General features: G+C 41.4%; 41 protein-coding genes and 3 pseudogenes. 19 read left to right on the forward strand and 25 right to left on the reverse strand.

Annotation, left to right across the window (positions count from 1 at the left end; all coding sequences use genetic code 11):
- Nucleotides 1-198: 198 nt before the first annotated feature.
- Nucleotides 199-651 carry a YaiI/YqxD family protein gene (locus AACX68_RS07800; RefSeq protein ID WP_228858731.1) on the reverse strand — a complete coding sequence of 151 codons (453 nt, stop codon included), beginning with the start codon at nucleotides 649-651 and terminating at the stop codon, nucleotides 199-201.
- Between the two features lie 558 nt (nucleotides 652-1,209).
- Complete coding sequence (locus AACX68_RS07805) at nucleotides 1,210-1,974, reverse strand: DUF4184 family protein (protein WP_228858732.1); 765 nt, start codon at nucleotides 1,972-1,974, stop codon at nucleotides 1,210-1,212.
- A gap of 292 nt (nucleotides 1,975-2,266) precedes the next feature.
- Between AACX68_RS07805 and AACX68_RS07810 the strand changes: the two genes are divergently transcribed.
- A complete protein-coding gene (locus AACX68_RS07810) occupies nucleotides 2,267-2,995 on the forward strand; it encodes an SDR family oxidoreductase (RefSeq protein ID WP_228858733.1) in 729 nt (242 codons plus the stop codon).
- Nucleotides 2,996-3,014: 19 nt separating this feature from the next.
- On the forward strand, nucleotides 3,015-4,649 hold the full coding sequence (locus AACX68_RS07815) for an FGGY-family carbohydrate kinase (protein ID WP_228858734.1): 1,635 nt from the start codon (nucleotides 3,015-3,017) through the stop codon (nucleotides 4,647-4,649).
- An 81-nt stretch (nucleotides 4,650-4,730) separates the two neighbouring features.
- On the opposite strand, the gene AACX68_RS07820 is transcribed toward AACX68_RS07815, so the two are convergent.
- Entirely contained in the window at nucleotides 4,731-5,087 is a 357-nt protein-coding gene (locus AACX68_RS07820; protein ID WP_228858735.1) for a hypothetical protein, read from the reverse strand.
- 515 nt (nucleotides 5,088-5,602) lie between these two features.
- Between AACX68_RS07820 and ydeE the strand changes: the two genes are divergently transcribed.
- From ydeE to AACX68_RS07840, 4 genes and pseudogenes are all read left to right on the forward strand, one after another.
- A complete protein-coding gene (gene ydeE, locus AACX68_RS07825) occupies nucleotides 5,603-6,799 on the forward strand; it encodes an efflux MFS transporter YdeE (protein WP_228858736.1) in 1,197 nt (398 codons plus the stop codon).
- Between the two features lie 21 nt (nucleotides 6,800-6,820).
- Entirely contained in the window at nucleotides 6,821-7,930 is a 1,110-nt protein-coding gene (locus AACX68_RS07830) for an NAD(P)/FAD-dependent oxidoreductase (protein ID WP_228858737.1), read from the forward strand.
- A 158-nt stretch (nucleotides 7,931-8,088) separates the two neighbouring features.
- The gene (locus AACX68_RS07835) at nucleotides 8,089-8,877 is read left to right on the forward strand and encodes an ABC transporter ATP-binding protein (RefSeq protein WP_228858738.1); all 789 of its coding nucleotides are present in this window, start codon (nucleotides 8,089-8,091) and stop codon (nucleotides 8,875-8,877) included.
- A 30-nt stretch (nucleotides 8,878-8,907) separates the two neighbouring features.
- Nucleotides 8,908-9,414: pseudogene (locus AACX68_RS07840) on the forward strand (ATP-binding cassette domain-containing protein); the annotation flags it as partial.
- A 104-nt stretch (nucleotides 9,415-9,518) separates the two neighbouring features.
- Here the strand turns inward: AACX68_RS07840 and AACX68_RS07845 are convergent.
- Complete coding sequence (locus tag AACX68_RS07845; protein ID WP_228858740.1) at nucleotides 9,519-12,530, reverse strand: non-ribosomal peptide synthetase; 3,012 nt, start codon at nucleotides 12,528-12,530, stop codon at nucleotides 9,519-9,521.
- Between the two features lie 278 nt (nucleotides 12,531-12,808).
- On the opposite strand from AACX68_RS07845, the gene dkgB reads away from it, so the two are divergent.
- Nucleotides 12,809-13,615 (forward strand): 2,5-didehydrogluconate reductase DkgB, encoded by an 807-nt coding sequence (dkgB, locus tag AACX68_RS07850; RefSeq protein WP_228858741.1) that lies wholly within the window; start codon nucleotides 12,809-12,811, stop codon nucleotides 13,613-13,615.
- Nucleotides 13,616-13,687: 72 nt separating this feature from the next.
- Here the strand turns inward: dkgB and AACX68_RS07855 are convergent, their stop codons facing one another.
- Genes AACX68_RS07855 through AACX68_RS07870 form a run of 4 tightly spaced genes read right to left on the reverse strand, consistent with a single transcriptional unit; the run spans nucleotide 13,688 to nucleotide 18,271 of the window.
- Nucleotides 13,688-14,968 (reverse strand): HlyD family secretion protein, encoded by a 1,281-nt coding sequence (locus AACX68_RS07855; protein ID WP_228858742.1) that lies wholly within the window; start codon nucleotides 14,966-14,968, stop codon nucleotides 13,688-13,690.
- Nucleotides 14,961-16,394: a TolC family protein gene (locus tag AACX68_RS07860; protein ID WP_228858743.1), complete on the reverse strand. Its 1,434-nt coding sequence runs from the start codon at nucleotides 16,392-16,394 to the stop codon at nucleotides 14,961-14,963. Before AACX68_RS07860 ends, AACX68_RS07855 begins: the two co-directional genes overlap by 8 nt.
- Nucleotides 16,387-17,595, reverse strand: a complete 1,209-nt coding sequence (locus AACX68_RS07865) for an ABC transporter permease (RefSeq protein WP_228858744.1) — start codon at nucleotides 17,593-17,595, stop codon at nucleotides 16,387-16,389. Before AACX68_RS07865 ends, AACX68_RS07860 begins: the two co-directional genes overlap by 8 nt.
- Nucleotides 17,588-18,271, reverse strand: coding sequence for an ABC transporter ATP-binding protein (locus tag AACX68_RS07870; protein ID WP_228858745.1), 684 nt, complete (start codon nucleotides 18,269-18,271; stop codon nucleotides 17,588-17,590). The genes AACX68_RS07865 and AACX68_RS07870 overlap by 8 nt, the downstream gene beginning before the upstream one ends.
- Before the next feature lie 410 nt (nucleotides 18,272-18,681).
- Here AACX68_RS07870 and AACX68_RS07875 point away from each other — a divergent pair, with 410 nt between their 5' ends.
- The 4 genes from AACX68_RS07875 to AACX68_RS07890 all read left to right on the forward strand — a co-directional run bounded on the left by AACX68_RS07875 (nucleotide 18,682) and on the right by AACX68_RS07890 (nucleotide 20,509).
- A complete protein-coding gene (locus AACX68_RS07875; RefSeq protein ID WP_228858746.1) occupies nucleotides 18,682-18,945 on the forward strand; it encodes an LCI fold-containing protein in 264 nt (87 codons plus the stop codon).
- 151 nt (nucleotides 18,946-19,096) lie between these two features.
- Nucleotides 19,097-19,396, forward strand: a complete 300-nt coding sequence (locus AACX68_RS07880) for a hypothetical protein (RefSeq protein ID WP_228858747.1) — start codon at nucleotides 19,097-19,099, stop codon at nucleotides 19,394-19,396.
- A gap of 236 nt (nucleotides 19,397-19,632) precedes the next feature.
- On the forward strand, nucleotides 19,633-19,920 hold the full coding sequence (locus tag AACX68_RS07885) for a hypothetical protein (RefSeq protein WP_099122068.1): 288 nt from the start codon (nucleotides 19,633-19,635) through the stop codon (nucleotides 19,918-19,920).
- Nucleotides 19,921-20,212: 292 nt separating this feature from the next.
- On the forward strand, nucleotides 20,213-20,509 hold the full coding sequence (locus AACX68_RS07890; RefSeq protein ID WP_099122067.1) for a hypothetical protein: 297 nt from the start codon (nucleotides 20,213-20,215) through the stop codon (nucleotides 20,507-20,509).
- Between the two features lie 103 nt (nucleotides 20,510-20,612).
- On the opposite strand, the gene AACX68_RS07895 is transcribed toward AACX68_RS07890, so the two are convergent.
- From AACX68_RS07895 to AACX68_RS07915, 5 genes are all read right to left on the reverse strand, one after another.
- Complete coding sequence (locus tag AACX68_RS07895; protein ID WP_228858748.1) at nucleotides 20,613-21,551, reverse strand: helix-turn-helix transcriptional regulator; 939 nt, start codon at nucleotides 21,549-21,551, stop codon at nucleotides 20,613-20,615.
- A gap of 660 nt (nucleotides 21,552-22,211) precedes the next feature.
- The gene (locus AACX68_RS07900) at nucleotides 22,212-22,472 is read right to left on the reverse strand and encodes a hypothetical protein (RefSeq protein ID WP_228858750.1); all 261 of its coding nucleotides are present in this window, start codon (nucleotides 22,470-22,472) and stop codon (nucleotides 22,212-22,214) included.
- Between the two features lie 55 nt (nucleotides 22,473-22,527).
- Nucleotides 22,528-22,965, reverse strand: coding sequence for a GNAT family N-acetyltransferase (locus tag AACX68_RS07905; protein ID WP_228858751.1), 438 nt, complete (start codon nucleotides 22,963-22,965; stop codon nucleotides 22,528-22,530).
- Nucleotides 22,966-23,195: 230 nt separating this feature from the next.
- The gene (catA, locus tag AACX68_RS07910; protein WP_228858752.1) at nucleotides 23,196-23,837 is read right to left on the reverse strand and encodes a type A chloramphenicol O-acetyltransferase; all 642 of its coding nucleotides are present in this window, start codon (nucleotides 23,835-23,837) and stop codon (nucleotides 23,196-23,198) included.
- Between the two features lie 255 nt (nucleotides 23,838-24,092).
- On the reverse strand, nucleotides 24,093-25,061 hold the full coding sequence (locus AACX68_RS07915; RefSeq protein ID WP_228858753.1) for a methyltransferase: 969 nt from the start codon (nucleotides 25,059-25,061) through the stop codon (nucleotides 24,093-24,095).
- Nucleotides 25,062-25,262: 201 nt separating this feature from the next.
- Here AACX68_RS07915 and AACX68_RS07920 point away from each other — a divergent pair, with 201 nt between their 5' ends.
- On the forward strand, nucleotides 25,263-26,093 hold the full coding sequence (locus AACX68_RS07920; protein WP_228858754.1) for a PhzF family phenazine biosynthesis protein: 831 nt from the start codon (nucleotides 25,263-25,265) through the stop codon (nucleotides 26,091-26,093).
- 258 nt (nucleotides 26,094-26,351) lie between these two features.
- Nucleotides 26,352-26,675, forward strand: a pseudogene (locus AACX68_RS07925) (carboxymuconolactone decarboxylase family protein); the annotation flags it as partial.
- 64 nt (nucleotides 26,676-26,739) lie between these two features.
- Here the strand turns inward: AACX68_RS07925 and AACX68_RS07930 are convergent.
- The gene (locus AACX68_RS07930) at nucleotides 26,740-27,918 is read right to left on the reverse strand and encodes an MFS transporter (protein ID WP_228858755.1); all 1,179 of its coding nucleotides are present in this window, start codon (nucleotides 27,916-27,918) and stop codon (nucleotides 26,740-26,742) included.
- Nucleotides 27,919-28,048: 130 nt separating this feature from the next.
- Between AACX68_RS07930 and AACX68_RS07935 the strand changes: the two genes are divergently transcribed.
- Nucleotides 28,049-28,948 (forward strand): LysR substrate-binding domain-containing protein, encoded by a 900-nt coding sequence (locus AACX68_RS07935; protein WP_228858772.1) that lies wholly within the window; start codon nucleotides 28,049-28,051, stop codon nucleotides 28,946-28,948.
- Nucleotides 28,949-29,042: 94 nt separating this feature from the next.
- Here the strand turns inward: AACX68_RS07935 and AACX68_RS07940 are convergent, their stop codons facing one another.
- From AACX68_RS07940 to AACX68_RS07950, 3 genes are all read right to left on the reverse strand, one after another.
- Entirely contained in the window at nucleotides 29,043-29,579 is a 537-nt protein-coding gene (locus AACX68_RS07940; protein ID WP_228858756.1) for a metallophosphoesterase, read from the reverse strand.
- 73 nt (nucleotides 29,580-29,652) lie between these two features.
- Nucleotides 29,653-30,018 carry a DUF7079 family protein gene (locus tag AACX68_RS07945; protein WP_228858757.1) on the reverse strand — a complete coding sequence of 122 codons (366 nt, stop codon included), beginning with the start codon at nucleotides 30,016-30,018 and terminating at the stop codon, nucleotides 29,653-29,655.
- Between the two features lie 17 nt (nucleotides 30,019-30,035).
- Entirely contained in the window at nucleotides 30,036-30,440 is a 405-nt protein-coding gene (locus AACX68_RS07950; RefSeq protein ID WP_228858758.1) for a DUF1801 domain-containing protein, read from the reverse strand.
- A gap of 80 nt (nucleotides 30,441-30,520) precedes the next feature.
- On the opposite strand from AACX68_RS07950, the gene AACX68_RS07955 reads away from it, so the two are divergent.
- Nucleotides 30,521-31,459 (forward strand): alpha/beta hydrolase family protein, encoded by a 939-nt coding sequence (locus AACX68_RS07955; protein WP_228858759.1) that lies wholly within the window; start codon nucleotides 30,521-30,523, stop codon nucleotides 31,457-31,459.
- 45 nt (nucleotides 31,460-31,504) lie between these two features.
- Here the strand turns inward: AACX68_RS07955 and AACX68_RS07960 are convergent, their stop codons facing one another.
- The 3 genes from AACX68_RS07960 to AACX68_RS07970 all read right to left on the reverse strand — a co-directional run bounded on the left by AACX68_RS07960 (nucleotide 31,505) and on the right by AACX68_RS07970 (nucleotide 34,544).
- The gene (locus AACX68_RS07960) at nucleotides 31,505-32,383 is read right to left on the reverse strand and encodes an alpha/beta fold hydrolase (protein ID WP_228858760.1); all 879 of its coding nucleotides are present in this window, start codon (nucleotides 32,381-32,383) and stop codon (nucleotides 31,505-31,507) included.
- Between the two features lie 59 nt (nucleotides 32,384-32,442).
- Entirely contained in the window at nucleotides 32,443-33,294 is an 852-nt protein-coding gene (locus AACX68_RS07965; RefSeq protein WP_228858761.1) for an SMP-30/gluconolactonase/LRE family protein, read from the reverse strand.
- Between the two features lie 68 nt (nucleotides 33,295-33,362).
- Nucleotides 33,363-34,544, reverse strand: a complete 1,182-nt coding sequence (locus AACX68_RS07970) for a DmpA family aminopeptidase (RefSeq protein WP_228858762.1) — start codon at nucleotides 34,542-34,544, stop codon at nucleotides 33,363-33,365.
- Nucleotides 34,545-34,933: 389 nt separating this feature from the next.
- Here AACX68_RS07970 and AACX68_RS07975 point away from each other — a divergent pair, with 389 nt between their 5' ends.
- Entirely contained in the window at nucleotides 34,934-36,355 is a 1,422-nt protein-coding gene (locus AACX68_RS07975; RefSeq protein WP_228858763.1) for a Na+/H+ antiporter NhaC family protein, read from the forward strand.
- A 59-nt stretch (nucleotides 36,356-36,414) separates the two neighbouring features.
- Here the strand turns inward: AACX68_RS07975 and AACX68_RS07980 are convergent, their stop codons facing one another.
- On the reverse strand, nucleotides 36,415-37,518 hold the full coding sequence (locus AACX68_RS07980; RefSeq protein WP_228858764.1) for an alkene reductase: 1,104 nt from the start codon (nucleotides 37,516-37,518) through the stop codon (nucleotides 36,415-36,417).
- Between the two features lie 55 nt (nucleotides 37,519-37,573).
- Complete coding sequence (locus tag AACX68_RS07985) at nucleotides 37,574-38,158, reverse strand: TetR/AcrR family transcriptional regulator (protein ID WP_228858765.1); 585 nt, start codon at nucleotides 38,156-38,158, stop codon at nucleotides 37,574-37,576.
- A gap of 159 nt (nucleotides 38,159-38,317) precedes the next feature.
- On the opposite strand from AACX68_RS07985, the gene AACX68_RS07990 reads away from it, so the two are divergent.
- Nucleotides 38,318-38,821: a GNAT family N-acetyltransferase gene (locus AACX68_RS07990; RefSeq protein ID WP_228858766.1), complete on the forward strand. Its 504-nt coding sequence runs from the start codon at nucleotides 38,318-38,320 to the stop codon at nucleotides 38,819-38,821.
- 73 nt (nucleotides 38,822-38,894) lie between these two features.
- Here the strand turns inward: AACX68_RS07990 and AACX68_RS07995 are convergent, their stop codons facing one another.
- The 3 genes and pseudogenes from AACX68_RS07995 to AACX68_RS08005 form a co-directional block, all read right to left on the reverse strand.
- Nucleotides 38,895-39,365, reverse strand: a complete 471-nt coding sequence (locus tag AACX68_RS07995; RefSeq protein ID WP_228858767.1) for a MarR family winged helix-turn-helix transcriptional regulator — start codon at nucleotides 39,363-39,365, stop codon at nucleotides 38,895-38,897.
- A gap of 91 nt (nucleotides 39,366-39,456) precedes the next feature.
- Nucleotides 39,457-39,819 (reverse strand): annotated as a pseudogene (locus AACX68_RS08000) (SDR family NAD(P)-dependent oxidoreductase); the annotation flags it as partial.
- A 135-nt stretch (nucleotides 39,820-39,954) separates the two neighbouring features.
- Nucleotides 39,955-41,292: an aminotransferase-like domain-containing protein gene (locus AACX68_RS08005; RefSeq protein WP_228858768.1), complete on the reverse strand. Its 1,338-nt coding sequence runs from the start codon at nucleotides 41,290-41,292 to the stop codon at nucleotides 39,955-39,957.
- A gap of 293 nt (nucleotides 41,293-41,585) precedes the next feature.
- On the opposite strand from AACX68_RS08005, the gene AACX68_RS08010 reads away from it, so the two are divergent.
- Together AACX68_RS08010 and AACX68_RS08015 are read left to right on the forward strand one after the other, a co-directional pair.
- Nucleotides 41,586-42,467: a DMT family transporter gene (locus tag AACX68_RS08010; protein ID WP_228858769.1), complete on the forward strand. Its 882-nt coding sequence runs from the start codon at nucleotides 41,586-41,588 to the stop codon at nucleotides 42,465-42,467.
- A gap of 529 nt (nucleotides 42,468-42,996) precedes the next feature.
- The coding region (locus tag AACX68_RS08015) for a non-ribosomal peptide synthetase (protein ID WP_228858770.1) at nucleotides 42,997-48,121 on the forward strand (5,125 nt) is incomplete at its 3' end.

A 48,121-nucleotide genomic window follows, 5' to 3' on the forward strand; every position in this document is an offset into this window, starting at 1 on the left:
CACTTATGTACTTTAATTCACATAATTATATGTAAATATAATTTAACAGATATTTTTCTTTTATATGAAAGGTTCCACCTACTCTTAGTAGGTGGTTATTAAGTGGAAATTATCAAAAATATAAAAGGTCTACGTGATAATTCCTTTAATAATAGTCCGTGCCTTTTCCTTTTTATCTGGAGGCAATTACGTTTATTTTCAGGATTTTTTTTGCTGCAATAGCCATTTATCCAGTTCATTGGCGAATCGCTGACGATCACGTTGGTTTAGCGTAGCTGGTCCCCCTGTCTGAATTCCACTTGCTCGCATTGTATCCATAAAATCCCGCATAGCCAGGCGCTCACGTATTGTCGCATCACTATAACGCTCACCGCGCGGATTGAGTGCGATAGCCCCCTTTTCCATCACTTCAGCAGCAAGAGGAATATCCGCCGTAATCACCAGATCACCACTTTCTGAGCGACGAACAATTTCATTGTCAGCGACGTCAAACCCTGCAGGAACTTGTAAAGTACGTAGAAAAGCAGATGCAGGAACGCTTAATCGTTGATTAGCGACGAGTGTCACCTGTATTTTTTCACGTTCTGCCGCACGATATAATACTTCCTTTATCACCTTAGGACATGCGTCGGCATCTACCCATATAGGCATAACAGATTCCTCTCAATTTCATCTTTTTTCAATTCAAAATATTCCGACTATTTTCAAATAATCAAACCTTTTAGTGGGTTTATATTAACCTTAAACAGCGCTTTCGTCTCTCATTGCTTTTTTGGTGTAATTTTGTACAGAAGATAAACTTGCCCTTTTCCTCCATCCCACACTGAATAGCCTGTATATCCACATTTTTATCTACTACCTTATCCACAGATAATGTGGACAAAAAGCACTTAGTGATAGCTCTTACACAATCTGATGAGTAAGGGAGGGCTTAAAATCTGTAATAGAAGCGTTACTATATAACGATAAAATTCAGCATAAAATGTGCTATACAGTTTATCTTTTAAATTGCCTATTTGTTGGCTACGATTGTTCACTCCAGTCACTATTTTTATAAACATACGGTTATCTATGCTCACGGGGATGAACTCTTTTCTTAGCGACACACCTTGAAATTTATTGTGTATATGAACGATAGATAAAATGTTTTACGAAATAGGAGTAATGCATTATTTAACCACATCTCTTCTTAAACAGAGATGTGGTTAATTACTTTTTGGTTCGATATGTACACCATTCCTGATATTTCACCCATAATGCCATTACCACCAAAATAATAAAGAAAACAGGAACAGATAAAGTGAGCTGCTTAAAAATAAATTTACCTATATTGATTCCTGATATATCCCAGGATAAAAACAATGCTATCGGGCATACAAAGATACCTGAGATAAATCCAATAATGATCAGATGAGAAAGTTTTTTTATGTTTTCTTTCTGCTCAGTGAGAGCCAGCCTTTTCTGATAGCGCCAGTATATTATGGCAATGTACAGCAAACCTAAGCATGAACTCAGGTGTTGCAGTATCTTATAGACACCAACCCCCGGCCCGTTAGTTACAGATTGAAAAAGGTGAAATTGTAATAGAGAGATTTTTTTGACAAGAAATCCAGTCTCATGGGTGAATGAATCCCAGATAATATGGGTTACGGCGCCTAAAAATAACGAAAACACAAAAATAAGCCAATCCTTATAACCCGAAATTTTATTCGGAGAAAAAGATATTGGGAAAAGGCTAGATAAAGGAGATGATAATAGGTGTACAATTAAGAATATCAATAAACATAAGGGAAATGCAGTATAAAACCATCCAGTTAAACTATGCGCAGTTGTTGCAATACCATATAAGCCAGCAGAGTAAAAAAGATCAGGAGACAAACTACCAGTAATTAACGCTGGTAAATTTAATAATTTTCCTCCCGGAAGATGCTTCAAAGGAAAAACAGCTGCGGGATGTGAAAAAGTCCATGGCATATTATAGGAACCCCTAAAAAAACATATTGATATCCTATCATTTCCTTTGGAAATAAAATACAAAATATAAAATAGAGAAAATAAATGATCTCTCCTTTATATTTTGCTATCGGGAGTGCTTCTTTACACAATGAATTTTAAGATATGTAGCCAATCAGAACCACCATTCCGTATGTGCGTCTTTGAATCTCCAATCCTCAGATTGACACTAAAGCAGGAAAGTCGCAATACTGCTACATCGATTTAGTAACACTCTCTTATCCTTACAAAAAAATTGCTGGAGTTTTCTTTTATGGCTATCTCGCTGGAAAATAAAGTCGCTGCTATCACTGGCGCAGCATCTGGTATCGGTCTTGAGTGTGCACGGATACTGATTGAGGCTGGTGTTAAAGTAGTTCTTATTGATCGTGCCAAAGAACGTCTGATGCAACTCGTTTCTGAACTCGGTGAAAATGCCATCCCGCTGGTTATTGATCTGATGAAGCCAGAACAGGTTGACGGCATACTTGATGAAATACTGAAAAAAGCCGGGCGTCTTGATATTTTCCATGCTAACGCAGGTGCCTATATCGGTGGGCCTGTTGCTGAAGGTGACCCCGATGTTTGGGATAAGGTACTCAACCTGAACATTAATGCTGCATTTCGTAGTGTTCGTGCTGTGTTACCCCATTTTATTGAGCAGAAATCTGGCGATGTATTATTTACGAGTTCTATTTCTGGTGTGGTTCCGGTGGTCTGGGAACCTATTTACACCGCTTCTAAATATGCAGTTCAGGCATTTGTTCACTCTACCCGTCGTCAGATGGCTGAACATGGCGTGCGTGTTGGTGCCGTACTTCCGGGACCTGTAGTCACTGCCCTATTGGATGACTGGCCTAAAGCGAAAATGGAAGAAGCACTGGCAAATGGTAGCCTGATGCAGCCTATTGAAGTGGCGGAAGCGGTGCTATTTATGCTAACTCGCCCGAGAAATGTCACTATCCGTGATTTGGTTATTCTGCCAAACAGTGTAGATCTCTAGCCTCGTAGCAAGGATAACCATGAACATTAATCTAGAAAATAGTCCGAGTCCGGATAATGGCAAAGTCGTCATTGGTGTTGATGTCGGCACTGGCAGTGCCCGTGCCGGTATTTTTGATATGAACGGTAACATGCTGTCATCTGCCAAACGCGATATCACGCTTTATCGTGATAACACCCATTTTGTCGAGCAGTCCAGCCGTGAAATATGGGACGCTGTCTGCTATTGCATCAGAGAAGCCATGTCGCACTCTGGCTGTGTCCCACAACAAGTTGCTGGCATTGGTTTTGATGCTACCTGCTCACTGGTTGTTCTGGGAAAAGATCAGGAGCCAATTTCCGTCAGCCAGAGTAATGATCCGAATCGTAATATTATTGTCTGGATGGATCACCGGGCAACAGCACAGGCAGAGTATATCAATGCGTTAGGTCACTCTGTTCTCGATTATGTCGGCGGTAAAATCTCTCCAGAAATGGAAACACCAAAAATTCTCTGGCTGAAAGAAAATCTCCGCGAATCATTTGATAGCGCATGGCAATTTTTTGATCTGGCGGATTTTCTGACCTGGAAATCCACCAGCTCCCTTTCCCGCTCTACTTGTACTGTCACCTGCAAGTGGACTTACCTTGCACATGAAAAGCGTTGGGATGAGGATTATTTCAGGAAAATTGGTCTGTCTGAACTGGCAGATGAAAATTTTCATCGTATTGGACAGAACATTGTTGAACCGGGTACGCCTTGTGGTCAGGGACTGACAGAAAGTGCCGCAAAACAGATGGGATTACTGGCAGGAATACCTGTTGCCGCAGGAATGATTGATGCACATGCCGGAGGCATCGGAACAGTTGGTATCAATGGTGATGCAACACGTAACATGGCTTATGTATTCGGTACCTCTTCCTGTACGATGACGACAACTCTGGAGCCGGTATTTATACCCGGTGTCTGGGGGCCATACTTTTCTGCAATGGTACCCGGCATGTGGCTCAGCGAAGGTGGACAAAGTGCAGCCGGGGCCGCCATTGATCAACTATTGTCTTTGCACCCTGCCGCAATAGCAGCCAAAGCGATGGCAAAAGAAAAACACAAATCTTTGCCGGTTTTTTTAGCAGATAGGGTTCTGGAAAAAACACAATCAGCCTCTCAAGCTGTAGAACTGGCAGAAGGCATACATGTTGTTCCTGAGTTTCTGGGAAACAGAGCACCTTTTGCTGATCCTCATGCACGCGCTGTCATAGCAGGATTGGGGATGGAGGATAGCTTTGATAATCTGCTTTCGCTTTATATTGCCGGTATATGTGGTATTGGTTACGGGCTAAGACAAATAATCGAAGCACAAGCGAAATCAGGCGCTACAATTGACAATATTGTTATCAGCGGAGGGGCTGGTCAGCATCCTTTAGTCCGCCAGCTCATTGCAGATACCTGTGGTGTGACAGTCATTGCAACGCAGGCAAGTGAACCGGTTTTACTTGGCTCCGCTATTTTGGGCGCAGTTGCCGGAGGGGTATGTGAAAGTGTTGGTGAAGCGATGTCGAGTTTCTCTAAAATTGATCGTACATACGAACCGAACGAATCTCATCGGGAACATCATAATATTCGCTTTACATCATTTCAGTGCCTCCAGCAATGTGCCAGAGAGCTTAAAGGTTAGTTACGTAACTACGAATAATCCGTACTGACTGACTTACAACCGCCCCGCGTTTCCTTCTGGGGCGGTCGAAACATATTGAATTTATTGTGCACTCATCAGTTCGACAACCGTAATATTCAGGAGATGAGTCCCCGGATTAATGTCTTTATGAGGCTCTAGACCTTGTTTTTTATCCAGATAAACAGGAATGCCTTTTTTCAAAATAATTTTGTCAGTTCTACCGCTTTTATAAACCACATCAAGTTCGCCATCCCGGTCAGAAACGATGACTCGTGGATGTTGATGGGAATGGAACGGGAGTTCTCCCTTCGGGCAAATGTGTGATGCTTTCACTTTGGCATTTTCGTTTTCAAAATAAAAAGTTGAATGTGTTGAACATGCTAGTGCCAAAGTTGAGGACATGAAAAGAATGGAAATGGCGTAAATCAACGTTCTCATTGTGTTCTCCCGGATTATATGGCGAAAAAGTATCATTCACGAGTTTGGAGTCTAATGATGTAAAAAATGCAAGATTGATATTACCGATTGATTTTAAAGCAAAGAAGACTAATTAGAGACATACCTGTAACGAAGAAAAATCATTTGCTCGAAAAGTCTTTTACACAATGGATTAATTGAAAGAGTGAATTTGCCAGATTTGGACATGTTAGTTTTGAAAGAAAACGCTATGGTTATAACATTTTCAACCCGAAAACCAAACAACGTCTACATGGCGGTTTTATGTGCAATTAAAAACAACTGTAAAAACCACCAGCATAATTATCTATTCTGAATTGTCGGCACACGTTATTTCGTATCTTCCACTTACTAATGAACACATATATGATGCAAAATGCCGTTTTTACCCTTTTCACTCTTTTGCCCCGTCTGAAGTATTTCCTAGAGTTAAAAAACACTGTAGCTTAGCTATTTATTAACAGTAGCGTAACAAAAAATATTTTCAGGGTGTGCCAATGTTCTCCAAATCAAATATATCAACCAGTGTGTTACTGATTTCTTCTTTGCTTTTGACTATAGGGCGTGGAGCAACAATTCCCTTTATGGCCATCTATCTGTCCCGTCAGTATCAGATGCCTGTTAATCAGGTCGGGTTTTCGATAAGCATTGCTTTGACTATAGGTATACTCTTTAGTCTTGGGTTTGGAATTCTGGCCGATAAATTTGATAAAAAAAACTACATGCTGTTAGCTATTATCGCATTTATCTGTGGTTTTATTGCGATCCCTTTGGTTAATCATGCAGGTTTAGTTGTCGCTTTTCTCTCTCTAATAAATTGTGCCTATACGGTATTTGCGACAGTACTGAAAGGTTATTTTGCCGATACCTTGTCGGCGTCAACGAAAGCGAAAATTTTTTCGCTGAACTATACCTTTGTTAATATAGGCTGGACTATCGGTCCACCAATCGGTACATGGCTTTTGATGTACAGTGCCAATTTTCCGTTTTGGTTAGCCGCATTTTCCGCTGCTTTCCCTATCGTCTTTATCCAGCGCTATGTTCAACGAGTCAGAACTGCCGGAAATAACCAAAATCCAGCCACAAAGTGGGATCCGGCAGTGATGCTAAGAGATCGTGCACTGGTATGGTTTATTCTTTCAACTTTTCTTGGCTCACTGGTATTCGGCTCTTTTACCGTCTGGATCTCACAATATGTCCTGACCGTTGCTGATAGCACCTTAGCTGAAGCCGTTATCGGTGTTGTATTACCAATTAATGCTGCGGTGGTGGTGACTTTACAGTATGCGGTGGGTAGGCGTATTCGTCCGGAAAATCTGAAAAACCTGATGACATTAGGTAGTGTCTTTTTCTTTATAGGCATAGCGGTATTTATGTTCGCGGACAAAAACCTTTACCTTTGGGGGATTGCAGCCGTTATCTTCACACTAGGCGAGCTAATTTATGCGCCGGGTGAGTATATGTTGATCGATAATATTGCGCCGGAAGGCATGAAATCGAGTTATTTTTCAGCTCAGACGCTGGGGTTTCTTGGCGGCGCATTTAGTCCGATGTTAAGCGGTATTGTACTCACCGAACTCCCACCTCATTTGTTATTTATCATCCAGATGGGACTTGTCGTTCTTGCATGGTTAAGTATGCTTAAGGGAATGAGTATCAAGCCATTGAGTGCTGTTCAGCCACGTCAATCATAATTATATCGGTGAGCCATAACAATGAAAGAAAATAAAATTGTTATTGTTGGTGCAGGTTTTGTCGGTGCAACACTGGCATGGTATTTGTCTAATCACTATTTGTCTAATGGCGACAAAGGAAAAATTATCCTTATTGATAAAGGCCAGTTGGGTAACGGTGTAACTAAACAGTCCTTCGCATGGCTAAATGTTTCTTATGGCAGGTTCGGTGCTGACCGTAAACTCAGGCAACAAGCACTGAATGAGTGGCATAAGCTGGATAAGCAGACAAACGGAAAGTTAAATGTGAATTGGTGTGGTGCTATCAGCTGGCAAGAAACTGAATATGCAACCCGTCAATTTATTGATAATCATAATAAATCGGGTTTTAAGATTATATCTCTGACAAAAGATGAACTTCAGATGCTAGAACCGCAGCTTTCTGTCTATCCAGATATTGCAGCGTTTGCAACGGAAGAAGGTGCGGTTGACCCGATTCACGCAACGCAATTTCTTTTGCAGGAAGCCATAAACAACGGGGTGACTTATCTGCCAGAAACAGAAGTCACCTCCATTAACCATAATGGAAAACAGATCACTGGCGTGACAACGTCACAGGAAACCATCCATGCTGAACAGGTAGTGCTTACAGCGGGTACCGGTACTATTTCTCTGATGGAAACACTGGGAGAAACCGCTTACCTGTCTTCCTCTCCTTCTATCATCGTGCAATATCAGCATCAGGCTAACGTCCCTTTTGTGCACCGTATTATCTCAACTCCCGATTTAGAAGTGCGCCCGGTATCAGGAACAAGGCTGCTTGCAGCAGAAGATTATATCAGTGATCAACCTGAGCATAGTGTTATGTGTATTGCTCAGAAAGCCCTAACTCTCATAAAGGAGTCTTTTATAGGAAGTGATAGCTTATGTTTAGAACAGGCTTCCGTTGGTATACGTCCAATGCCAGATGATGGAATGCCGATCGTTGGAAAAGTGGCTGATTATCAAGGGTTATATATGATTAGTATGCATACGGCAATTACACTTGCACCATTGATATGTCGGCTTGCACAAGAAGAGATCATAAATGGCACTGAACGAGTGGAATTAAAACCCTTCCGGATTGCCCGTTTTGTTTCTGGAAACAAGTAATCCTTTATCTGAATATCACTTTCAGAAGATGACTGCGCGGAATGCCAAAATTCGGATACATACAGTTACCTGAAACTGAACTACCCTGCTTCTTAGAAAGCATCAGGCCTTTTGGAAAAAGCACTATTAATTGAGTGAAAACTTGGATAATAAAGTTTATGGATAATTTTAACGACTACGAAAAACTTTCTGCACGCCATGTTTCTTTGCAACGCATTCTGACCCTATTTAAGCCTTGGCGAGGGCGTATTATTTTTATTGGTTTACTCATCGTTATTGGGGCTGGTATCGGTGTTCTCGCACCTTTTTTATTACGCGAAATTATTGATACTGCGCTACCGCAACAAAATATACAGCTTCTTGTCTGGTTAGCATTAGGTTTGATTGTGATTACCGCACTAAACGCAGTGATTAATGCGGCACAAATGATCTTATCTACCCAGATAGGTCAAGCCATTATGCACGGGCTGCGGGTACGGCTCTATGGGCATCTGCAAACACTTTCTCTTGCCTTTTTTACTCGAACTCGGACCGGTGAGATTCAATCAAGTATTGCCAGTGATATTGGCGGACTTCAATCTGTCGTTAGCAATACGGTGACCGAAATCATTCGCAGTGCCACCATTACCGTAACCACCGCCATTGCGATGTTGTTACTGGACTGGCGACTCGCCCTGTTCTCCTTTGCTGTTTTGCCGCCATCACTCTGGCTCAGCCACAAAGTCGGTCTCATGCGTGAACGCCTGACGCATCAACAACAAGATGGTCATGCAGATATGTCAGCTATCGTACAAGAGACCCTATCAGCGCCGGGTATTATCCTGTCGCGTACTTTGGCACGCAGTTTTTTTCTTATCCAGCGTTTTGAAAAAGCATCGTCCAAAACCTTGCATTTAGAAGTGCGTGCACATACTGCCGGTGAGTGGTCATGGTCGGATTACCATTGATGGCATTGACCTTCGAGAAATGAGCTTGAACAACTTGCCAGCGTACTCGGCGTAGTCACACAAGAGCCATTTCTCATGAATACGAGTATCGCAGAAAACTTACGCTTTGCCTGCCCAGAGGCCAGTGATGAGGATCTTGTTGCGTCCGCGCGTACTGCACAAATCCATGATTTAATCGTCTCGCAGCCTGAAGGTTATCAGACTAAGGTTGGTGAACGTGGCTATCGTTTTTCAGGCGGAGAAAAGCAGCGCCTCGCGCTGGCTAGAACGATCCTGCGTAACCCGCCAATTCTGCTGCTTGATGAAGCAACCAGTGCGCTTGACAACACAACAGAGAAGGCAATTTCTCTGGCTTTGGCACAAATGGCATCCGAACGTACAGTTATCTCTATTGCGCACCGCCTCTCCACTATTCGTCATGCGGATCAAATATTGGTGCTCAAGGATGGCCAGTTAAAAGAATGGGGAACCCATCAACAGTTGGTCGAAAAAGATGGTATCTATGCAGAACTGTTACGTACCGCTGAGCCAACCTAATTTCCGGATTCGGTTTCTATCTCTGATGTTGAAAAGATAGTTAAAACGCTAAACGGGGCTGCATTATAAGCCCCGTTTATAATTAACTGTTTCGTCAGAAAATGTTAGTTGGGAAGGTAATAGGTAAGATATTTTGAGAGTAGCTCTTTTCCCATCGGGGTGAAATGCACCGAATGTCCTGCATTAGCCAATGCCAGGCTGGTATTTCTGGAGTCGTAAATTGGCATATTTTCGCTGACTTCCCAGCGTGTTAACTGCTGATAGACACGCTCAGAAAGCATCGGCAATAAGGGTAACAGCGCGTTGTCGTGCAAGTGAGGATCAGAAGTTAGTTTGGAGACCCACTCATTATAAGGAAGTGATTGCAGCGGAGAGCCGTGACACTCTTCCAGAAGATGAAAGAATTTATCAACACTAACGGATTGTTCTCTTTCCGGAGGAACAAGGTGATAAACCTGTCCCAGATTCTTTGTATCCGCAGCGATAGTTAAGAGCGCAGCACTGACATAGTCGACAGGAACAAATTCTTTCCACTGTAGTGGTAATTTTGGGCAGGCTCCGATAGCAATACATCCCATTATCAGGCGTGCAACAAAATCATTAGGGTTACCGACACCGCGAACACTATCCCCCATGATAAAACCAGGCCGATAAACAGATAATGGGATACCTAATTCCCGTGCCTGCAACATCAGTTGTTCAACAACCCACTTGCTCTGTGCGTAGCCGATATCGTATTTAAGACCTTCAATATAAGGTATAAGGCTGTCATTCTCGTAGACCCTGGGTCTCGCGTTCAATAATCCCACCGGACCAAATACGGCTATCGTTGAAGCGTAATGTACCGCTTTGGCTTTACCTTGTGTGGCGAAACGAAGAATGTTCAGTGTGCTCTCAATGTTAGAGGCTCGCTGGATGCGATAAGGATGAATATAGTTAACATTCGCTGCCAGATGAAAAACAACATCACATGTATTAGCCAATTCATGGTGGAGTTTGTCACTTAACCCTAATTTTGATTGAGATAAGTCACCCGCGATAGCTTTAATGCGCCCTGCGAACGAAGGTTCCCACAACCCGTACTTGGAGAGCGTACTTTCAATACGTTGGAATGCCGTATCATCGTCTTTTGCCCGAACGAGACAAATTATATTTTTTATATTCCCTTTTATCTTCTTGAAGGTGAGCAGTTCACGTAAGAAAAATGCCCCAAGAAAACCGGTCACACCCGTTAGAAAAATGGTGGGACTGGCAAGCTCTGCCCAGTTTTGAGGTGCTTCAGGCAATGGTTTGATATCTGCTGGAAGTTGCCCATCGTATAGCCATTCCTTAACTTCATCATCCAGTATAGGAATCGTATTTCCTTGTGAAATAATTTTGGCAAGCTGTCGAAGGTTTGGTACTTCGTAAAGGGTCTGTACCATAAAATGCTGGTTGAATTGGCGGGCCAGTTCAATCACAAGGCGCGCGGCTTGCAAGGAACTTCCCCCTATCTGAAAGAAATTATCATCAAGGGAGATTTCGCTATGATTCAGGATCTTGCTCCAGATACGAAATACTGCATACTCGGTATCATTAAAACCTGCCGGGCGCTCCTCTGATGGTGCCGGTTTTTCCAGCAAAGCCATTAACTTACGATGGTCTGCTTTTCCGTGCGGTGTCGTCGGAATATCTTCGATGACGAAAATACGAGGTAGCATATATGCAGGAAGATATTCCTCCAGTTCGTGTATAAGCCGTTCTTGATCGAATGTTTCCGGTGAGCGCGGTACAACAAAAGCGGCAAGAAAATCGTCTTCACCTTCGTGATCTTTATCTTCGTGTTTCACAGCACAAACTTTGGTCAGACGGACTTCTTTACTTTCCAGAAGACGAACTTCTATTTCTTCCAGCTCGATACGATGACCACGTAATTTTACCTGACTGTCCATACGACCAGAGTACATAAAGACACCATCGTCACGCTGCCAGCTGAGATCGCCCGTCTTATAAAGCCGTATTGGCTGGGGATATCCGGGAATAGAAACATGCACGAAGCGATCAGCATTCAGCTCATCCCGGTTCCAGTAACCTCGTGAAAGCCCCTCACCGCCGAGATAGAGCTGCCCCAAATTGCCGGGTGCCAGAGGTTTCATATTATCGTCTAAAACAAATGCACAGGTATGATTTATGGGGCTTCCGATAGGAACACTACCATCCACCAAATCTTCCAGTCTGATATCGTGTGAAAGCGCAAATATGGTACTTTCCGTTGGGCCATATCCATTAATAATATGCTGGGGTGGCGCGCCGGCTTCCAGAACCAGTTTCACCGTATGAGCATTGAGCGCTTCAGCCCCTATCACAAGATAGCGAATTTCACGGAATGCCTGAGGGTATGTTTTTGCTATCAGATTGAAAAGTGTTGCCGCAACGAAAACAATAGAAATTTCTTGATTCGTCAGTTCAGACTGAAAATATTCTATGTCCAGCACATCTTTTTTGGGAGGAATGAAAGCTGTTGCACCGTTGAGCAGTGTTCCCCAGACTTCAAACAATGATATGTCAAATGTTGAGTTGCAGGTACAGGCTATGCGGTCTTCCGGAGTGATATTTATATATCCCGCATCGACAATCACCCGCATGATGCCTTTACTCTCAACCTGTACCCCTTTGGGTTTACCGGTTGTACCAGAGGTAAAAAGTACATGAGTTCGATGAGTTGGGGCCAGACAAGCAATATCGGTATCAGCTAGCTCCTCTCCCGCTGCAAGTAAATCAGAAAATGAAACGAATGTCGTTTTTAACTGAGAAAATTTCTCTGGAGAATCGGTAATCGTCCACTTCACAGCCAGATCTTCCAGCATATCGTTTAAGCGTGCCGGAGGGACATTGGGATCAAGAGGTACACAGCTTCCACCAGCCATCAGAATAGCAATCTGGCTCGTAATTTGTTCTATGCCAGGAGGCAACAAGATGGCAACAGGCACTTCATGGGTTATTCCGAGAGATCGCAGCGAGCCTGCGATGGTCGCTGAATGCAACTTAAGGGTTCGATAACTGAGTTCTTTTTCAGGCGTGAAAATAGCGATTTTTTCCGGATAATTCTGGACCTGTTTTAGGAAATGAGACAACATGCAACCCCCTACAAGGCAATGGGATAATTTTATTAATTAATTCTATAACATGTTAAAACTATCACTTTATGTGATTATTTTAATCATGAACGTTGTCTCTTTCGAATACAAGCACCTCTACGATGCTTTATGCTTTTCATCCTTTTTTTGCGACGCATTTCAAAAAATTATATTTTTTCTAATTAAAAAATTAATTGAGAAAAATTTATGAATAATTCTCTTTTTAAGGGATAATTTACCCCGTAATCACAAATATCAAATACTATACGAGGTTGATTATGTCTGTTCCCGCATTTGGATTAGGTACTTTTCGTCTGAAAGATGATGTTGTTATTGCATCAGTAAAAAATGCTATTGAATTAGGGTATCGGGCGATTGATACCGCACAGATTTATGAGAATGAAGCAGCAGTGGGTCAGGCTATTAAAGAAAGTGGCGTAGCCCGTGAGGATATCTATATCACGACTAAAATCTGGACTGATAATATGGGCGCAGAGAAAGTAATACCGAGCCTCAAAGAAAGTCTTGCTAAATTAGGCACGGATTATGTTGACCTGACATTAATTCATTGGCCGTCGCCAAATAATGCCGTTAGTCTTGAAGAAACAATGAGTGCGTTACTGGAAGCGAAAAAAATGGGCCTGACACGTGAAATTGGCGTTTCAAACTTTACCGTTGCTCTGATGCAACAGGCTATTGATGCGGTAGGTGCCGAAAATATCGCAACTAACCAGATTGAAGTTTCCCCCTATTTGCAAAACCGTTATGTAACAGACTGGGCGAAAGAGCACGGAATTCATATCACTTCATATATGACCCTTGCGTATGGCAAAGTGCTTCAGGATGAGGTTATCGGACGTATCGCAGAAAAACATCAGGCGAGCCCCGTTCAGGTTAGTCTGGCATGGGCAATGGAATTAGGTTATAGCGTGATCCCATCTTCAACTAAACGTGAGAATTTACAAAATAACCTGAAAGCGATGGCGCTAAAACTTAATGCAGAAGATATGGCTGCTATAGCCACCCTTGAGCGTAATGAGCGCATTGCTGATCCGGAAGGTTTAGCCCCTCAGTGGGATAACTGATTATCCCCGTATCTGTGCTATATACTACAGCCCAATAACGGGCTGTTTGTTTATACTAATGAGCTTCATTTTTCAGGGAGATAATGCAATAAATCCTTTTTCCAGCCCATGAATTTCTAATCCTTCCGGCATAGCCTCACCGACCGTTATCTGGCGGGAAATTGCCTGACTTTTTAAATCCGGGCGCCAGCTTACGCTCAAATTCCCATCATTGTCACGTGACAGCGCTTTTTCGGGTATCACAACTCCCTGTTCATTGTGATAAACAACGATACTGACTTTAGCGCTCATACCGGGCCTGATGAGATAATTCGTGTTTATGGGTGATGTCACTTTGATCACAACATCATAATAAACGGCTGTTCCGGGCTGATCGTTGCTTGCGCTTTGCATAGCGATGGTTTCAATTTTTCCATCCATAAAATAGCCAGAAAACCCTTCGCCGCTGATTTTGACTGGTAACCCTTCCTTTAGTTTGACGAGATCCGCTTCTTCAACCTGCGCCAATACCTGAAACTGGGTTGTATCCATAATTTCCAGCAAAGGCATTCCTTCTGTAACCCGCACACCTGTCTGAATTGCGAATGATTTGCCCTTTTCTCCCTGCTGTGCCTTAAGGATGACACCAGAAAATGGCGCTTTTATTTCCTTATGTGCGTATTGTTCCTGTAACGCCTGATAACGGCTTGTGGCATTTTTAAGCCCCATTTCTGCCACTTGTACGTGGCTGGCACTGCCTTTTTGTCGGGTAGATGTAAGATCATCCTTCGCTGAAGCAAGTTCCGTCAGTTGCCGACGGAGTTGTTGCTCAAGGTTTTCAACTTCCATTCTCGGGACAATTCCCCGTGAAAAAAGCGCCTGTGTTTTTGCCAGATTATTTTTAAGCTCCATTACCATGTGGTTCGCGTTTTCGACGTTCCTTCTGGCCCGAATGACTTCCTGACTGTTTTCCCAGTCCCGTAATTCTTCAACCGCAGATGAGGCTTTAATCATTTCCACCTGAGCCTGTCGAATTTCTATTTCAATTTTCCGGGTATCAAGCGTGACTAAAGTCTGATCTGGGGAAACCTGCTGTCCTTCTTTAACCAGAACCTGTTGGATAATCCCCTCAAATGGCGCAGGGATAGTTTCAAGGCGTCCGGACTGGAGTTTACCTACCAAGTCCAGTCGTTTTTCTATCGGAGAGGGATTTATAGTAATCCACTGTACAGCGTCTTGAGCGGGAGATTTTTCTGAGGACAATCCCCCTGAAGAGGATAAAGCCCAAAAACAGACGATAGCCGCCAGCACTCCCATGATGACCCACCGATAACGCCTAATCATGGAGTAGTTAAAAACTGAGTGTTTATTCATTAATCGTTATCTCCCAGCTTTCCAGTGTTGTACCCAGAATTTGATCCAGTTCAGCCTGAGCATTGAGGTACTGGATAAGCGTATTCAGGCGGGCATTTTCCGCATTTCTCAGGTCAGTTTCAAAACTCAGTACCTGAAAGTTGCTGGATCGCCCCGCCTGTAATTTTTCCTTTTCGATTTCAAGTTTTTGTTGCGAAAGTGAACTGGCCTTTATGGCTAGCTGATATTCCTGCCAGCGTGATTCAGTATCACGGATGGCATTCGTTACTCTCTGCTCCAGATTGATTCTGGCCTCTTCCAGATGTAATGCCTGCTTCTGAACATCAACTCTGGCCTGAATTTCCGCTTGTTGTTTTGTCATATCCCCGATTGGGATATCCAGTTGGATACCGATATAATTTTCCCAGTTTCGGGTGTCAGCAGAAGAGGAACGATACTGGGAGGTTCCGCCAACCAGTGATAAATCCCAGAGTTGGTTATCTCTGGCCTGCAATAACTGAATATCGGCGGTTTTTGCAGAAAGTAGCTGAGTAAGATAACCCGGTTGTTGAGCTTGTGCCTTTTTAATTGATTGTTCAACATCCAGCCTGACATAAGTCCCTTTCAGAGTATCTGTTGCATGGATAGGCGTTTTGAGGCTCAGAGCCAGTAGCTTCAGGAGTGTCAGTTTTGCCGCATTAACATTATTTTCAGCCTCTTTTGCTGAGAGTTCCTGCATCGCCAAATCGGCCTGTGTCTGTATGATATCTGTCTGAGCCATTCGGCCTGCATCAATCAACTCCTTATTTGTCTCAACCAGTTTCTGCATACGTTTAAGGGAAGCGGCAGACAAAGCCTGTTGCTCCTGCGCCCGGAGTAACGCGTGATAGGCCAGAATAATTTGTGTAATGGACTCGGAAATTGTCGATTTTAAATTCAGACGGTTAGTTTGTTCCCGAAGTTTTGCCAGTAAAACCGGTGCATTATTCACATCTGTTCCGGCTCCTCGTAAAAGAGGCTGTATCATAGTAATACTTGCGCCATCATTGTGAAGGCTGCTTATTCCTGACTTATTGTGCTCACGCGCCCATGACAGCGTGAAACGTGTCCCCAAAGGTGTAAGTAATGTGGCGTTAGGAGACAGGCTGGTTTTGTTGAAATTCTCTGCCTGATTTTTGCCCGTAATATAACGCCCGCTCAGTTGCAATTTCGGCGTAAACCGGTCTTCTGCTACACGTAAATCAAACTTCTGAGCGATACGGTCCAGATAAACACTGCGAATGGCATAGTTATTCCGTAAACCCAGCGATATTGCATCACTCAGCGACAGGCCGATGACTTCTCCTGTATTTTTACGATCCAGACTGTGATCAGATTCAGAAACTCCGGCTTGAGAAAAACAGAGACACAGAGTCAGAACACCATAAATGAAATAATTTTTAATCATCACGTAATGCCTGTACAGGTTCCATTTGTGAGGCTTTATGAGCGGGATAAAAGCCGGAGATAAGCCCCGCTATAACGGCACTTCCTATTCCTAAAGGGATGGATAGCGGAGCCAGAGAAAATGACCAACCGGAGTAAAGGACAAAAAGGAAGGCAACGATAATCCCCACTAAAGTACCAAGTATTGCGCCGGTAAAAGTCAATACAGCCGCTTCATACAAAAACAGGCGTCGGATATCCTGTGCTCTTGCCCCCAAAGCCATACGCAACCCTATTTCTTTTCTCCGGGCAGAAACATTCATCAACATCACATTAGAGATCGCAATTCCGCCCGTTAGTAGTGAGATACCAGCCAACCCGATCAACATAAAAGTAAAGGTTTTACCCTGCTCCGTCTGCCCTTGTAACAATTGCTGAGCAACGCGAACGTTAATTTCAACCTCGGGAAACTTATTCTTAAAAAACGCAGACAAATTTTCTGCATCCGCTTCTGTTGTCGAAGTTGTGGCTGAACGGGTAATCAGGCCATTCAGCTGAGCATGTTGTGATATTTTACGCATGGTTTCGAGAGGAACCACGACAACGGAATCCAGAGAAAAAGGAAAAATAGGGTTTTGCCCTTTTGTTTCAAAAATACCAATCACGGTATATAGATAATTACCAAGCTGAATCTGCTTGCCAAGTATTTGGGACGTGTCATCTCCCACGAGAGAAACGGCGACATCATTACCCATAACCAGATAAGGAGAGTGACGATCATAATCGGAGATAAATCGCCCATGCCGCAATTGTAATAACATAACTTCCGCAAGTGCGGCCGTGGAGCCTATCAGGGTAAAGTGTTCTGTTTTACCGTTATAACGCACAGGAGAAGAATAATAGATCCAGGGTGCTGCGGAAGATAAACTCGGAATAGCCGTTTTCAGCGCGTCTATGTTAATGTCTTCACTATCAATGCCATGATTGTAAGAATAGAAATTAGTTGTGATCACATTAATATCCAACCCGCTGAACATCTTCAGCGCTGCAAGGGTCGCGTTATGCCCTGTATTCAGAAAGGCCACGACAGATGCACAACCAATCGCAATTCCAGACAAAGCAAGCAGAGAGCTTTTCCCCGTAGCCATTAAATTACGCCAGGCTTCCCGCCACATCATAAATACTGACATGCCATAATGACTAGGCTGACTTTTATCATGCATGCATTGTCGTTCCTCTGATCTCATGCAACTGACCACCACTCATACGTAATTCGCGCTGCATATGGTTCGCTACCATCGCATCATGGGTTATTACAACCAGAGTCATCGCATTGTCGGTGTGAAGAGTGGAAAGTAACGATAAAATTTCTTCTGCTGTTTGCGGGTCCAAATTACCGGTAGGTTCATCAGCCAGCAGCAATGAAGGCTCTCCGACTAATGCTCTGGCAAGTGCAACACGCTGTCGTTGACCGCCAGATAAGTCTGCCGGGTAATGATTTTCTCTGTGTGAAAGTCCAACCAAACCCAATTTTTCTCTGGCAATTTTATGAGCCTGCGAAGCTGAAATGCCCCGATAAAGTAGTGGTAACGCGACATTTTCTGTTGCTGTCATTCCGGCTAATAAATGAAAACTCTGAAATACAAAGCCGATTTCTTTATTGCGCATTCTGGCACGCAGATCAGCATCTGCTACTGACATATCAACGCCACAAAGAAAATACTCTCCGGAAGTGGGTTTATCCAGCAAGCCGAGAATATTCAGTAAAGTGCTTTTACCCGAACCTGACGTACCGACAATAGCGCAACTCTGCCCTGCATAAATTTGTGCGGTAATATTTTTCAGAATAGAGATCTGCCCTTCTTCCCCGTGTTGATAAACACGAGTTAATTTTTGCATATTAATAACAGGTGATATCGGTTCTGGGGAATGAATAAAATTTATTACAGTACCCATTGTTTTTCTAATAACCCTCACATTTCAATATCGAAATTAATATTTCTTATGCTAGCTATGAATATGTTAAGGAAGTAATGGATAAATAACAACACAAAATAAACTGAGTGAATGTTGTTCAATTTATCTGACTGAGGATATAATTTATTTAATTCCAATTTGTTAATAATAACATTATTATCATAAATTATGATAGTTGAAATTACACTTCCAACCTAGAAAGAAATATATGACCAGTTTATAAATTTTAAAATTGCTATAGCATCTGATGGTGGTTTAGGATTTATCGTGCATTGTTAAATGCAACTTGATAAACAATATATTAAAATTGGAATTATTATGGGGAAATGTTTATGTTAAAGAAATTATTAAAAGTTGGATCATTAACAGCGATACTAATCGGAGGAATAGGTACTGCTTCGGCATGGGAGTTTCCAGCCTACAGGGATTGTGTAGAAGCGATGGGCAACGATCGTAGTGGTAAGCCTATCAGAACTGTGGTTCACTCAACGGGTGTTTTTGCGAATAAATTTTCACGGGATGGGAGGACATGGTATTTTCAATATTATAAATCTTGCAATAATGGAAGATATGTGGCTTTTTATGAAGGTGTTTAAAATATTATAAATAACTATCATAATTTTCTATGAAAAATAAGAAGTCTCGCCAAAAATGACAAGGCTTCTTATTATTTTTTTAATTATTTTAATATTATTTAATGAATAATTAACTTGGTTCACAATCTGAAAAATATTAAAGGAAATTTTTATGTTGAAGAAGTTTTTCATAGGTGGATCACTAGTTACAGTTATGTCATTAACTGTTGGAATTGCAACTGCAGCAGCTGAAAGCCTGTGTCCAAATGAGTCTGTATATATTTCAACAAAGCCGAACTATACCCGAGTAGTTGTTAAACCGAACCGTAATTTTTCTCAAGAATTTATACAGCAAAATACGATGTATGGAGATATACAATGGTTTTATCAGGGACCTCAATTTAGCTGTATAGATAAAGCAGGAAAGCCTGCTTGGGCTGCTGTGTATATTGGTAATAGTGTAAGAAATTAAAATCCCACCCCAAAACCCCCTTTCTCGAAGGGGGTTGTGAAAAATATTTTTTATTTCCATTACTGATCTATTTGAATTAACCTTCAGAAAAAATCCAAAATTCGAATATAAAATAAAAACATACACCGTTTATAAATTTTGAAATGGTAAAATCCTCTGTTAGTCATTTACATTTACCGCGTATTATAAAATGTGATTTTATAAGTAATAAACTGAAAAAATTAAAGGAAGGTTTTATGTTGAAGAAATTCTTCGTGGGTGGAGCATTGGCTGCGGTTATCTTATTAACTGGCGGAATAGCAACTGCATCAGCAAACAGCACAGATATCCCTTGGAATAATTGCCATTCATCTCCTATAGAGTATAAAAATGGAGTATATACTAAATACCTAGTAAAAGATGGAATTGTTTTCCTTGATGTGCGCAATGAAGATGGATTCAAATGGCATTTGAAAGGATTTAAAAAATTATACGTTTGTGGAATGAACGTTTATGTTGGTAAATATGAAGGTGTAAAATCATAGGTAAGCCCTATCGCTACAGTACCTCAGAATGCTAATAAACCTCGTTAATATAACGGGGTTTTTTGATTTTGTTATGGATAATTATATTTGGTTATTTTATTTCTCAATCTTATTTGCTATTTTTTAATCATTCCTATCTCAAATTTAATATAAAAACATATACTGTTTCCAATTTTTGAAATAGTAAATTCCTCTTATGATGATTTATATTTAGCGCATCTTATCAAAGAATATTTGGTAAGTGATAAATTTAAATAGAAAGTTATAATGATGTTAAATTAGAGGTTTTATTATGTTTAAAAAATTATTAGTAGGCGGAGCATTGGTAGCTGGTCTTGCATTAACTGGCGGAATTGCAACTGCATCAGCAGCAAATAAAGATTTTACCTATAACGATTGTTATAGCTCAGGCAGAACTTATACTGGTACAAATGGAACAGTATATGTTGTGTATGAAGTGCGTAAAAATCATATTTTTGAAAGCGTATTCACAGATGGAAAAATTCAGTATCATTTGCAAGGCATAAAGCCGGTAGCATCACATTGTGGTAAAGGCTATGTAGGTTACTATGAAGGCAAAGAAATATAATATTTCCCTAAAAGCCTCTAATAAGAGGCTTTTAGATTTTCTTAATGACATTAAGTATTCAGATAATTAATTACCTATTTTTTGTAACACGTATAATCGCTTCTTATTCCAACTGTTTCAAACGCATCTGAATTTCATCAATATACATTCTTTTTAATGTTTTAGGTTTTATATAAATCAGATGTCTGGAAAATCCATTTATATAGTCAAGCAGATAACCCAATTCTTCCTGATGATAATAACCAGAAATTAGTGCACCATCATCGGTTAATTTGAGGGAGATATGTGAAAATGATTTGCTATGATAATGGTCAATACCTGATCTTTTTATCGTTATTTCAAAATAATGTTGCTGTTGCTTCTGCCTTAATTGTTCAAAATTAGACAGATTGAAATCTGTTAAACGAATATTTTCAGGAGCAACGAAAGTTACTGCCGTTGGACGAAATGACTGGATTGCATGGCAGCGTAACACACGTAAATCTTGTGCTTCATAATCAAATACAGCTAAAAACCACTTTCCTGACTCAAACCACATCGCAATCGGGTAAATAAAAACTTTTCTATCGCAGTATATTACTTCCAGATTTTCCTGTTGAAAAATATGATTGAGTAACATATCAAGATGTTTAATTGGATTGATCTGTCTGGCTGTTCTCACCCCCAAACACTTGCGTAATCTTTCATCTTTTATTTTTTCATCTTGAGGCAATACTTGCTTTAATTTTTCAGAAATACTACGAAATTGCAGATTAAACGGGGTGGATTGCAGAACATGCATACCTGAAATCGCAAATAACATGGCATGAATTTCATCCGCGCTAAATCTGACTGGTGCTAACCGGTATGTTGGAGCAACAACGTATCCGCCATTTCTCCCCCGCTCAGAATATAAAGGAACGCCCAATTCTTCTAAAGCTGAAATGTAACGTAAAGCACTACTACGGGATAACTGAAACTCTTGCATCAGTTCTTTTAAGGTCACTTTCTGCCTTCCCTGTAAGAAGAGCTGCATTTGTTGCAATAACAATGTTTTCTTCATTAAAAATCCTTAAAAGGTATCAGAAAGTGAAGCTTATATAACGCAGAGGCTGAATTAGTCCAGATAAAAATAAATTTCAAGAGGGATAATTTTTTGGTTGAACATAAATTAATTTTTTTCAAAAAACTCAAGGATCTTAATGAATCTATCGCATACATATTCAAATCCAAAAAATGCCATAACTATTAACACTACATTATAATAGTGATTACTATCACCATTATATATCAATGATAATGATGATTTACTGATGAAAAATATTGCAAGACATAAACTAACCATATTCGCAATAGCTCTTCTTGTAGATTTTTTCATTTTTCGGTATTTAACCTCGTTGGTTTATTAAAATCAAAAATTACCATAACTCAATCGTGTTGATCATAGGTCAGATATTTTTGTTTCCGAGGCGCTGCAAATAGGGAGACTATGTCTCCCATCTGAATAATTGAGTATCTATTTGAAATTTAATTGTTATTTTTTCTGTGGTGAATTACTGAATTTTTCTGCTTCTTTTAACGTTAGAATGTGACTGACTCCAAAAAGAATGGCGCCTATTCCTCCTATAACATATCCTATCAACCGACTATTCAGTATATAGCGAATGATTTTCATTTCTTTCTCCGAATGGGATAAATAAAATTTTCGATCAGTTATATGCCATTATGCTTTAGCGGGCTTTTTAACCTTTTTGGCATCCTCCTCACTGGGGTTACATTCTTGATGTGTTCCGGGAAGATAAAATTTTCCATCTGCCGATGGGTTTGTTCCACCATCACACCCCGGCAATCCTGCTGTACCGTCCCTGTCTCCCCCATTCAGTCCATTGCCGCCATTGGCATTGCCGTGAGTTGTATTTGCATATACTGATGGTACAGAAATAGTTAGTATTAAATAAATAAGAGTGATAATTAATTTTTTCATAACAAACCTTTATGTGTGTATAAATCAATCTTAGTTGAGATCTAAATATTCGCACTTAAATCCTGATAATCGCTAGCATTTCTCCAATTTCCTCATCCATACCAACTTCGACGAAACCAACGCTGGCATAAAGATTCTTTGCAATGAGATTCTTAGGATTATAAGAAATTGCTATTTCCTCTAACTGATCTGTATGCCCGATTTCATCAATTGCTAACGCTAGTGCTTTGCGTCCAATACTTTTCTTTTGATGGTTTTGATCTATCATAAACCGCCAAATTGTTATCCTTTTGTCGGCATCGGGTACCCACATAAAAAAACCAACGGGTTCCCCATTCAGACAAATAGCACGTGTTTGGTATGACGGGTTAAATTTTGATTGAGCGATGGAATATACGTTTTCCGCGACATAAGAAAGTTGTTCGTCAGTTACTGATAAATTGCAAACTGCTTCATAATTATTCTTGGTTACGTCAGTTAAGGTAATCAACATATACTGCTCCAATATGGATTCATCATTCAGAGATGTTAAAAATAGGGTGATATTAATTTAATGTTGTTTTTTAAGTATTCAGCTTAAACGCGAATTCTCAGTAACTGGGGTAATGACAATAGCAAATTGATTTAATTTTGATAAAAAGTCAATAATTATTAAGGGAAAATCAATTAGCCTCAGACCCATTTTTTAAGTAGGCCACTGAATGGTGGCCTGATATTTTTTCTTTACATCAAAGCATCATTACACAATGCCTGCAATTTTTTAATAAATAAAGCGACATGATAGCCGTCACAGGCTGCGTGGTGTACTTGTACCGATAATGGTAACAATATTTTTCTGCCCTCTTGCTGATATTTTCCCATTGTAAAAATTGGGGCGAAATAATCAGTGATATCAGATATATTCAGGTTGAAACCATCAAATCCTATCCACGGGATTGAGGAAATATTAATATGATTTTTCGGTTTCTCTGTTTGTGGATAAAGACGTGTATCACAACCGTATTGTTCAATGTCAGCACAATAATTCATCATAAACTGCGGCAAATCAGGTGAAAATGTCGTACACAATACAGAAAATGTTTCGGTTTTTTTATGAAAAACAGTATAAATTGGATCAACACTGTCCCAAATAATTAACTCCTCATCTTTCATCGCTAACCTGAATTCAGGATATTGATTGACGACTTTGGTGAGCAGATAAATCATAGTCGGGTAAAATTTATAATGTGTTTTTGCTAAGGATAAGCGCAGATCTGTAATGTCAATTTTCGTCGTCAGACTAAAGCCACACTTAACACTATGGCGATAATACGCAAAGTGCTCTCCACGATTCCACGTGTTAAGATCTATTTTTGTGTAATTCATCTTTTTCCCTTCTAATCAAGTATGTTAATAATAAAATTAATTAGAAGGGAATTATCTCTGTCTGGATTGATGACATCTAATGACTCCTTTATTTTATGTTTTGAACGGTAGTCACATTATCATTTAAGCGAAAAAATACCAATCGTTAAACGCCGGAGGTCTCATAGTAATACGGCCTTTATTACTATCCCTCCGGGACAAAAAAAACTTAATCAGAGCTATCTCCCTGGCTGGAGCGCAGTATTAAAAGTAAATTTATTTTTTAATTTCAAAAAGATAGTAATTTCCATTCTCTGTGGAAAAATTTAAATTATAGATATTTTTAATAGATAACCCAGCTTGTTTTACCATAAACTCAAAGTCGGATTGATACCGTCTTCTCCCTAACAAAAGGGTATCTATGTATAAATCAAATGAGGTTGCTTCATGTGGTTCTTTAATTATATCGATAAGATATAAAACTGAATCATCTCGCATTGCTGTATGACAATTCTTTAAAATATCGATAGCCTGATCATCTGGCCAGTCATCCAATACATTTTTTATGCTATAAGCATCATAGCCGAATGGAATCTCAGAAAAGAAATCACCATTAATAAAAGTAATTTCTTCTGATTCTTTTCTGGTGAAATTATATTGATCCATAACATGACACTGAATATGTGGATGGTGAGTTTTTATGTTTTTCACGAAACTACCCACACCACCTCCGATATCAATAAATGTCTTAATACCATCCAGAGGAATGTGATCAATAATATGGTTATTTGTTTTATTCGTCATTTCTCCCATTAAGTTATCAAAAGTTAATTTAATATCTTTATTGTTTTTATGATTGAGATAGTCAAAAAATGACTCGTGATGGGTAAGTTCGAAAGCGGATTTTTTATTCGGTTTTTTTAAAGACGAACTGTATTGTGACCAAGTATTCCAGAATACGGGATCTAATTCGAACTTTATATACAGTGTTTCAAAGCTATTCTGATCATTGAGTGATGTCCATTGTTCAGTAAGATAAAATTTATCCTCTTTTTTTGTTAATATTTTAAGTTTTTCCATATAATTCAATAGGATGTTAAATCTATCCTGATAGACATTGCATAGCCTAGCAAGTTGTTCCACTGTTTTACCCTTCTCTGTACTTAAATATAATGGTGCTTTACTGTCAACAAAGGCAAATAATGCATTTGATTTACGATAGGCAGTAATTATATCCAATGGCATTATCATTCTCCTTATTTATCTCCATTAATTAGTGTGTCATACTCTAAAACCTCAGGTTAACTTGAGATCAAGTCTTTTTTATCTTATTTTTTAATACCATAAAAATACGTAACTTAACGTGTGTTTTTATTGAGATTATACCGTGCTATAAAAAATAGAGACTTATTTGTTGATGGTTTAAATTATAAAATAGAGTGAATAATGAAATTCTTATTTGAACAGGTTAATGTTTTTTCTGATAAAAAATTACAAGGTAATCCACTGGCTGTAGTTATTGGTGCAGATAACCTGACTGAACAGCAAATGATTCAGTTTGCTAAGTGGACCAATTTAAGTGAAACCACTTTCTTACTTAAACCACGTCATCCTGATGCAGATTATAGAGTCAGAATTTTTACTCCTGCGGGCGAACTGCCTTTTGCTGGGCACCCAACACTAGGTTCTTGTTATGTATGGCAGAAAGCCAATGATCAGAAAGATAAAGCAACGATTATTCAGGAATGTGAAGCAGGTTTAATTACTATCAAACAGCTCAACGGACGGTTGGCATTTATGGCCCCTCCGCTGGCAAGAACAGGCGATGTAGCTGATGATATAATTGCTACAATTCTGAAAGGACTTGGTATTACTGCTGATGATGTTGAATTGTGTCAGTGGATAGATAATGGACCCGGCTGGCTTGGCATCTTACTAAAATCTGTCGATAAACTTTTGGAAATACAACCTGATTATGCACCATTGAAAAACTATGAGATTGGTTTGTGTGCAATTTATCCTGAAGGAAATCAGGTAAGTCTGGAAGTTAGGGGCTTATGTGGTTCAATTTCTGAAGAGGATCCGGTGACTGGCAGTCTGAATGCAGCTTTTGCTCAGTGGTTGATACCACATGGGAAATTACCCGCAAATTATACAGCCAGACAAGGACGATGTATTGGACGAGATGGCTGGATTTATATCACTTCAGATGAAGATGGCATCTGGGTTTCGGGTGACGTCGTTGACTGTATCAGTGGTATGGTTGAATTCGATTAAGTAACCACACAGCTATGTTGATAAATAAGGTACTAACAATTTTTTCAGCAGAAATGTTTAAAAGTGTCAAAAAGTGAAACCTATATATCTTAGGATTATTTCCATCTAATCGCAGTTTAAAAGGAAAGCATGATGACACGAGTTTCTTTAGTACAAAGTTTCCCCAATATTTATCAACAACTGAAAATAGTGAATGATGAAATCGATAAATCAGCTTTGTCTGCCGGTATTAGTTAAGGGTTTTGCCATCTATTAAAATTACGTATATCCCAGATTAATGGGTGTGCATATTGTGTCAGGTTACATACCCGAGATGCCTTACAACAGAACGAACCTATCGATAAAGTTGCCGTGCTGCCAGCCTGGAAGGAAACAGAATATTTTACAGAAAAGGAACGGGCTGCCCTGTTATTAGTGGAGGCGATAACAGAAATACAAAATGATCATATTCCCGATGATGTTTATCAAAAAGCAGCAACGGTATGGAGCGATAAACAGGTTGCGGCAATTGAGTGGCTGGCTATTATGATGAACGCCCTGAATAGGTTAGGAATAGCCGGAAGATATCATGTTGCTCCGTAGTTTTTCCATGGTACTTTTTCTATGGTACTACCCGCCTGAATCAGGCGGGTATGCAGACGGTAGACTACCCTTTTCTTTTGTTAATCGATAATGTCAGTGATTGTGTTTTTTGATCCGTTATCAGCAGTAATAACAGACCAACGAGCGCAACAAAACCACCCGAATAACTGACCATTTCATACCCTAACCCCAGTGATAAAACAGTTGCCCCCAATGCAGCACCGATGGCATTACCCAGATTAAATGCACCAATATTGACAGAAGAAGCTAATGACTGGGCTTCAGATGCAACCTGCATTACTTTTAGCTGTAATGGCGGGACAACACCAAAGCTAGCCGCTCCCCAAAACACTAATATGATACCGCCAGTAATCGTGTCTTTCGCGATTTGTGGAAATAGCATCATAATCAGGAACAGTGATGCAAATAATCCATAAAGTGTTTTGGATACAGAACGGTTAGCCAGAATACCACCGATATAATTCCCGACGGTAAACCCCACACCAACCAGCACCAACATTATACTGACCTGTGTTTCTGCAACATGAGAGAGAGTCATTAACATTGGCACAATATAAGTATAGAAAGTGAACATGGCACTGGCCCCAAGCACCGTACAAAATAGCGTCGTCAATACGGAAGGTTTCAATAAAACCTGTAGTTCACGGCGTAAATTGAGCGGCTGTCCCTGCATTCCCCGTGGGAGCGCCAATAATAGAGAAATCATGGTAATGAATCCCAATACACTGATCAGGAAAAAAGCCTCCCGCCAGCCCAATATCTGCGATAAACGCGTAATCGCAGGAACACCGCCGAGATTAGCGATAGTCAATCCCATAAACATGCTGGCAATTGCGCTGGCCTCCTTCCCCTTCTCGACTACTCGGGTCGCTACCAAAGCGCCTATACCAAAAAATGCGCCATGATTTAGGCTGGTGACAAAACGGGCAATAAGTAATAGGGAAAAATCAGGTGATAACGCCGACAAGATATTTCCTACGGTAAAAATGCTCATTAAAAAAATCAGAGCGGCTTTCGGGGAACGTTTAATCAGTAATAAGGTCATTACCGGCGCACCCAACATCACACCAATTGCATAGACCATCACCAGAATACCAGCGGTGGGGATAGAAATTGCCAGATCTGAAGCTATCTCCGGCAACATACCCATTGGTGAAAATTCGGTAGCCCCGATAGCAAATGCCCCAATAGAAAGTGATAACAGAGCGGTGCTCGTTCGCATAATTTCCTCATATCTTTAATCTCAGCGTTATTGCTGACACGACATCACTGTAAGTGAGGGTGATTATGTCAGTTTGATATTTGCAGAAACACTGATTAATATGAGAAAAACTTTTGACTTAAATGCGAAAATGAAAATTACTCTGGAAGAAATGCGGGTGTTTATTGCTGTAGTGGACAGTGGTTCAATAACCGCAGCGGCTGAATGGCTGGGGTTCACTATTTCTGCCACCAGCCGAGCGTTGTTACGGCTTGAAGAAAAAGTGGACAGTACTTTGTTATACCGTACTACCCGGCGTATAAAGTTAAGCGAAGAAGGCGCTGCATTTCTACAAAAAGCACGGGAAGTGGTGAAACTTGCGCAAGAAGCGGAAGAAGTTTTGCTGAGTCACAAAGATATTCCCTCCGGAACGTTACGAGTAGATGCCGCAACTCCTTTTCTATTACATGTCATTGCACCACTGGTTGCTCAATTTCACGAAATATACCCACAGATAGCGCTGGAACTGACGAATTACGAAGGTGTGACGGATCTACTGGAAAAACAGACTGATATTGCCTTTCGCATTGGAACGCTGAGTGATTCTTCTCTGCACGCTACATTGTTAGGTCACAGTAAACTGCGAGTTCTGGCAAGCCCTCTCTATTTAGAACGTTTTGGCGAACCGAAAACTGTTGAAGAATTACAACAGCACTGTCTGCTCGGGTTTACTGCACCAGAAAATCTCAACGAATGGCCCCTTTTTCATGGTGATAAAAAGGGGATCAAAATTACCCCAACAATTGCTGCAAGTAGTGGTGAAGTATTATGTAATCTGACCCGAAAAGGAGTCGGTATCGTATGTATGTCTGATTTTATGACTCATGAGATGAGAGAGTCCGGTGAATTTAAACAGGTCCTTTCTCATATCACTTTTGAGCAAAAACAGCCGATTAATGCAGTTTATTACCGTAACCAGACGCTTTCACCCCGGTTACGCTGCTTTATTGATTTTATTAAAAATAATAGCTTGTGCCTTAATCGGCTATGATATCCGTTAACCCCTAGGAACATAGATAATCGTATGTTTATACCGGGGTGAACGAGCACAGCCAGCAAAGAGACAACTTGAAAGTATAGAATACTTATTCTTGAGCTTTTTTCAGTACTTGGTTAATGCTAATGGGAAAAAAATTATTAACATCAACACCAACGTTAATAGCTCTGGGTCCGAGTACACTTAATCGTTTGTATTGTTCAGGATCTTTACCTGCATTGTGAACGTGACCATAAAGATGAATCGCATTACGAAAATAGCCCTGCCATTCGAGAATTGGGTAGTGGAACATCACAATTTTTTGTTTTTGATAATCCATTTCGTAGTAGCTTTTTACCCATTCAAACATCGAAATATCAAAGTCCGGATCGTTCAAAAATTTATCGTGATTACCGCGGATCAGATATTTTTTACCATTAAGGCGACGGAGTATTTTATTCGCATCTGCTCCAGTGCCACGATAAAGAAAATCACCTAAAATATAAATTTCATCCCGGTCAGTAACACATGCGTTCCAGTTGTGTATCAGGGCGTTATTCATATGGTGTGCAGTTTCAAATGGTCGCCCGCATAGGTTTATGATGCTGGAGTGGCAAAAATGGGTATCGGAAGTAAAATAAATCATAAAAATCTTCTTGTAACTATAGTAAGAGCTATAGTCTAACAAAAGATATTAATTTACCCATTTATTTTATAAATTAACGGATTAAAACCGTCAGTGATTTTTGTAATTTTCTCCAATCATCTTCAAAATATTTACGTAATAAAAATAATTTTATATTTGTTTTTATTTTACCGACTATCCCTGCCATGGCCCGTTGTTTATGAAAAGACTGAATGTCTTCCCAAAGCTGTTTGCGTTCAAAAAAGGTCCATATATAGGGTACGGGAGTAAAACCATTGGTGTAACATACAGGAGCAACCCATTCGAAAAAAACAGTTTCTACATGTTCAATAGAAAAATATTTTACGATAGAAGCAATTTCTTCATAATCAACTTGATTATCTACGAAGATAGTTGATAGCGCTTCGCACAAATCTATATCCGTGAGTTGATTATTCAACGGGTATCTCCTGATTTTTATCTCTTTTTCTTCAGTTTATAAGTGAGTGACATCTCAATACATAGTCTTAACTCATTTACTGGTAAATAGGCGTAAGGGTCTAAAATTATTGCCCGGTTTTTTGAATAAATTAACTCAGGAAAAAGTGTTCTGAATGTATCGATTAATGTTGTCTGGCAGTGAAAAAAGATAGCCACATGGGTATCCCCAAAACGGTCCAGCCGGATTGTAGTTCCAGCCTTTGTCTTAAGAGTCAGGTAACTGGGCTGACCCCATTTCAAAGTTTCAGTAATCACGCCAACCCCTTCTGTTTTTGACGCGACATCAAATATTAACTCTCTTATTTTCAATAATGACTGCTGATATTCTTGAGGATAATGTTCAAATACCGAACGAACTTCGTGACTCTGAAATGCTGTCATAAGATTGCTACCTTATCGGTTAATTCGTATATTGGGCCTGCCTCATACAACCCTATCTTAATTAGAATGGTCGGAACATTATGAAAAAAATATTTATCTGTATCGTACTTGTTTTAACCTCAATATCTATGCAGTCCGTGGCTGAAGTGAGAAGCTATAGTTTACCAGGAAATGATGGTAAAGAGATTACTTACTATTTGATACAGAAAAATAGTATAAACTCTGAAGATCTTCTTGTCCTGATTCAAGGTTCTGATTGTGGTAGTGTTATCAATAATAAGAAAATGATAAAAAATTTTGGTGCGGCTTTTCCTGCCAACGATATTCTTCTAGTAGAAAAAACAGGGCTTGATAGCAGTTTTGGAAAAAATGGTGTTGAAGTTAGTGATTCAGAATGTCCACCAGCCTATATTCAGAACGATTCCCCCTTAAAACGAGTTAAAGATTATATTGCTGTATTAAACAAATTAAAAAGCAAGTATCGTCATATTATTCTGCTGGGTGGAAGTGAAGGTGCTATTGTTACCAATCTGATAGTTTCAGAGAAAAATGCAGATTTTATTACTGCGGCAATTGCCATGAATGGCGGTGGACGTTTCTTTATTGATGATGTTATTCGTAGCATCAGGCATCAAACTCCGGCAGAAATGTTTGATAAAGAAGTTGATAGTTTTAAAACATTTGCAAAAGAAGCAAAAAAACAGAATATGCCAGTAGGCATGAATGTCAGTGGTCATGGGGCAAATTGGTGGTATGAGTCATTGTCAATTGATAATCGGAACTCGATCCAGTCCAGTAAAGTACCGTTATTGGTTATCCAGACTATGGGTGATAATAATGTGGATGCAGCTGGGGCGAGAAAAATGATGGCTGATATTAATAATCCCAAGGTTTCTTTCAAGGCCTATGATGGTTTGGACCATTATTTTATTGATAAAGATGGAAACTATCATGCTGCCATGATTATTAACGATATTCAAAACTGGTATCAGTTACAAAATAACCGCCATTCTTCATAGTCCTTAATGCTATAAGCAGCGCGAAAAGCGCTGCTTGCCTCAATTTTATACGTATGTTAAGACCAGTTTTTCAAGAATGTCTTTTGATTTCCGCCAGAGTAAAGAGCCTCCTTCATTATCGAAAACAGTGTGTTCTGCATGAGGGAACCGTGTTGATAAAATCTCACCAAAGTCTGGTGAATGAACGGTGCTGGCATCCTGCTTTCCATACCATAAATGTACCGGGCAGGTAATATCTTCAGGATCAAAAGGCCATTGCCCAAATGTAAGCAGTAGATCCTGAGTATACCCTTCTGCCCCTTGGGAAAAACCTTCATTTAAACACTGACGATAAGCCTGTAGAAAATTGGGCTGGGAGTACAAAGACAAATCCACTTCTGAACTATGAGCCATAATAAAATTCATTAGCCAGTCAGCAGTGATATTCTGAGAAATCCACTGTTTTAACATTTCCGGTTCGGCATTTCTTTGCTTCACCATATTAACAATATCCTGATTTAACAGTTGCTGAGTGGCGGGATAACTAAACTGATCCTGCCCGGCTACAATTGCCAGCCCTGTCGCTTTACAGATTTTTGCCAGTGTCAGTGCGAATACCGCTCCCTGAGAGAAACCCAAAACCATGCACTTTTGTAACCCGCAATGCTTCAGTATCTCAGCAACATCCTGGGCAAAACTCACTAAAGTCTTATGGGAATGTAGAGATGAATTCCCCAGTCCTGGGCGATCCGGCACTATTAATCTGATATTCAATCTTTTCAGCTCTTGTTCTCCGAAACCCAGTGAGCCACTCATTCCAGCGCCGGTGCAGAAAATAAGCGGTTTACCGGTGATTGGTCCCCACTCGTACCAGTGAAGCGTACGAGCATCAGGAAGAGATAAGTTACCGGTTCTTGTTGCGGGATTTACATTATATGTTGTCATTTTTCCCTCAAAATAAATTACCAATTGCTATTTCGGAGTAACTTAACTCTTCTCTTCCATCATCCTTTAATGAACTGAGTTACAGATATCCGATATAGTGACGTAGTAGCTGTAATATATAACTGGTCACCCTTAATGCCACCCAAAGTGCAGTTTGATACACGTTCTGGCACTTCAATCTTATCTATTTTCGTACCAAATTTATCAAAAATGATAACGCCGTTTTCACAACTACAATAAATGTTACCTGATTTATCAATACAAAAACCATCCGGAAACCCCGGAGAGATAGTAGCGAAATGTTTACCTATCCCTAATACTTTATCCCGTACCGGATAGATACGTAGTTCATGTCTGCCATTTTTCGGAAAATCGACGATAGACATATCGGCAATGTACAAATATTTTTCATCAGGAGAAAATGCTAAACCGTTTGGCCGTTGAGTATCACTGGCTGCGATAGAAATGCTGTTATCAGCAGGATCATAACAATAGACGTAGCACCCGATAATCTGGCTTTCAGACTTATAGCCTTCATTATCGTTAATAATTCCGTAGGGCGGATCAGTAAACCAAATTGTCCCGTCAGAACGTACAACAACATCATTGGGTGAATTGAATCTTTTACCGTCAATTTTTTCAACCAGTAGGTTAACACTTCCGTCTTTTTCCGTGCGGGAAATACCCCTTCTGCCATGTTCGCAGCTTATGATCCTCCCTTCTCTATCCAGTGTATTACCGTTGGAAAAATGTGAATATTTCCGCCATAAATGGACGCCATCATTTTCTGACCAGCGAAACATTTTATTCCCTTTTACGTCACTGAAAATAACTGCATCTTCTGTTGGTAGCCAAACTGGGCCTTCCGCCCAAATAGCCGGAGAACAGAGTAATTCTAAGTATGGTTTCATTATTATTACTCCTTTATATTCGCAGTTTTTAAATAAAAACACAGAAATTAAATCTGAATGATTTTGTTTCAGTTTCGACTAAGTAAGTTATGGCGTTCCAATATTTTTATAACTCTTTCTTTAGGGATGGAATAAGATATATTTCCATTTCTACCAACCATGGTTTCAGCTGCAAACATGGCATTAATAATGGCTTCTTCTGTGGCGCTAACAGTTGCTTCATATAAAGGATCAAGTTTGTCATTGGGTAATATTTTAATTGTTTTTATATCTTCTCTGGAAAATGCATCGTTATTCGTGGTGGAGAATGCAATAAATATTTCCCCGCTGGTATTTCTGGCCACGCCACCTACTTTGGCAAGCCCTAGAGAGACTCTTTTGGCGATTTTCTCTAACTGATGAGATGCTAATGGGGCATCTGTAGCAACGACAGCGATTATAGAACCTGCATCCTTTATTTTTTTCTTATCTCCATGATATATCGGCATGAAATCCTTTATCTCTTGACCAACCGGAATCCCAGCAATAATTAGGTCATCTCTGAATCCGAAATTCCCCTGAACCAGTACCCCGACAGTATATCCGCCGTCTTTTTTATCTAAAACTCTTGATGAAGTCCCTGTACCTCCTTTGAAATCAAACAGGTTCATGCCTGTTCCACCACCGACATTACCTTCTTTTATCATTCCTGATTTAGCGCTATCCAATGCGTGATAGACATGTTCTTTTTTTACATGCATGCCATTTATATCATTTAATATCCCATCCCATGTTTCTGTAACTACGGGGAGTAACCAAAATAAATCATCCTTAAGTGGTGATACCAGATGGTTATCAACCAGCCAGCTGATTGTTGAGTCTCTGACAACACCGACACTGTGCGTATTAGTGATTAATATCGGTGTTTCCAGAAAACCACTTTCCTGAACCCATTGGCTTCCTGTCATTTCCCCATTCCCGTTTAAAGAAAATATGCCGGAAAATACTGGGCTGAACTTTTTCCCTCTGGGTAATATCGCGGTTACGCCGGTTCTTATCGGCCCTTTCCCCACGTCTAGTTTTCCATTACCTTTGATCATGGTCGAATACCCAACAGTTACACCATTAACATCGGTAATTGCATTATATTTCCCGGTGGTTCCAGAAAAAGGAATACCGAAATCTCTGGCTCTTATTTCACTATTGGCAAAGGAATTTGAAGTTATTATTATTGAGATAAATAATGTTGCCATTTTTATGGTTTTTATCATAAATATTCCTTGTTGTGATTAATTGGTTATCACTATTTTATGATTAACTTATGGAAGCATTTAATTAAATCATGATTTATATCAACGCACAGTGCTATAAATAATCATGTGGCTGATACTATTTGATAATGTCATTATTTTATAATTTAATTTTAAAGGTGTAATAAATTAATTTAAAATTACACGATAATTTGAAATCAATAAGAAAAGAGAGATGAATTTTTATTATTTTGGTGAGCCTATCAGTAATTTTTCATCAGATAACAGAAAAAAATATCAATTGACTGGTATTCTTGTTCGGTATTGCTAGGCTTCATATTAGAAGCCGTATACATTAATGTTTTACATTCCCTCTCCATTAACCAACAAAAAAACATCAGAGAATACAAATGCATGACTACGGAATCTGGACGATTGTTACATCTGTCGTTACCATCATATTAGCCATTCTCACCCGACAAGTGATGTTGTCATTGATGCTGGGGATTCTGGTTGGGTTCACGGTAATACACGATCACAACATTATATTGGGAATAAAAAGTACGCTCGAGGGGGTAATTAATACTTTTACGTCATCGGGAAATACCAAAACGGTTATTTTTATGATAATGATTGGCGGTATTATGCGGCTGGTTACTGTCACGGGCGGTTTACGGGCTTTGGTTCAGCTATTAACTGACCGAACTAAAATTATTAAAAGTAAGAAAAACGTACAATTTCTGGCAATTATTATTTCTGCTCTTATTTTTATCGAAAGTTCCATCAACCAATTAGTGGCCGGTGCATCGACCAAAAATCTTGCCAGAAAGTATGCCGTTCCTCCTGAAAAAATGTCCTACCTGATTCAGACTGCCGGTGTTTCTGTCTGCTCGCTGGCGATGATTAATGGCTGGGGCGCAGTCATGATGGGAATAGTCGGAGTGCAAATTTCCAATGGGCTAATTTCAGGTGAGCCTTTTGATATTGTTATACATTCTCTGGGATATAACTTAATGGCCTGGCTCTCACTTGCCAGCATATTATTTTATATTTTTACCAATGTTTCCTGGGGCCCCATGAAAAAAGCAGAGCAGAATGCTTTGCATCAGCACAATACGCCAGCACTGAACCGCAAAGAAACAGCATCTGATGAAGTTATTGGGCACCCTAACAGTAACAGTGTTCTGAATTTTTTTATCCCCATTCTGTCAACAGTGCTGATGGTTCCTGTCGCTCTCTATATTACTGGCGAAGGTGATTTCAGCAAAGGCAGTGGCTCAACATCCGTTTATTGGGGTGTGATGTTTGGTACGGTTATTTCTTTCTTTTGGTTTTTAGGCCGCCGGGTTTTATCCATTAATACCTTTTTCGAAGAACTTTATATTGGTTATGCCAGTATGCTGAAAATCAGTTCTATTATGATTCTGGCATTTTTAATGGGAACAGTTTCGGCTGATCTGAATACGGGGGCTTATATTGCGCAGATCACACATGGTGTACTCCCTGTCGGATTTTCGGTAAGTTTTATCTTTGTCATCAGCGCTATTATGTCACTGGCGACCGGCACTTCATGGGGAACGTTTGCGATTATGATCCCGATTGGCGTGCAACTTGGCCTTTCGGTTGGGATGCCGGTGGAATATATGATTGGAGCGGCCATTTCCGGCTCTATTTTCGGTGATATGACTTCACCCATTTCTGGTGATGCCATAGTGGCGTCAATGGCAACAGATTGTGATCATATCGAACATATTCGTACACAAATGCCCTACGCTCTTGTGACAGCCAGTATTGTGCTGAGTATCTATCTCTATTTAGGTTTTACTTACTGAGTATTTTTCGGGCAAAAATCTGGCGGCTTTACTTTATAGGCCAGCCGCCAGATAACTAACTAATAATTTGCGGTCGGCCAGTCAATATAGCCTTCTGCTCCAGAACCGTAGTGGGTATTGCGATCCAGACCAGTCAGTTCAATATTATAACGCAGGCGATTGACCAGATCAGGGTTAGAAATAAACGGACGTCCAAATGCTACTGCATCAACTTTTCCTTCCGAACGGCGGGCAATGGCCATTTCGAAGTCATAGTTATTATTACCGATATAATCTCCTTCAAACAGAGAGCGTAAAGCATCCAAATCAACACCTTCAGGAATCAGACGATCTTTTCCTGTTGTTCCTTCCACAAAATGGAGGTAAGCCAGTTTGAATGGGTTTAGTTGTCGGATCAGGTAGCTATAAGTCGCCATAACATTGCTATCAAGTGGAGTTTCACCGACTTCGGTTGTCACTGGTGATAACCGGATGCCAACCCGACCATCTCCCCATACGCCGGTGACAGCTTTAACCACTTCCAGAACCAGACGAACCCGGTTTTCAATAGAGCCACCGTATTGATCGGTTCGGTGGTTGGTTGAATCGCGTATGAACTGCTCCAAGAGATAATTGTTGGCTGAATGAATTTCTACACCGTCGAATCCTGCTCGTTTGGCGCATTCTGCTGCGTGCCTGTATTGCTCAATAATGCCGGGAATTTCATCCGTATTCAGGGCACGTGGCATTGAGGCTTCCTGCAAGCCTTTTACGGTATAAACATTTCCTGCTGCTTTTATAGCAGAGGGAGCTACAGGCGATTCACCGTTAGGTTGCAGATCAACATGGGAACAGCGGCCGACATGCCATAATTGCATCACTATTTTTCCACCCACTGCGTGAACGGCATCAGTGACTTTTTTCCACTCAGTTACCTGTTCTTCAGTCCAGATACCGGGGGTCATGGCATATCCTCGTCCCTGAGCTGAAATATTGGTTGCTTCCGAAATGATCAAACCGGCGCTGGCGCGCTGAGTATAATAAGTCACCATCATTTCGTTGGGCACACCTTCTTCATTAACACGAGTGCGTGTTAATGGTGCCATAACAATACGGTTAGCAAGCTCGATCTCTCCTAACTTAACCGGTGAAAAAAGATCGGTACGAATACTATTGTCAGCCATAACATTTCCTTTTAATAATTGACCAGTCGTCTACAAAAAAGATAAAAAAATGCGACTACGATAGTAGTCGCTGGGTCATCTCTATGGCGGAGTTAAATGGAGCGGTATCTTTAGCTACTTTAGCGACAAGAAATGCCCCCAGCCATAATTGATATAGTGATTCAGCTAATACGCGAGGCGATACATCTGCTGAGATAGAATTATCGCTCTGCCCTGACTCAATGCATTGTGTCAGTTGATCGATAATGTCGATAGTACCTCGACAAAGAATTGATCTCATTCCTTCGGAAAGGTCGCAGACCTCAGCCCCTAATTTAACAGTCAGGCATTTGTCTTCAGGCTGGCCTGTTGTCTGTATTTCAGAACAGACGCGAAAATAGTTGAGCAAACGCTCACGAGCGGTACCTTCGGTTGAGGATAAAAGCGTTCTGGCCCTGGACAAATATTCATTGAAATATTCCTTCAACAAGATCTGTCCAAACTCTTCTTTTGATTTGAAATAGTAATAAAATGAACCTTTGGGGACACCGGCAGCGGTGACCAGTTCGGCCAACCCAACGGCAGTGTAACCTTTGTGAGCGATAATTGATTTGGCAACATCCAGAATATGTTGCCTTGTGTCTGATGCAGATTTTTTCATAATGCTTTTATCATAATCATAAAACTGACTGGTCGTCTAGATATTTATCCAATAAATTTCACAACTGATTATGAAGATAGCATTAGTCTGTTTCTGATGTGTGACTGGTAAATTTTGTTTATCACATATCTTCCTTTTCCATTTGTTGAGGTGTCAGGTATGGAATCGTTACCACTTATCAGAGTATTAGGAAAAAGTGATGTTAAAGATTACCGAGAACTTCGGCTTGAATCTTTGTACATCAATCCTGAATCTTTTGGCGCGACCTATCAAGAAGAATCAACTAAAAGTGAGCAGGAGTTTATCACTAAAATAACGGGTTCTTTGATTTTGGGCGCTTATTTAAATAATGAATTAATTGGTGTGATTGGATTTCAGCAAAATAGTAACTATAAAACTTTACATAAAGGAATTATCTGGGGTTTTTATGTAAAACCGGGTTATCGTGGTTTGAAAGTTGGTGAAAAACTAATGGATAACTTAATAACATTGCTGAAAAAAAGTAATGTTAAAAAGCTATCATTAGCTGTTGTTGAAGAGAATGTCTCAGCGATTCATTTATATGAAAAAATGGGATTCAAGGTATATGGGAAGGAACCTATCTCATTAAAAATTGATGAAGAAAAATACGTCAATAATATCTTGATGTGTCTGTTCATCTGAATGTTAATTCAAAGTCAATTATCACGTTTCAAACCGTTTTTTATAGCGAAACGTGATTTTTGCTTCATAAGATTTAATCTTCGTCACGAATGAGTGTATTCGCGGATAAAAGATCTGCTGCCCGATGGCATAGTTCTGTAAATATAGCAATTTCGCCCTGAGACATATGCGATGTGACAATATCAGCCATCTTGTGTTTACTTGCTTCGGTTCGCTGCAAGAATACCAATCCCTTCGGGCTTAATTTAGTGATCAGTTCGCGCTTATCATGCTCACTCGATTCTTGTTTAACCAGCTCCTTATCTTTAAGTGAGCGCAAAATCTTTGATGTTTTTGAGCGGGTAAAACCAAGCTTTTCACCAATAACACCGGGGTTCATGGATTGATACTGCCGGAGTAAATGTAATACATCATATTGAGCCCAGGAAACGCCTTCAGGGTTTACCATCGTTCTTCTTGCAACAAGAACGCACTGGAGCCTGCTCAATGCATCTCCAAAAGGTGTTATCGCAATATCATGAGTGTTCTGATTATCCGTTTTCATATAACGCTTTTCTTTCTATGATTCAGCTAACGGTAAATGGCAGGAGAAAATCATCCCGCCACTGTCTAAATTTTTTACTCAAGTTGCCGCACTATTGTGATAAATACCCGCCATCAACAGGATAAATCCCCCCTGTGCAAAAGCTGGATTTTTCTGATAAAAGAAATGAAATAAATTCAGCAACTTCTTCCATTTTAGCCATTCTTTTCATTGGGTGGCAGTCTGAAAAACGGTGTAATACTTCTTCTGGAAATTCATTTATCTTTGGAGTACTAACATAACCGGGGGCAACTGCATTTACCCGGATATTCTTAGACGCAAATTCCAGCGCGGCTGTTTTCGTTAAACCAATCACGCCATGCTTTGCTACGGTGTAAGGCGATAAGCCAGCAATGCCAACTAATCCATTAACGGCTGACAAATTAACTATTGCTCCTCTATCTGACTTTAACAGCCGGTAGTGACAATTTTTGTCAGTAATATGATTTCCATTTGGAAAATATATTTGATGTTTGTTAAAAAATTCACGGGGATGATATCCGTATTTTCAGAATATTAGTTTCCTTTTGGAAACTATAAATGCAAAATTTCATAAACACGAATACAGGCTGACAATGTTTTTTACTTTTTCCAGTACCGTTTGCAGGGATTTTTGTTCTATTGAGCCGATAGCCAGACGGATTGCATGTGGCACATATGAAGATGTAGCAAATGGTTCGGCTGTGGATACTGATATATGCTCCTTCATTAAAGCCATTGTAACCTGATCTGCCCTTATTCCCTCATCCAGCGGAAGCCAGACAAAATAGGATGATGGATGGCTGATATATCTCATTCCTTTAAAGACCCGTTTAACAATGAGTTGACGTGCCTGTGCATCATGACGTTTATCTTCTTCTAACTGGGTGATCATTCCGTTAGTGATCCACTCACAGGTAATGGCGGTAATTAAAGCAGGGGTATTCCATGTTGTTACCCTGATTATCCGTTCAAGTGAGGGGATCTTTTCTACCGAAGCAGCGATAAAACCAACGCGTAACCCGGTCGCAATACTTTTCGAAAAACCAGAAACATAGATTGTGGATTCAGGAGCCAGTTCCGCTAGGGGCGGCGGTGCATTCTCAGCAAGAAAAGCGTAAGAACCATCTTCAATCAGCAGCAGGTTATATTGTCGGGCCAGCGCTACCAGACGTTGCCGATGTTGCCGGCTCATCACCCATCCTAATGGATTGTGTAATGTAGGCATGGTATAGAACGCCCGGACATGCCGACGCTGACATAGCTTTTCCAGTGCATCCAGATCAGTCCCCTCGTTACCCGCAGGAACTGAAACAAGTTCCAGATGATAAGTCTTTGCCAGCGCTTTAAAACCCGGGTAAGTCAGAGTATCTACTGCAACTACATCACCGGGTTTCAACATAGCCATAACTGTTGTGGCTAAACCATGCTGAGCACCGCTAACGATAAGGGTATTCTCTGTCGTGATACTCTTTAATCCCCTTGTTTTCAGATATTGCGCTATCACCGTTCGTTCATGCAAACGCCCGCCATGTGGCTGGTAACGAAGTAACGCCTCAAGATCGCCGGAAGTTGCCAGTTGGCGGAGAGAATTTCGCAACAATTCTGTCTGGGAGGGAAAAGAGGGATAGTTAAAACTTAAATCAACCATATCTGAAGCAACATGGTGTTCTATACCCAAATCCGCAGGTAATGATATTTCCCGGACAAATGTTCCTCTCCCTGTCTCCCCACTTACGAGTCCCATTGCTTCAAGTTCGGTATAAACCCGGGTTGCTGTGACTAAAGACATCTTTTCATCGATAGCCAGCTGCCGGTGAGTAGGCAGGCGTGTTCCGGGAGGCAAGCGGCCCGCCCGTATATCAGCAGCAAATTTATCAACTATAAATTTATATCGAGAGTGTGCCATTAAAAAGCCTCCGGTTTCAGCGAATTTCTCATGATAACGACTGATTTATATGCGATTTTTACGAAAATGTATTCATGACAATAATTTGATTGTCATGAATGTGAGCAATATCATGATTTATCGTTATCACAGGTTGGGCAGTATTTTATTTATAGGCTTCAGTTAGATACCCGATAAACTCCAGGTTACAACGGGTAATATGAGGTGAGTCCTTATATCTCTCCCCGCGGCGCGGGGGAATATAACACGTTGAATTAGTATAGAATCTAATTACATGAGGTTTCAGAACAAACATGAAAAGTTTAACCATGAAACAGGATAGAACGAACGGATGGTTTAATGGCTTTCTTGGTGTATTGATTTTCAGTGGCTCTTTACCTGCAACAAAAGTGGCGGTAATGGATTTTGACCCTGTGTTTCTGACTGTTGCCCGGGCATCCATTGCCGGCTTATTGGCTCTGGTCATCTTATTAGCGCTAAAAGAAAAGCGCCCTAAGTTAGAACAAATCGCTTCTCTGGTTATCGTTTCTATCGGTGTGGTCGTTGGTTTCCCTCTTCTCACCGCACTGGCACTACAATATATAACTTCAGCTCACTCCATTGTCTTTTTGGGTTTACTGCCTCTGGCAACAGCCATCTTTGGTGTATGGCGTGGAGGAGAACGTCCCCGCCCTGCCTTCTGGGTGTTTTCTGTCATCGGCAGTGCACTGGTTGTGGGGTTCGCATTTACTCAGGATTCAAGCGCTTCACTGACCGGAGATCTATTAATGCTGGCATCTGTCATTGTATGCGGGCTAGGTTATGCGGAAGGCGCAAAGGTTTCCAGGGAACTGGGTGGCTGGCAGGTGATATGCTGGGCTTTACTCATCTCATTACCCATAATGCTGATTCTGACATTGATATATATGCCGGATACATTTAAAAACGTCAGTATGCCTGCTTGGATAAGCCTTGGGTATGTTTCACTCTTCAGTATGCTGATCGGGTTTATTTTCTGGTATCGCGGTTTAGTGCAGGGAGGAATTGCTGCTGTCGGCCAGCTTCAATTACTTCAACCCTTTTTAGGACTGGCTTTAGCTGCGAGTTTGCTGGGTGAATCTGTAAGCTTCCTTATGGTTATTGTAACCATTGGTGTAGTTTTCTGTGTCTTTGGCTCCCGACGATTTGCAAGATAGCCTCCGAGCAGGTGAAACCATCTTCTTACCTCTTGGGAAGGTGGTATTCATCGTGTTGATGTTCCTTCCGTCAGTTCACACTTCAGCCATTTAGTTCCCCCCTGCTTTGATAAGACGTTAATGTTACCTATAAACATTAAATAATATTGTTATAACTACTCGTTACTCCTACCACATTAAACTGCCGCTATAGCTTCATTCTTTTACTTTTTTGGGTTTACGGAATACATGGATAAAACAAAATAAACATAAGAATTTTTTTATTATTTTGTTTTTGTTTAAGTACATTAGTTTAGTTTTAATAACGTATTGTTAATGCCACCTCCGTTGGCATCCTGATGTGTAAGTTAAGCACTATCCTCGCGCTTGAAGAAATAACCTAGATACCTTTTTGTTCTGAATGAAGCGCCTGTATACAAAATACAACGCTCTATCTGTGCCTGTTGATACAGGAATTCTTTCATAATCACAAGAATTATATCAAGTTTTTTAGTTGACAGATTAATCTATGAGATTCTGGAGCTATAAAATGCATACACAACGTAACCACAAACCATCATGTGGTGAATTCTCACTAAGCTCTACTCAACAAGTTATTTGGTTAGACCAAATGACTCGCCCTAATTCCTCCGATTACAACCTCAGTATATTAATTTGTCTTGAGGGGAAGCTGGACGAATCATTATTTATTCAGGCGCTGGAAGCGGTCGTTTCTCATCATGATGCTTTACGTTTAAAACTCATTGAGACTTACGGGATGCCTCAGCAAACGTTTGTTGAGACTCTCTCGCTTCCCTTAACGGTATACGATTTTTCACAGGAAACTGATGCTGAACTCCGCGCCGAACAGCAGATGCAAGCTAATTTTATACGCCCGTTTTGTTTATATAATGAATTGTGGCATACCGGATTATTTAGGGTTGGTGAGAACCGTTGGTACTGGCAATTCTGCTGTCATCATTTGATATTAGATGGTATGGGATTAAAACTGATCTTCAAGGAGCTTTTAGAACACTACAGGCATTTAGCGACCGGTGAAAATTTGCCTGATATAGCCCCTTCTTATCTTGATTTTATTACTGAAGATCAAGCCTATCTTAATTCTAAATTATACATGCGAGACTTACAGTTCTGGCAGAAGCGCTATGAAACGTTGCCATCAGCCCTGCTTCCACTGCCGCATTCAAGGAAGCCGGCCACGAGTGAATTTGCTAAACCCGTCTTTTGGCAACTGGGTAAAACACTTTCTCAGCAGATAGAAAATATCGCAGCCGCTCATGGATTATCTGTCCTTCATTTTATGTATGCCATTTTAGCTTGCTATTTTACTCGTATTAACGGTGCAGAAGAGATTGTTATAGGTATCCCCGTCCACAACCGAAAAAATAAAAAACAAAAATCGACACTCGGTATGTTTTCGTCAGTCATCCCTATCAGAGTGGCCATTCACGCGGATGATTCTGTTCTTGATATTATGCATAAAGTGGCGACCGAGCTGCATCATTGCTATAAACATCAACGATTCCCTATTACTGAGATCAATCAGAATACACAAATCAAACAAAAAACCGGGCGTAGCCAACTTTTTGATATCGCCCTGTCATTTGAGCCATTCGATGTCTGTGTCAGTATGGAAAATATAGCCATGACGTTAAAAGGCTCCTATCGTGGCGTGATGTTTCCGCTTTCAATTGCAATTCACCAATATTCAATTTCCACACCCCACCAGATTGAAAAGGAAAATGAACCTTTCACCATTGCATTCAGCTACGACAGTAATTGTCTGAGTTATGAAGAAGTTATCACCCTTCAATCCCGGCTGGCACTGTTAACCGAAGCCGCAGTGATATCACTGGATACAAAGGTTAAACATGCTCCCCTCTTATCTGAGACAGAGCGGCATAACCTGTTGTTCAAGTTCAATAATACCGAAGCTGAATTTCCGCAAGATGCGCTCATCCATGAGTTGTTTGAACAACAAGCAGCACTTACCCCAGAAGCTACCGCGGTGGTATTTGAAGAACAGTCCCTCAGTTATAACGAACTTAACCGCCGGGCCAACCGGCTAGCGCATTATCTGATTGCGTTGGGAGTACAGCCCGATGATCGGGTTGCGCTTTGTGTTGAACGTAGCCCGGAAATGATTGTGGGGTTGCTGGGCATTCTCAAGGCCGGGGCAGCTTACGTCCCCCTCGATCCCCGCTATCCCACGGACCGCTTGCGCTATATGCTCCATGAAGCCGCCCCTGTGGCTCTGTTCACACAGTCCGAGCTAGTTGCAAGGTTAGACAACGACTTGCCGGCCGTGCTGCTGGATACTCCTGCTTTATCTGTCTTTGATGACATGCCGGATACAAACCCTGATTGCCGAACCCGCGGGCTGAATTCACGCCATCTGGCGTATGTGATTTACACCTCCGGATCCACCGGAAACCCCAAGGGGATTATGGTGACTCATTGCAACGTCATCAATCTGTATACCGGGTTGCAATCGGTGATCAATTTAACTACGCCGTGTCGTACCGCCCTGAATGCCAGTATTGTGTTTGACGCTTCAGTACAAAGTTGGCTGCAATTGCTTGCCGGTCATACACTGGTCATCATTCCGGAGGCTATTCGTGCCAATGGAACGCAGCTTTGGCGTTATCTGGCTCATCACGAGGTAGATCTGTTTGACTGCACACCTGTGCAGCTACAATGGCTGCTGAATGCGGGGTTAGGTACCGATGTGGGTTATCAGCCCCAACAGGTTTTAATCGGAGGAGAGGCCATTTCACCTGTCGTCTGGTCGCGCTTACAACAAATAGAAACGCCCCGTTTTATTAATGTCTACGGCCCGACAGAATGTACTGTTGATGCGACCTTTTGTTCGGTGGATCATTCCCTGCCATACCCCAGCATCGGCCATCCGATAGCCAATACCCGAATCTATATTCTTGATGCTTATGGTCAGCCAGTGCCTCTGAGCGTAACCGGCGAGATTTATATCGGGGGGGCTGGCGTTGCCCGGGGTTATCTAAACCAGCCTGAACTGACGGCAGAACGTTTTGTTGTCGACCCTTTTAGCTCACAGCCTAATACCAGAATGTACAAAACCGGCGATCTGGGCCGCTGGTTGCCGGATGGCAATATCGAATATCTTGGACGTAATGATTTTCAAATCAAACTGCGAGGCTTCCGTATTGAACCGGGAGAAATCGAAGCACATCTGATGCAGTGTCCGGGGGTACAGGATGCGATTGTTATTGTCCGTGAAGATACGGAAGGTGATGCCCGCCTGGTGGCTTATCTCTGTGCTGAAACGGGTACGGAACTGGTGCCAGTTGATCTGCGCCGACAACTGGCACACCATCTGGCAGAGTATATGCTCCCCTATGCGTTTGTCATTTTAGATACTTTCCCACTAACTCCTAACGGTAAGCTCGATCGTAAGGCGCTACCCGCTCCGGACTTATCCGCTGTGATCACCCATGATTATGCTGCACCAATCGGAGATGTGGAAACTGCGTTAGTGGAAATCTGGCAGGATTTACTGGGAGTGGAGCGTGTCGGACGCCATGACCATTTCTTTAAACTGGGCGGACACTCTTTGATTGCTGTTAACCTGATTGAACAATTGCGTAATCGGGGGTATTCACTAGACGTATCCGCTGTCTTTGCTACACCGCTGCTGACAGAGATGGCACAGGCGATACAGACAGGGATGGATGTACCGCGGGTTCCGGTTCTGGTTCCCCCCAACCGCATTCCCGAGGGCTGCACAGTTATTACGCCTGAGATGCTGCCACTGGTGACGCTGTCACAAAGTGAAATTGACACCGTCATTGCAACTGTAACCGGCGGGGTTGCTAATGTGCAGGATACCTATCCCCTATCCCCTTTACAGGAAGGCATTCTGTTCCACTACCAGTTGCAGGAAAATGACGATACCTATCTGTTAAACACCCTGCTGGCTTTTGATACCCAAGCGCGTCTGGAGGCTTTCCTTGCGGCTCTGCAACAGGTCATCGATCGCCATGATATCCTGCGTACCGCCTTCTGTTGGCAGGGGCTGAGTCAACCAGTACAAGTGGTCTGGCGACAGGCTCCGTTACTCGTGACATCATTTATCCCTACGTCCGTACAGAATATTCCGTCTCAATTACAAGCGCACATCGCTCAGCGAATGAATATCAGTCAGGCGCCTTTATTTACCGCCAGTACCGCCCACGATCCGGCCAGTAATGAGTGGCTGCTGGGGCTGAGTTTTCATCATCTGGTTAGTGACCATGTGACACTGGAATTAATCATGGATGAAATCCAGCAATTATTACAAGGAAAAGTCGAGTCCCTGCCTGCGCCACTGCCATACCGCAACTTTATTGCCCAAATGCTGAACATACCGCCTTCAGTGCATGAAGGTTACTTCCGCGAGCGGCTCGCTGAGATTGATGAACCCACTGCCCCCTTCGGCCTGCTCAATGTACAGGGGGATGGTACCGATGTGACGGAAGCCCAATTGTGTCTGGATATCTCGTTGGCGCAAACCCTCCGCGCACTGGCCCGCCAACTGGGGATCAGTCCGAGTGTGCTGTTCCATGTCGCCTGGGCACAGGTGTTGGCCCACACTAGCGGACGTGATGACGTGGTTTTCGGCACGGTGTTGTCGGGACGATTGCAAGGCACCACAGGAGCCGATCAGGTGATGGGGATGTTTATCAACACCCTGCCGGTCAGAATCTCCCTGAACAATCACACGGTACTTGAAGTGGTTCGGGCAACGGCAAAAGATCTGGCTGACCTGCTGGAACATGAGCAATTTCCACTCGCTCTCGCCCAGCGTTGCAGCGGTGTTATGCCTCCCCTGCCGTTATTCAGTGCCCTGCTTAACTATCGTCATACTTCGTCCCACGGTTCGTCAGATTCCACGGAGAACCCCAGATGGGAAGGTGTTCGACTGTTGTCTTCTAAAGAATGGTCAAACTATCCGCTGGATCTGTCGGTGGATGATTTTGGGGACGGTTTTACACTGGTCGTTCAGGCAGTGAACAGCGTCGATCCACGTCGGGTGGTGAATTATCTGTATACTGCTCTGTGTGGGCTGACTGACGCACTGCAAAACAATCCCGGTCAGCCTGTGTGGGCGCTGTCCATTCTGCCGGTAGCTGAACGTCAACAGTTACTGAAAGTCTTCAATGCCACACAAACGGACTTCCTCCCGTCAGACGCACTTATCCATACGTTGTTTGAGCAACGGACACAGCAGACTCCGGCGGCCATTGCCATCATAACTGAGCAAGGCTCACTCAGTTATGATGAACTGAACCAGCGCGCCAACCAGTTGGCTAATGCCCTGATTGCGGCAGGTATCCGGCCGGATGATCGGGTTGCCCTGTGTGTCGAACGCTGTCCGGATATGATGATTGGCATACTGGGTATCTTAAAAGCCGGTGCAGCGTATGTCCCGCTTGATCCGAATCATCCGGATAAGCGACGGGCTTATATCCTGTCTGACAGTGCGCCTAAATTACTGCTCACCCAACAGCATTTACAGTCACAGGCTCTGAACCCTGATATCCCTGTCTGGTTATTAGATGAGGCGGATTATCTGGAACGGGTCGCCCAATACGCTGTCACTAATCCCGAACCGGAACAACTGGGATTACAGAATCATC

This window comes from Xenorhabdus sp. PB61.4 (genome assembly GCF_963894935.1).
Classification (GTDB): Bacteria; Pseudomonadota; Gammaproteobacteria; order Enterobacterales; family Enterobacteriaceae; genus Xenorhabdus; species Xenorhabdus stockiae.

Bases quoted from the DNA above. Each gene is read 5' to 3' on its own strand.
- AACX68_RS07950 (WP_228858758.1), bottom strand. From the start codon at position 30,440: ATGACAGCATTTCAGAGTCACGAAGTTCGTTCGGTATTTGAACATTAT.
- AACX68_RS07820 (WP_228858735.1), bottom strand. From the start codon at position 5,087: ATGAGAACGTTGATTTACGCCATTTCCATTCTTTTCATGTCCTCAACT.
- AACX68_RS07965 (WP_228858761.1), bottom strand. From the start codon at position 33,294: ATGAAACCATACTTAGAATTACTCTGTTCTCCGGCTATTTGGGCGGAA.
- AACX68_RS07935 (WP_228858772.1), top strand. From the start codon at position 28,049: ATGAAAATTACTCTGGAAGAAATGCGGGTGTTTATTGCTGTAGTGGAC.
- AACX68_RS07830 (WP_228858737.1), top strand. From the start codon at position 6,821: ATGAAAGAAAATAAAATTGTTATTGTTGGTGCAGGTTTTGTCGGTGCA.
- AACX68_RS07855 (WP_228858742.1), bottom strand. From the start codon at position 14,968: ATGAATAAACACTCAGTTTTTAACTACTCCATGATTAGGCGTTATCGG.
- AACX68_RS07835 (WP_228858738.1), top strand. From the start codon at position 8,089: ATGGATAATTTTAACGACTACGAAAAACTTTCTGCACGCCATGTTTCT.
- AACX68_RS07980 (WP_228858764.1), bottom strand. From the start codon at position 37,518: ATGGCTGACAATAGTATTCGTACCGATCTTTTTTCACCGGTTAAGTTA.
- AACX68_RS07870 (WP_228858745.1), bottom strand. From the start codon at position 18,271: ATGCAAAAATTAACTCGTGTTTATCAACACGGGGAAGAAGGGCAGATC.
- AACX68_RS07975 (WP_228858763.1), top strand. From the start codon at position 34,934: ATGCATGACTACGGAATCTGGACGATTGTTACATCTGTCGTTACCATC.
- AACX68_RS07970 (WP_228858762.1), bottom strand. From the start codon at position 34,544: ATGATAAAAACCATAAAAATGGCAACATTATTTATCTCAATAATAATA.
- AACX68_RS08005 (WP_228858768.1), bottom strand. From the start codon at position 41,292: ATGGCACACTCTCGATATAAATTTATAGTTGATAAATTTGCTGCTGAT.
- AACX68_RS07995 (WP_228858767.1), bottom strand. From the start codon at position 39,365: ATGAAAACGGATAATCAGAACACTCATGATATTGCGATAACACCTTTT.
- AACX68_RS07895 (WP_228858748.1), bottom strand. From the start codon at position 21,551: ATGAAGAAAACATTGTTATTGCAACAAATGCAGCTCTTCTTACAGGGA.
- AACX68_RS07930 (WP_228858755.1), bottom strand. From the start codon at position 27,918: ATGCGAACGAGCACCGCTCTGTTATCACTTTCTATTGGGGCATTTGCT.
- AACX68_RS07940 (WP_228858756.1), bottom strand. From the start codon at position 29,579: ATGATTTATTTTACTTCCGATACCCATTTTTGCCACTCCAGCATCATA.
- AACX68_RS07865 (WP_228858744.1), bottom strand. From the start codon at position 17,595: ATGCATGATAAAAGTCAGCCTAGTCATTATGGCATGTCAGTATTTATG.
- AACX68_RS07875 (WP_228858746.1), top strand. From the start codon at position 18,682: ATGTTAAAGAAATTATTAAAAGTTGGATCATTAACAGCGATACTAATC.
- AACX68_RS07880 (WP_228858747.1), top strand. From the start codon at position 19,097: ATGTTGAAGAAGTTTTTCATAGGTGGATCACTAGTTACAGTTATGTCA.
- ydeE (WP_228858736.1), top strand. From the start codon at position 5,603: ATGTTCTCCAAATCAAATATATCAACCAGTGTGTTACTGATTTCTTCT.
- AACX68_RS07900 (WP_228858750.1), bottom strand. From the start codon at position 22,472: ATGAAAAAATTAATTATCACTCTTATTTATTTAATACTAACTATTTCT.
- AACX68_RS07960 (WP_228858760.1), bottom strand. From the start codon at position 32,383: ATGACAACATATAATGTAAATCCCGCAACAAGAACCGGTAACTTATCT.
- AACX68_RS07955 (WP_228858759.1), top strand. From the start codon at position 30,521: ATGAAAAAAATATTTATCTGTATCGTACTTGTTTTAACCTCAATATCT.
- AACX68_RS07915 (WP_228858753.1), bottom strand. From the start codon at position 25,061: ATGCCATTGGATATAATTACTGCCTATCGTAAATCAAATGCATTATTT.
- AACX68_RS07860 (WP_228858743.1), bottom strand. From the start codon at position 16,394: ATGATTAAAAATTATTTCATTTATGGTGTTCTGACTCTGTGTCTCTGT.
- AACX68_RS08010 (WP_228858769.1), top strand. From the start codon at position 41,586: ATGAAAAGTTTAACCATGAAACAGGATAGAACGAACGGATGGTTTAAT.
- AACX68_RS07845 (WP_228858740.1), bottom strand. From the start codon at position 12,530: ATGTTGTCTCATTTCCTAAAACAGGTCCAGAATTATCCGGAAAAAATC.
- AACX68_RS07885 (WP_099122068.1), top strand. From the start codon at position 19,633: ATGTTGAAGAAATTCTTCGTGGGTGGAGCATTGGCTGCGGTTATCTTA.
- dkgB (WP_228858741.1), top strand. From the start codon at position 12,809: ATGTCTGTTCCCGCATTTGGATTAGGTACTTTTCGTCTGAAAGATGAT.
- AACX68_RS07890 (WP_099122067.1), top strand. From the start codon at position 20,213: ATGTTTAAAAAATTATTAGTAGGCGGAGCATTGGTAGCTGGTCTTGCA.
- catA (WP_228858752.1), bottom strand. From the start codon at position 23,837: ATGAATTACACAAAAATAGATCTTAACACGTGGAATCGTGGAGAGCAC.
- AACX68_RS07905 (WP_228858751.1), bottom strand. From the start codon at position 22,965: ATGTTGATTACCTTAACTGACGTAACCAAGAATAATTATGAAGCAGTT.
- AACX68_RS07805 (WP_228858732.1), bottom strand. From the start codon at position 1,974: ATGCCATGGACTTTTTCACATCCCGCAGCTGTTTTTCCTTTGAAGCAT.
- AACX68_RS07815 (WP_228858734.1), top strand. From the start codon at position 3,015: ATGAACATTAATCTAGAAAATAGTCCGAGTCCGGATAATGGCAAAGTC.
- AACX68_RS07920 (WP_228858754.1), top strand. From the start codon at position 25,263: ATGAAATTCTTATTTGAACAGGTTAATGTTTTTTCTGATAAAAAATTA.
- AACX68_RS07990 (WP_228858766.1), top strand. From the start codon at position 38,318: ATGGAATCGTTACCACTTATCAGAGTATTAGGAAAAAGTGATGTTAAA.
- AACX68_RS07985 (WP_228858765.1), bottom strand. From the start codon at position 38,158: ATGAAAAAATCTGCATCAGACACAAGGCAACATATTCTGGATGTTGCC.
- AACX68_RS07800 (WP_228858731.1), bottom strand. From the start codon at position 651: ATGCCTATATGGGTAGATGCCGACGCATGTCCTAAGGTGATAAAGGAA.
- AACX68_RS07810 (WP_228858733.1), top strand. From the start codon at position 2,267: ATGGCTATCTCGCTGGAAAATAAAGTCGCTGCTATCACTGGCGCAGCA.